A 55507-nucleotide genomic window follows, 5' to 3' on the forward strand; every position below is an offset into this window, starting at 1 on the left:
CCCTTTAGCCTGATGACCATAGCGAGTCGGTACCACCCCTTCCCATCCCGAACAGGACCGTGAAACGACTCCACGCCGATGATAGTGCGGATTGCCCGTGTGAAAGTAGGTAATCGTCAGGCTTCCCTTCATGACAACCCCCGTTGCCCAAAAGGCAGCGGGGGTTTTGTCTTTTCAGCGCAAGAAAACTAATCCAATCAGCGCACCTCAGGTGAGCCGGCAACCTGGTGAAATTCAGGCCGGTGGATCGATCGACTGCTGATCCCGCTCCAGTGGCCCCATGGCGGTTGCGGCGCAATGCAAACAAGCTCGAGTCGCTATCTCCCGTCGAATCGATCGTGTTCGTCATGCCTTGCCTTGGCTCGTAGAGGGCGCGTATGCCGCGTCTGCAGCTTTCGCAGGCCCGGAGGATGACCAGGGAGAGCGCTCGAGTGTTTCGGCGGCGTGGCGGGCAAGTTGGAGGCAACGCAACGTCACGGCGAACGGGAGCTGGATGAGACGTTCCGACGAGCTGATCCACGAGCCTTCATCTGCCGCATGGCTCAATGCCGACTGTCCGAAGCGAAGTAGCGTCTTGGCGCTGGAGGGTGTCGAGGAACTGCACGGAACATCGCAAGCACGGCTGGAGGGCCGCGCCCACCTTTGCGCCAGGCGCAACCGGCTGCTTCTTCGGGGCCAGCACCGTTCGGTCGACCACGCCCCAAAGCACGAAACATCAAAAAATTTTCAGAAAACGTGCTTTAGCCCTTGGCTTAATCGTCGCGACCCCTTATGATTTGCGTCTTCCGTTTTTCCGGGGAGCTTTCACGGAAATCGGAGCGACGGTCTGGGCGGGAGCAGTTTCCGCTGCGGTCGTCGAATTCGGCGCGACGCGATGCTTTTACAGGGCATTGATGGACGGCGCACCGAGGGAGGCGATCGACATGGCATGCCGGCACGGCGGTATCAGCGGGGCGATAAAAAATCTCCGAGGGTGCTTGACACGAAGTCTGCGTACCACCATAATCGTCAGTTCTCTACGGAGGGGTGCCCGAGTGGCTAAAGGGGGCAGACTGTAAATCTGTTGGCTTACGCCTACGTTGGTTCGAATCCAACCTCCTCCACCAAGACATGCAGAGCGGTAAGGGATCGTAAAGTGGCCCGCGCGGGTGTAGCTCAATGGTAGAGCAGAAGCCTTCCAAGCTTACGACGAGGGTTCGATTCCCTTCACCCGCTCCACGTTCCATGTAGTAAGTACTTGTTTCGCCCATGTGGCTCAGTGGTAGAGCACTCCCTTGGTAAGGGAGAGGTCGGCAGTTCGATCCTGCCCATGGGCACCATCAAGTTGTCAGTGTCTGTTTGCGCGCGGCGCAACATGTGAAATTCCTTAAGGGAGTTGAAAATGGCCAAGGAAAAATTTGAGCGGACCAAGCCGCACGTCAACGTCGGTACGATCGGTCACGTTGACCACGGCAAGACGACGCTGACGGCAGCCATCGCAACGGTTCTGTCGGCGAAGTTCGGCGGCGAAGCGAAGAAGTACGACGAAATCGACGCGGCGCCGGAAGAAAAGGCACGTGGCATTACGATCAACACCGCGCACATCGAGTACGAAACGGCGAACCGCCACTACGCACACGTCGATTGCCCGGGCCACGCCGACTACGTGAAGAACATGATCACGGGTGCCGCGCAGATGGACGGCGCGATCCTGGTGTGCTCGGCCGCCGACGGCCCGATGCCGCAAACGCGTGAGCACATCCTGCTGGCGCGTCAGGTTGGCGTTCCGTACATCATCGTGTTCCTGAACAAGTGCGACATGGTGGACGACGCTGAACTGCTCGAGCTGGTCGAGATGGAAGTTCGCGAACTCCTGTCGAAGTACGACTTCCCGGGCGACGACACGCCGATCATCAAGGGTTCGGCGAAGCTGGCGCTGGAAGGCGACAAGGGCGAGCTGGGCGAGACGGCGATCATGAGCCTGGCCGATGCGCTGGACACGTACATCCCGACGCCGGAGCGCGCGGTCGATGGTACGTTCCTGATGCCGGTGGAAGACGTGTTCTCGATCTCGGGTCGCGGCACGGTGGTGACGGGTCGTGTCGAGCGTGGCATCGTGAAGGTCGGCGAAGAAATCGAAATCGTCGGCATCAAGGACACGCAGAAGACGACCTGCACGGGCGTGGAAATGTTCCGCAAGCTGCTGGACCAAGGTCAGGCTGGCGACAACGTGGGTATCCTGCTGCGCGGCACGAAGCGTGAAGACGTGGAGCGTGGCCAGGTTCTGGCCAAGCCGGGTTCGATCAAGCCGCACACGCACTTCACGGCTGAAGTGTACGTGCTGAGCAAGGACGAAGGCGGCCGCCACACGCCGTTCTTCAACAACTACCGTCCGCAGTTCTACTTCCGTACGACGGACGTGACGGGCTCGATCGAGCTGCCGAAGGACAAGGAAATGGTCATGCCGGGCGACAACGTGTCGATCACGGTGAAGCTGATCGCTCCGATTGCGATGGAAGAAGGTCTGCGCTTCGCGATCCGCGAAGGTGGCCGTACCGTCGGCGCCGGCGTCGTCGCCAAGATCCTCGACTAAGCCAGTTAGTCGCTGATCGACAGTTTTGGGGCCGGAGCTGTCCGGTCCCATTGGTACAGGGGTATAGCTCAACTGGCAGAGCGTCGGTCTCCAAAACCGAAGGTTGGGGGTTCGATTCCCTCTGCCCCTGCCAAATCGCCACGTTCAGACGTGGCATTTGTTTTAAGGTGTTATGGCGAATCCATCCGTCGAAACTGTAAATACCTCCGGCGATAAGCTGATGCTGGGCCTGGGCGTATTGCTGGTCTTGGCCGGATTTGCGGGCTTCTTCTTGCTTGGTGGCAAGGAGTGGTACATCCGCGGCGCTGCATTGGCAGTTGGGGTCATCGCTGGTGTCGCCGTCGCCCTGATGTCGCTTCCGGGCAAGAGCTTCATCGCCTTCGCGAAGGATTCCTACCGGGAGGTGCGCAAGGTCGTATGGCCGACGCGCAAGGAAGCCACGCAAACCACGCTGGTGGTGTTCGGGTTTGTGCTGGTCATGGCGCTCTTCCTTTGGCTTAGCGATAAGTCGATCGAATGGGTGATTTTCTCGGCGATTCTGGGTTGGAAATGATATGAGCGATACTCCGGCGATCCCGAGCGGAAAGCGTTGGTACGTCGTGCACGCCTACTCCGGTATGGAGAAGAGCGTGCAACGTGCGCTTCAGGAGCGCATTGAACGTGCCGGCATGCAAGACAAGTTTGGCCAGATCCTGGTGCCGACCGAAGAGGTCGTCGAAGTCCGGGGTGGTCATAAGGCGGTGACCGAACGTCGTTTCTTCCCCGGCTACGTGCTGGTCGAGATGGAAATGACGGATGAAACCTGGCACCTCGTGAAGAACACGGCCAAGGTGACGGGCTTCGTCGGCGGTGCACGCAATCGGCCGAGCCCGATTTCCCCGCGGGAAGTCGAAAAGATCATGTCGCAGATGCAGGAAGGCGTGGAAAAGCCGCGTCCGAAAACCCTGTTCGAAGTGGGCGAGATGGTCCGGGTCAAGGAAGGCCCGTTCACCGATTTCAACGGCACGGTCGAAGAAGTCAACTACGAAAAATCGCGAGTGCGCGTGTCCGTCACCATTTTTGGGCGGGCTACACCGGTCGAGCTCGAGTTCGGCCAGGTCGAGAAAGTCTGAGTTTGGATGGGCAGCCTTCGCGCTGCCCGTCGTCGCGATTACGGTCCGCATCATTGACCGTTGAGGAGCGTCAGTAGCCACATGGCGAACGCGCGTTATCACTCACCGAACGCCAGCCTGGCGTTCCAACGAGGTGTACACATGGCAAAGAAGATTGTCGGCTTTATCAAGCTGCAGATCCCTGCAGGTAAAGCCAACCCGTCGCCGCCGGTCGGTCCGGCACTGGGCCAGCGCGGCCTGAACATCATGGAGTTCTGCAAGGCGTTCAACGCGCAGACCCAAGCCATGGAGCCGGGCCTGCCGGTTCCGGTCGTGATCACGGCATTCGCGGACAAGAGCTTCACGTTCGTGATGAAGACGCCGCCGGCGACCGTCCTGATCAAGAAGGCAGCGAAGATCGACAAGGGCTCGAGCAAGCCCCACACCGACAAGGTCGGTTCGATCACGCGCGCACAAGCTGAAGAAATCGCGAAGACCAAGATGCCTGACCTCACGGCAGCGGATCTGGACGCGGCAGTTCGTACCATCGCGGGCAGCGCACGCTCGATGGGCATCACCGTGGAGGGCGTGTAAATGGCCAAGATCTCGAAGCGTCGTCAGGCATTTGCCGCTAAGGTCGACCGTCAGAAGCTGTACGCGATCGAAGACGCACTGGCACTCGTGAAGGAATGCGCGAGCGCGAAGTTCAACGAATCGATCGACGTCGCAGTCCAGCTCGGCATCGACGCGAAGAAGTCGGACCAAGTGGTTCGCGGTTCGGTCGTGCTGCCGGCAGGTACCGGCAAGTCGGTTCGCGTTGCCGTGTTCGCACAAGGCGACAAGGCCGAGCAGGCTCGTGCAGCCGGCGCTGAAATCGTCGGCATGGAAGACCTGGCCGAGCAGATCAAGGCCGGTCAGATGGATTTCGACATCGTGATCGCTTCGCCGGACACGATGCGTATCGTCGGTACGCTGGGCCAGATCCTCGGCCCGCGCGGCCTGATGCCGAACCCGAAGGTCGGCACGGTCACGCCGGACGTCGCCACCGCAGTCAAGAACGCGAAGGCGGGTCAGGTCCAGTTTCGTGTGGACAAGGCCGGTATCATCCACGCCACGATCGGCCGTGCATCGTTCGAGCCGACCGCGCTGCGCTCCAACCTGTCGGCGCTGATCGAAGCGCTGCAGAAGGCCAAGCCGGCGACCAGCAAAGGCGTGTACCTGCGCAAGATCGCGCTGTCGAGCACGATGGGCATCGGCGTTCGCGTCGACCAATCGTCGCTGGCCGCACAGTAATCGCAGTATTCGGATGGCCCCGCCGCGGTGGGGCCATCCAACCAGGGCTTTGGGCGGTTGCCCGGCGCGCGAGCGCAGGGTGACCGGTTATCAAAGACCGTTGGTGGGAGGCAGCAGGCAGGCACTCCCTTAATGCAGGCCAACGCAGATGGCGAACCCGAACAAGTTTTGAAGTGGTGAAGCCGATGGCGCGGAGCGATCCGGGCCGGCGGCGGAAATACTCCTGACGACTCGGACGCCGTTGTTGAACGAGGTACGAAAGGCCCATGCCGATCGTATCGTTTCTGGAGGCTAACCGTGCCGCTTAATAGAGAAGACAAGCAAGCCGTCGTCGCTGAGGTTTCCGCGCAAGTCGCGAAGGCCCAGACCGTTGTGCTGGCTGAGTATCGTGGAATTGCGGTTGGCGATCTGACCAAGCTGCGCGCGCAAGCGCGTGAAAAGCAGGTGTACCTGCGCGTGCTGAAGAACACCCTGGCACGTCGCGCAGTTGAAGGTACGCCGTTTGCTACGCTGGCAGAGCAGATGACCGGCCCGCTGATCTACGGCATCTCTGAAGATGCGATTGCTGCCGCGAAGGTCGTGAACGACTTCGCGAAGAGCAATGACAAGCTGATCATCAAGGCAGGTTCGTTCGATGGCAAGGTGATGGACAAGGCTGGCGTGCAAGCGCTGGCAAGCATCCCGAGCCGCGAAGAACTGCTCTCGAAGCTGCTGTTCGTCATGCAGTCGCCTGTTTCCGGTTTCGCGCGCGCCCTGGCCGCGCTGGCCGAGAAGAAGCAGGCCGAAGCTGCATAACGTCGGCATCACAGATCGCTGGCTGTACCCGCATTCAATTTAGGAGTATTTCACATGGCAATCGCAAAAGAAGACATCCTGGCAGCAGTCGAAGGCATGACTGTTCTGGAACTGAACGAACTGGTCAAGGCGTTCGAAGAGAAGTTCGGCGTGTCGGCAGCTGCAGTGGCAGTTGCTGGCCCGGCAGGCGGCGGCGCAGCTGCTGCAGCCGAAGAGCAGACCGAATTCACGGTCATCCTGGCTGAAACGGGCGCCAACAAGGTTTCCGTCATCAAGGCCGTTCGCGAACTGACGGGCCTGGGCCTGAAGGAAGCGAAGGACCTGGTCGACGGCGCACCGAAGCCCGTCAAGGAAGCCGTGCCCAAGGCTGCCGCTGAAGAAGCGAAGAAGAAGCTGGAAGAAGCTGGCGCAAAGGTCGAAATCAAGTAAGTTTCGACGAGCTGCGCGAAGGCTGGCGGTTTTATACCGCCGGCCTTTTTGTGCTTTGTGGGGACGCTGTTTTGACACTCAATTCGTGTGTCGAAATGGATGGCCCCAGAAGCCAAAGAAAACCGCCCAAGGCGCATCGCGATGCGTGCAACCGGCGATTCTCTTTGTCTTCTGAAGCGACTGCAGAAGGCAAGTTTGGTCGGGTAGCGGGCAACACAGGCATCCGCTGCCGTCAGCCAGCGGTTGGTAGCGGCCAACCACCAAGCTTCTCGGCTCGAGCCGCCGCACGGCTATCGGGTCTCAGTCGGTGAACACTCGGGTTTGACACGTCCAGGTATCCCGCCTCGATAGCGCCCGCCGTGATTCGGAGATCGTATGCAATATTCCTTCACCGAGAAGAAGCGTATTCGCAAGAGTTTCGCGAAGCGCTCCATCGTTCACCAAGTTCCTTTCCTGCTAGCCACTCAGCTTGAATCATTCAGCACGTTTCTGCAAGCTGAAGTGTCTGCAGCACAACGCAAGTCCGAAGGCCTGCAAGCCGCCTTCACCTCTGTTTTCCCGATCGTTTCGCACAATGGCTTCGCTCGTCTCGAGTTCGTGAGCTATGCCCTGTCGTCGCCGGCATTCAACATCAAGGAATGCCAGCAGCGCGGCCTGACCTATTGCTCGGCACTGCGCGCCAAGGTGCGCCTGGTGCTGCTCGACAAGGAATCGCCGAGCAAGCCGGTGGTCAAGGAAGTGAAGGAGCAGGAAGTGTACATGGGCGAAATTCCGCTCATGACGCCGACCGGCTCGTTCGTCATCAACGGTACCGAGCGCGTGATCGTGTCGCAGCTCCACCGTTCCCCGGGCGTGTTCTTCGAACACGACAAGGGCAAGACCCACAGCTCGGGCAAGCTGCTGTTCTCGGCGCGGATCATTCCCTACCGCGGCTCGTGGCTCGACTTCGAATTCGACCCGAAGGACGTCCTGTACTTCCGCGTCGACCGTCGCCGCAAGATGCCGGTGTCGATCCTGCTGAAGGCCATCGGCCTGACGCCGGAACAGATCCTCGCGAACTTCTTCGTGTTCGACAACTTCACGTTGATGGACGAAGGCGCGCAGATGGAGTTCGTGCCCGAGCGCCTGCGTGGCGAAGTCGCGCGTTTCGACATCAGCGATCGCGATGGCAAGGTCATCGTCCAGAAGGACAAGCGGATCAACGCGAAGCACATCCGTGACCTGGAAGCCGCGAAGACCAAGTTCATCTCGGTGCCGGAAGACTACCTGCTCGGCCGCGTGCTGGCGAAGAACGTGGTCGACGGCGACACCGGCGAAGTGATCGCGAACGCGAACGACGAGATCACCGAGAGCGTGCTGGACAAGCTGCGCGACGCGAAGATCAAGGAAATCCAGACGATCTACACGAACGATCTGGACCAGGGTCCGTACATCTCCTCGACGCTGCGCGTCGACGAGACGGCCGACAAGACGGCCGCGCGTATCGCCATCTACCGCATGATGCGCCCGGGCGAGCCGCCGACGGAAGAAGCCGTCGAGGCGCTGTTCAACCGCCTGTTCTACAGCGAAGACGCCTACGACCTGTCGAAGGTCGGCCGCATGAAGTTCAACCGCCGTGTCGGCCGTGACGAGATCGTCGGCCCGATGACGCTGCTGGACGACGACATCCTCGCGACCATCAAGATCCTGGTCGAGCTGCGCAACGGCAAGGGCGAAGTGGACGATATCGACCACCTCGGCAATCGTCGCGTGCGTTGCGTCGGCGAACTGGCGGAGAACCAGTTCCGCGCCGGCCTGGTGCGTGTCGAGCGCGCGGTGAAGGAACGCCTCGGCCAGGCCGAAAGCGAAAACCTGATGCCGCACGACCTGATCAACTCGAAGCCGATTTCCTCGGCGATCCGCGAGTTCTTCGGTTCGTCGCAGCTCTCGCAGTTCATGGACCAGACCAACCCGCTGTCGGAAATCACGCACAAGCGCCGTGTTTCCGCACTGGGCCCGGGCGGCCTGACGCGCGAGCGCGCCGGCTTCGAAGTCCGTGACGTGCACCCGACCCACTATGGCCGCGTGTGCCCGATCGAAACGCCGGAAGGTCCGAACATCGGCCTGATCAACTCGCTGGCGCTGTACGCCCACCTGAACGAATACGGCTTCCTCGAGACGCCGTACCGCAAGGTGACGGACAGCAAGGTGACCGACCAGATCGACTACCTGTCGGCGATCGAGGAAGGCCGCTACGTGATCGCCCAGGCGAACGCCTCGGTGGACGAGAACACGGGCGAGCTGACCGACGAACTGGTGTCGGCGCGTGAAGCGGGCGAAACCATGATGGTCACGCCGGACCGCATCCAGTACATGGACGTGGCGCCGTCGCAGATCGTCTCGGTGGCCGCATCGCTGATCCCGTTCCTCGAGCACGATGACGCGAACCGCGCACTGATGGGCTCGAACATGCAGCGCCAGGCCGTGCCTTGCCTGCGTCCGGAAAAGCCGGTGGTCGGCACGGGCATCGAGCGCACCTGCGCGGTCGACTCGGGCACCACGGTCCAGGCCTATCGCGGCGGCGTGGTCGACTATGTCGACGCGGGCCGTATCGTGATTCGCGTGAACGACGACGAAGCGGTGGCGGGTGAGGTCGGTGTCGACATCTACAACCTCATCAAGTACACGCGTTCGAACCAGAACACGAACATCAACCAGCGTCCGATCGTGAAGATGGGCGACAAGGTCGCGCGCGGTGACGTGCTGGCCGACGGCGCCTCGACGGACCTGGGCGAGCTCGCGCTCGGCCAGAACATGCTGATCGCGTTCATGCCGTGGAACGGCTACAACTTCGAGGATTCGATCCTGATCTCGGAGAACGTGGTGGCGGACGATCGCTACACGTCGATCCACATCGAAGAGCTGAACGTGGTCGCTCGCGACACCAAGCTCGGACCGGAAGAAATCACGCGCGACATCTCGAACCTGGCGGAAATCCAGCTCGGCCGTCTCGACGAATCGGGCATCGTCTACATCGGTGCCGAGGTCGAAGCGGGCGACGTGATGGTCGGCAAGGTCACGCCGAAGGGCGAGACCCAGCTGACGCCGGAAGAGAAGCTGCTGCGCGCGATCTTCGGCGAGAAGGCCTCGGACGTGAAGGACACCTCGCTGCGCGTGCCCTCGGGCATGAGCGGCACGGTGATCGACGTGCAGGTGTTCACGCGCGAAGGCATCGTGCGTGACAAGCGCGCGCAACAGATCATCGACGACGAACTGAAGCGCTACCGCCTCGACCTGAACGACCAGCTGCGTATCGTGGAAGGCGATGCCTTCCAGCGTCTGGCGCGCATGCTCGACGGCAAGGTCGCCAACGGCGGCCCGAAGAAGCTGGCCAAGGGCACCAAGATCGACCAGGCCTACCTGTCGGATCTGGACCACTACCACTGGTTCGACATCCGCCTGGCGGACGAGGAAGCGGCGGCCCAGCTCGAAGCGATCAAGAACTCGATCGAGGAGAAGCGCCACCAGTTCGACCTGGCCTTCGAAGAGAAGCGCAAGAAGCTCACGCAAGGCGATGAACTGCCGCCGGGCGTGCTGAAGATGGTCAAGGTCTATCTCGCGGTCAAGCGTCGCCTGCAGCCTGGCGACAAGATGGCGGGTCGTCACGGTAACAAGGGCGTGGTCTCGAAGATCGTGCCGGTGGAAGACATGCCGTACATGGCCGACGGCCGTCCGGCCGACGTCGTGCTGAACCCGCTGGGCGTGCCGTCGCGGATGAACGTGGGCCAGGTGCTCGAAGTCCATCTCGGCTGGGCCGCGAAGGGCCTCGGCTGGCGGATCGGCGAAATGCTGGCGCGCCAGGCGAAGATCGAGGAACTGCGTGTGTTCCTGACCAAGATCTACAACGAGTCGGGCCGCGCGGAAGACCTCGAGAGCTTCAGCGACGACGAGATCCTCGAACTCGCGAAGAACCTGCGCGAGGGCGTTCCGTTCGCCACGCCGGTGTTCGACGGCGCGACCGAAGAGGAAATGTCGAAGATGCTCGACCTGGCGTTCCCGGACGACATCGCGCAGCAGCTCGGCATGACGCCGTCGAAGAACCAGGTGCGCCTGTACGACGGCCGCACGGGTGAGGCATTCGAGCGGACCGTGACGGTCGGCTACATGCACTACCTGAAGCTGCACCACTTGGTCGACGACAAGATGCACGCGCGTTCGACCGGCCCGTACTCGCTCGTCACGCAGCAGCCGCTGGGCGGCAAGGCGCAGTTCGGTGGCCAGCGTTTCGGGGAAATGGAAGTGTGGGCGCTCGAGGCCTACGGCGCATCGTATGTGCTGCAGGAAATGCTGACGGTGAAGTCGGACGACGTGAACGGCCGGACGAAGGTGTACGAGAACCTCGTCAAGGGCGACCACGTGATCGACGCGGGCATGCCGGAATCCTTCAATGTGCTGGTGAAGGAAATCCGCTCGCTCGGTATCGACATCGACCTCGATCGCAACTAATCGGACTACGGAGAGAAAGCAATGAAAGCTCTGCTCGATCTATTCAAGCAAGTCCAACAGGAAGAAGTCTTCGACGCGATCAAGATCGGTCTGGCCTCGCCGGACAAGATCCGCTCCTGGTCGTTCGGCGAAGTCAAGAAGCCGGAAACCATCAACTACCGCACCTTCAAGCCGGAGCGGGATGGTCTGTTCTGCGCGAAGATCTTCGGGCCGATCCGCGACTACGAGTGCCTGTGCGGCAAGTACAAGCGCCTGAAGCACCGCGGCGTGATCTGTGAGAAGTGCGGCGTCGAAGTGACGCTCGCCAAGGTGCGCCGCGAGCGCATGGGCCACATCGAGCTGGCCTCGCCGGTCGCCCACATCTGGTTCCTGAAGTCGCTGCCGTCGCGTCTGGGCATGGTGCTCGACATGACGCTGCGCGACATCGAACGCGTGCTGTACTTCGAAGCCTACGTGGTGATCGAACCGGGCATGACGCCGCTGAAGGCGCGGCAGATCATGACCGAGGAGGATTACTACAACAAGGTCGAGGAATACGGTGACGAGTTCCGCGCCGAGATGGGCGCGGAAGGCGTTCGCGAGCTGCTGCGCGCGATCAACATCGACGAACAGGTCGAGACGCTGCGCACCGAGCTCAAGAACACCGGCTCCGAAGCGAAGATCAAGAAGTACGCGAAGCGCCTGAAGGTCCTCGAGGCATTCCAGCGCTCGGGCATCAAGCCCGAGTGGATGATCCTCGAAGTCCTGCCGGTGCTGCCGCCGGAACTGCGTCCGCTGGTGCCGCTCGACGGCGGTCGTTTCGCGACCTCGGACCTGAACGACCTGTATCGCCGCGTGATCAACCGGAACAACCGTCTGAAGCGTCTGCTCGAGCTGAAGGCGCCGGAGATCATCGTGCGCAACGAAAAGCGCATGCTGCAGGAAGCGGTCGATTCGCTGCTCGACAACGGTCGTCGCGGCAAGGCGATGACGGGCGCCAACAAGCGTCCGCTCAAGTCGCTGGCCGACATGATCAAGGGCAAGGGCGGTCGTTTCCGTCAGAACCTGCTGGGCAAGCGCGTCGACTACTCGGGCCGTTCGGTCATCGTGGTGGGCCCGACGCTGAAGCTGCACCAGTGCGGCCTGCCCAAGCTGATGGCGCTCGAGCTGTTCAAGCCCTTCATCTTCAACAAGCTCGAAGTGATGGGCGTGGCCACCACCATCAAGGCCGCGAAGAAGGAAGTCGAGAACCAGACGGCGGTGGTGTGGGACATCCTCGAAGAGGTGATCCGCGAGCATCCGGTGATGCTGAACCGCGCGCCGACGCTGCACCGCCTGGGCATCCAGGCGTTCGAGCCGGTGCTGATCGAAGGCAAGGCGATCCAGCTGCACCCGCTGGTCTGCGCGGCGTTCAACGCCGACTTCGACGGTGACCAGATGGCCGTCCACGTGCCGCTGTCGCTGGAAGCGCAGATGGAAGCGCGCACGCTGATGCTGGCCTCGAACAACGTGCTGTTCCCGGCCAACGGCGATCCGTCGATCGTGCCGTCGCAGGATATCGTGCTCGGCCTGTACTACGCGACGCGCGAAGCCGTCAACGGCAAGGGCGAGGGCATGTCCTTCACGGGCGTGTCGGAAGTCCTGCGTGCGTACGAGAACAAGGAAGTCGAGCTGGCTTCGCGCGTCAACGTGCGGATCACCGAAATGGTCCACAACGAGGACAAGTCGGAAGGCGCGCCGCAGTTCGTGCCGAAGATCTCGCTGTACGCGACCACTGTCGGCCGCGCGATCCTGTCGGAAATCCTGCCGGCCGGCCTGCCGTTCTCGGTGCTGAACAAGCCGCTGAAGAAGAAGGAAATCTCGCGCCTGATCAACACCGCGTTCCGCAAGTGCGGTCTGCGCGCGACCGTGGTGTTCGCCGACCAGCTGATGCAGTCGGGCTTCCGTCTCGCGACGCGCGCCGGTATCTCGATCTGCGTGGACGACATGCTGGTGCCGACGCAGAAGGAAACCATCGTCGGCGACGCCGCGAAGAAGGTGAAGGAATACGACCGCCAGTACATGTCGGGTCTCGTCACCGCCCAGGAACGCTACAACAACGTGGTCGACATCTGGTCGGCGACGTCGGAAGCGGTCGGCAAGGCGATGATGGAGCAGCTCTCGACGGAGCCGGTGGTCGATCGCGACGGCAAGGAAACGCGCCAGGAATCGTTCAACTCGATCTACATGATGGCCGACTCGGGCGCGCGGGGTTCCGCGGTCCAGATCCGTCAGCTGGCCGGGATGCGCGGCCTGATGGCGAAGCCGGACGGCTCGATCATCGAGACGCCGATCACGGCGAACTTCCGCGAAGGCCTGAACGTGTTGCAGTACTTCATCTCGACCCACGGTGCACGTAAGGGTCTGGCTGATACGGCACTGAAGACCGCGAACTCGGGTTACCTGACGCGTCGTCTGGTCGACGTCACGCAGGATCTGGTGGTGGTCGAGGACGATTGCGGCACGAGCAACGGCGTGGCCATGAAGGCCCTGGTGGAAGGCGGTGAAGTCGTCGAGGCGCTGCGCGACCGGATTCTCGGCCGCGTGGCCGTGGCCGACGTGGTCAACCCGGAAACCCAGGAAACGCTGTACGAATCGGGCACCCTGCTCGACGAGACGGCGGTCGAGGAAATCGAACGCCTCGGCATCGACGAGGTGCGCGTGCGCACCGCGCTGACCTGCGAAACGCGTTACGGCCTGTGCGCTGCCTGCTACGGCCGCGACCTGGGCCGCGGTTCGCTCGTCAACGTCGGCGAGGCGGTCGGCGTGATCGCCGCGCAGTCGATCGGCGAGCCGGGCACGCAGCTGACCATGCGTACCTTCCACATCGGCGGCGCGGCTTCGCGTGCGGCGGTGGCTTCGTCGGTCGAGGCGAAGAGCAACGGTACGGTCCGCTTCACGGCGACCATGCGCTACGTCACCAACGCGAAGGGCGAGCAGATCGTCATTTCGCGTTCGGGCGAGGCCATGATCACCGACGATCTCGGCCGCGAGCGCGAACGTCACAAGATCCCGTACGGCGCGACGCTGCTGCAGCTCGACGGCGACGTGATCAAGGCCGGCACGCAACTGGCCACCTGGGATCCGCTGACGCGCCCGATCATCACCGAGTACGGCGGTACGGTGAAGTTCGAGAACGTCGAGGAAGGCGTGACGGTCGCCAAGCAGATCGACGACGTGACGGGGCTGTCGACGCTCGTCGTGATCGACGTGAAGCGCCGCGGCTCGCAAGCCTCGAAGAGCGTGCGCCCGCAGGTCAAGCTGCTCGACGCGAACGGCGAGGAAGTGAAGATCCCGAACACCGAGCACTCGGTGCAGATCGGCTTCCAGGTCGGCGCGCTGATCACCGTGAAGGACGGCCAGCAGGTGCAGGTGGGTGAAGTGCTCGCACGTATCCCGACCGAAGCGCAGAAGACGCGTGACATTACCGGCGGTCTGCCGCGGGTGGCGGAACTGTTCGAAGCGCGTTCGCCGAAGGATGCCGGCATCCTGGCCGAAGTCACGGGTACCACCTCGTTCGGCAAGGACACCAAGGGCAAGCAGCGCCTGGTCATCACGGATCTCGAGGGCAACCAGCACGAGTTCCTGATCGCCAAGGAAAAGCAGGTCCTGGTCCACGATGCCCAGGTCGTCAACAAGGGCGAAATGATCGTGGACGGCCCGGCCGATCCGCACGACATCCTGCGTCTGCAGGGTATCGAGGCGCTGTCGCGCTACATCGTCGACGAGGTGCAGGACGTGTATCGTCTGCAGGGCGTGAAGATCAACGACAAGCACATCGAGGTGATCGTTCGCCAGATGCTGCGTCGTGTGCAGATCACCGACAACGGCGATACGCGCTTCATCCCGGGCGAGCAGGTCGAGCGTTCGGACATGCTTGACGAAAACGATCGCATGATCGCGGAAGACAAGCGTCCGGCCATCTACGAGAACATCCTGCTGGGTATCACGAAGGCGTCGCTGTCGACGGATTCGTTCATCTCGGCGGCATCGTTCCAGGAGACGACGCGCGTGCTGACGGAAGCGGCGATCATGGGCAAGCGCGACGATCTGCGCGGCCTGAAGGAAAACGTGATCGTCGGCCGTCTGATCCCGGCCGGTACCGGCCTGGCGTTCCACAAGGCACGCCGGACCAAGGAAGTCTCGGATCGCGAGCGTTTCGACCAGATCGCGGCGGAAGAGGCCTTCGATTTCGGTATCCCGGAAACGCCGGCTGCCGACACACCCGACACCGTCGAGTCGCAGCAGCACCCGAACGCGGAGTAAGCGAGCGCGGCGCAAGCCGCCTTCCAGGCTCCGCCATCAAGACCGCCCGGTTTCGACCGGGCGGTTTTTTTTCGTCCGTCGATTTCGCGGTGGTTGGCGCCTGCGCGGGCGTCGAACCTTACTTCGCGCCGAGCCGCTCGGCGAAGGAATAGCGCCGCATGTGGCGCTCCAGGCTCTCGAGGAAGGCCAGGTCGGCCGCGTTCATCTTGCGCTCGCGATGCCAGAGCAGGTGCACGTCGACGTCGACCAGGCCCTCGTCCGGCGGCAGTCGCCAGAGCCGCTGCTGGGCGAGGTCGTCGCGCACGATGTGCTCGGGCAGGCAGCCGATGCCGTAACCCGAGAAGATCAGCCGCCGCACTTCGTCCAGGCTGGGCGAGGAGGCCACGATGCGGCCCGTGAAACCGCGCTGGTCGCGAAACACCGTCAGCGGCGAGAGGCTGTCGCCGAGCTGGTCGCTGGTGAAGGACACGAAGTTCTCGGCCAGCAGGTCGTCCATGCTCAGCGAGGACTTGCCGAACAGCCGGTGATGGCGCCCGCAGAAGATCGCATAGCGCTGCCGCAGGAAGGGGCGCATCTCGAGCTTGTCGTGCGGCGTGCGGCACAGGCCGAGCCCGGCCGTGGCGGTCTTCTGCAGCAGCGAGGAAATGATGTCGGAGGAGCGCATCACCTCGATCTGCAGGTCGATGCGCGGATGCGTGCGGTGGAACTCGGCCAGGAATTCGTCGTAGACCGGCGACTCGATGCGGCTGATGCTGAGCAGGCGGATCGCGCCGGTGATGTCGGCGCGGTCGTCGAGCTCCGAGTCGAGCCGCGAGATGGTGCCGTACAGGTCGCTGGCGATCCGGTAGACCGCGTCGCCGGCGGCGGTGGGCGCGAAGTAGGGGCCGCGCCGCTCGATCAGCCGGTGCTCGAGCGCCTCCTCGAGCCGCTTGAGCGCCTGGCTCACCGCCGGCTGCGTCACGTGCAGGCGCGCGGCGGCGCGACTCAGGCTGCGCTCCTGCATGATCACCAGGAAGGTGCGCAGCAGGTTCCAGTCGAGGCGATCGTTGAGGAAGCGGGAGAAATCGGCGCGCATCGTGAGGTCCGGGCGGGTCGCGGGCAAACTATAAATTTCAATTATGCGGCGAATAATAACTTGAAATTTGACTAATGTTTTCTGGCTATCGATAAAGACCCCGTGCACGGTCGATCGCCGAACCGGGCACGCCGACCCGTGACGAACGCGCCCGGGGCCCGCGCGGCCTGCCGGTGCATCAGGAGCCAGCATGACCCCGCAATCCACCCCTGCCCGCCAGCCCGCTCGCGCGGCGAGTGCCGCCTTCATCGGCACGATGATCGAGTGGTACGACTTCTACATCTACGCCACGGCCGCCGCGCTGGTGTTCGGCGAGCTCTACTTCCCGTCCGGCGACCGCTTCGTCAGCACCATGGCCTCGTTCGCGACCTTCGCGGTCGGCTTCTTCGCGCGGCCGCTGGGCGGCATCGTGTTCGGCCACCTCGGCGACCGGATCGGCCGCAAGAAGGCGCTGATGACCACCCTGATGATGATGGGCGCGGCCACCGTCTGCGTCGGCCTGCTGCCCGACTACGCGACGCTCGGCGTGCTCGCCCCGGTGCTGCTGGTGCTGCTGCGCGTGGTGCAGGGCATCGCGGTGGGCGGCGAATGGGGCGGCGCGGTGCTGATGGCCGGCGAACACGCGCCGCAAGGGCGTCGCACCTTCTTCGCCTCGTTCGCGCAGCTCGGCAGCCCCGCCGGCCTGATCCTCTCGCTGCTGGCATTCCGTGCCGTCACCTCGATGGACAAGGCCGCCTTCCTGTCCTGGGGCTGGCGCCTGCCCTTCCTCGCGAGTTCGCTGCTGCTGGTGGTCGGCATCCTGATCCGGCTCGGCGTCAACGAATCGCCCGAGTTCGCCCGCCTGCGCGAGACGCGGCGCACCGCCAAGCTGCCGATCGCCGAGGTGTTCCGTTCCGCGCGCGGCCTGGTGCTGCTCGGCATCGGCGCCAACACGATCGGCATCGCCGGCGTCTACTTCACCAATACCTTCATGATCGCGTACACCACGCAGTATGTCGGCGTGACGCGCTCGATGATCCTCGACTGCCTGTTCGTGGTCGCCGTGATCCAGTTGCTGTCGCAGCCCTGCGCCGCCTGGCTGGCCGAGAAGATCGGCGGGGCGCGCTTCCTCAAGCTGGCCGCGCTGCTGGCGATGGCCTCGCCCTATCCGATGTTCGTGCTGGTGCAGCAGGGCAGCACCGTCTCGATGGTGATCGGCATCGCGCTGGCGGTGATCTGCATGGCGAGCTTCTACTCGGTGATCGCCGGCTTCATCAGCGGCATCTTCCCGACCCACATCCGCTACTCGGCGATCTCGCTGGCCTACCAGGTCTGCGGCGCGATCGCGGGCGGCCTCACGCCGCTGGTCGGCACCTGGCTCGCGCATCGCTACAGCGGCCAGTGGTGGCCGCTGGCGGTGTTCTATACCTGCCTCGCGGCGATCTCGCTGCTTTGCATCGTGGCGCTCGACGCGCGGCGCGAAGCACGCCAGGACGCGGCCGACGCGCTCACCTCGCATGGCTGAGGCAGGGCTGGCGCCGAGCCGGCGGGCAACACGATTCGCTGTGGACAACGCTCAGGAAAACGAATGGACAGGCAAGTGAAGGTGGACGGCGCGCGCCTCTGGCGCAGCCTGATGGAGATGGCGGAAATCGGCGCGACCGCGCGCGGCGGCGTACGGCGCCTGGCGCTCACCGACGAGGATCGGCGTGGGCGCGAGCGTTTCGCGCAATGGTGCCGCGGGGCCGGCATGACGGTCAGCGTCGATGCGGTGGGCAACCTGTTCGCGCGGCGCGCCGGCACCGATCCCGAGGCCGCGCCGGTGCTGGTCGGCAGCCACCTCGACACGCAGCCCGAAGGCGGCCGCTTCGACGGCGTCTACGGCGTGCTGGCCGGGCTGGAACTGGTGCGCGCATTGAACGATGCGGGGCAGGCCACCGAGAAGCCGATCGAGATCGTCTCGTGGACCAACGAGGAGGGCGCCCGCTTCACGCCCGCCATGCTCGGTTCGGCCGTCTACACGGGCGCGACGCCGCTCGATGCCGCGCTGGCGACGCGCGATGCGCACGGCGTGACGCTCGGCGAGGCGCTCGATGCGAGCGGCTATCGCGGGCAGCGCGCGATCGGCGGCGAACGCATCGATGCCTATTTCGAGGCGCATATCGAGCAGGGGCCGGTGCTCGAGGCCAACGGCACCACCATCGGCGTGGTGACGGGCGGCCAGGCGATCCGCTGGCTCGACGTGACGGTGACGGGCGTGGCCGCCCACGCCGGCACCACGCCGATGCCGTATCGCAAGGATGCGCTGTTCGCGAGTGCTCGGATGGCGCTCGAACTGGAGCGCATCATCGCAAGCTACGCGCCGCGCGGGCTGGCCACCATCGGCCAGGCGACGATCCCCAACGCCTCGCGCAACACCATCGCCGGGCAGCTCGCGTTCACCGTCGACCTGCGCCATCACGAGGATGCCGAGGTCGATGCGATCGAGCGCGAACTGCGCGCCGCGTTCGAGCGGATCGCGGCCGAGCGCGGCCTGCGCGTCGAGATCTCGACCTACTGGCGCAGCCCCGCCACGCCCTTCGACGCGAGCTGCGTGGCGCTGGTGCAGCAGGCGGTCGACGCGCTCGGGTATTCGAACCAGCGCATCGTCAGCGGCGCCGGCCACGACGCGATCCACCTCGCGCGTCACTGCCCGAGCGCGATGGTCTTCATTCCCTGCGTGGACGGTCTTTCGCACAACGAAGCCGAGGACGCGCTGCCCGAGGACGTGACACGCGGCGCCGAGGTGCTGCTGCAGGCCGTGCTCGCACGCGCCGGCGCGCGCAGCGCCGCCACGATCAACGACGAATCGGAGAGCCGATGAAAACCTTCTTCCATCCCGAGCAACTGCTGCACCATCCGCGCAGCTATCTGTCACGCGGCCAGATGCGCGAGCCGCAGGAAGTGCCGGAGCGCGCGGCGCGGCTGGTGGCTGCCGCCGGCTCGCTCGACTTCACGGTCGAGGCGCCGGCCGATCGCGGTACCGCGGCGATCGCGGCCGTGCACGACATGAACTACCTGCGCTTTCTCGAGGAAGCGCATCGCGACTGGAAGCGCATGCCCGACGACTGGGGCGACGAGGTGATGTCGAACATCTTCGTGCGCGAGCCGAACCCGCTGCGCGGCGTGCTGGCCCAGGCGGCGCGCTACCTGACCGACGGCAGTTGCCCGGTCGGCGAACAGACCTGGCGTTCGGCCTATTGGTCGGCGCAGAGCGCGCTGGCCGCGGCCGAGGCCGTGAACGGCGGCGCACGCGAGGCCTGGGGCCTGTGCCGGCCGCCCGGCCATCATGCGCGGCGCGATGCGGCGGGCGGCTTCTGCTACCTGAACAATGCGGCGATCGCCGCGCAGGCGCTGCGCCAGCGCTTCGGCCGCGTGGCGATCCTCGACACCGACATGCATCACGGCCAGGGCGTGCAGGAGATCTTCTACGGTCGCGACGACGTGCTCTACATCTCGATCCATGGCGATCCGACCAACTTCTACCCGGTCGTCGCCGGCTACGAGGAGGAGACCGGCAGCGGCGCGGGCGATGGCTACAACGTCAACCTGCCGATGCCGCACGGCGCCTCGGAGGCGATGTTCTTCGAGCGCGTCGACGATGCGCTGCGCGTGCTGCGTCGCTTCGAAGCCGATGCGATCGTGCTCGCGCTCGGCTTCGACATCTACCGCGACGATCCGCAATCGAAGGTGGCCGTCACCACCGAGGGCTTCGGTCGTCTCGGCGGCGCGGTGGGCGCGCTGGGTCTGCCGACCGTGATCGTGCAGGAGGGTGGTTATCACCTGGAGAGCCTGGAGGCGAATGCGCGCGCCTTCTTCGGCGGGTTCGGCGAGGCACGAGGCTAGCGATGCGTTAATCGCGATCCGCCCGAGGCGGATCGTCGGGGGTTCGATGCAAGGAAACGCGGCGCCGGGAGCAGGCTCATGCTCCCGGCGCCGCGTTTGTTTTTTCCAGGCGCGTCGCGCGGTATCGATGGATGAACGCCATTAATACTGACGATGAGTAAACGGCATTTTACGCAGCGATATCGGCGATGGATAAATCACCCAGGCCGCCGACGCGAGCCATTTCACGAATTCACAGCTTCGCACTGCGAATCGACTCATCGACCATACGACAGGGAGTCCACCATGTACAAACCGCTTTGCCTCGGCGCCGCCTTGCTGTGCGCCAACGGCCTGGCCCACGCGCAGAACTCGGTGACGCTGTACGGCATCATCGACCAGGGCATCGCGATCAACACCAACGCGGCCGGCAGCCGCCAGTACGCGCTGACGAGCGGCAACGAATCGGGCAGCCGCTGGGGGCTGCGCGGCCGCGAGGAACTCGGCGGCGGCCTGTTTTCGCTGTTCGTGCTGGAAGGCGGCTTCAACGGCTCGACCGGCGCGCTCGGGCAGAACGGCGACCTGTTCGGCCGCCAGGTCTATGTGGGCCTGGGCTCCTCGCGCCTGGGCACGCTGACGGCGGGGCGCCAGTACCTGCCGAACGCGGAGATGGTCGGCATCTTCGAGGCGGGCGAGGACTGGGCGCTGTCGGGAGCCGGCTACGGCGCGCATCCGGGCGATCTCGACGACCTCGACGGCTCGTTTCGCGTCAACAACGCACTGAAGTACAGCTCGCCGACCTGGGCCGGCTTCAATGCCGAGGCGCTCTACAGTTTCGGCGGCGTGGCCGGCAGCAGCTCGCGCAACCAGATCTACGGCTTCGGCCTCGGTTGGCAAGGCGGCCCGTTCAAGGCCGCCGCGGCCTACACCTTCGCGCGTAATCCGAACTTCTCGCTGTACGGCAACAAGGCCAACGACAGCGCGAGCGGCAGCAACATGGCGAGCCCCGTCTACAGCGGCTACGCCAGCGCCGGCTCGCAGCAGATCGTCAATGCGGGCGGCACCTACACGCTCGGCGCGGCGACCTTCGGCGCCGTTTACAGCAACACGCGCTTCCAGAACCTCGGCGCCACCGCCGTGAGCGGCTCGACCAGTTCGATGCCGGGCGCGAGCGTCGCCTTCAATACCTTCGAGCTGAACGCGAAGTACCTGATCACGCCGGCGTTGCAGGTGGCGGCCTCCTACGCGCTGACCAGGAGCAGCAGCGTGAACGGCCGCGAGGGCGCGAAGTACAGCCAGCTCGAGGCCGGCCTCGACTATTCGCTCTCCAAGCGCGCCGACCTCTACGCGGTCGGCGTCTACCAGCTCGCCAGCGGCACCGACTCGACGGGCCGCAAGGCGGTCGCGGCGGTGGCCTTCGCCACGCCGTCCTCGAACAGCCACCAGCTCGTCACGGTTGCCGGGATCCGGCACCGGTTCTGAGCGATGCGCCGGGCGGAGCATGAATCCGGTTCATGCTCCGCATAAGAATTCGGCATTTTACGAGCCGATATTGGTCACCGATAAAGGTGGCAGGCCGTGGCGCCGCAAGGCCGCATGCACGGCAACCCGACCCAGGATCCCCGATGACGTCCACCGTCCCTCAACGCCAGCCGATCCGCGCCGCGCTCGCGGCCTTCATCGGCACGACCATCGAGTTCTACGATTTCTATACCTACGCCACGGCCGCCGCGCTGGTGCTCGGCGGCGTGTTCTTCCCGAGCGCGGATCCGTTCGTCAGCACGCTCGCCTCGTTCGCGACCTTCGCGGTCGGCTTCATCGCGCGGCCGCTGAGCGGCGCCGTGTTCGGTCACTGGGGCGACCGGCTCGGCCGCAAGAAAATGCTGATCCTGACCATGTTCCTGATGGGCGTGGCGACCACCGGCATCGGTCTGCTGCCATCCTATGCGTCGATCGGCGTGGCCGCGCCGGTGATCCTGATCCTGCTGCGCATCGTGCAGGGCATCGCGGTCGGCGGCGAATGGGGCGGCGCGGTGCTGATGTCGAGCGAGCATGCCGCGCCCGGGCGCAAGACGCTGTTCGCCTCGTTCCCGCAGCTGGGCAGCCCGGCCGGGCTGCTGCTCTCGCTGATCGCATTCCGCGCCGTCTCGGCGCTCGATCACGAGGCCTTCCTGGCCTGGGGCTGGCGGCTGCCGTTCCTGGCCAGCTTCGTGCTGCTGGTGGCCGGCGTGGTGGTGCGCCTCGGCGTGAACGAATCGCCCGAGTTCGAGCAGGCCCGGCGCGAGAACCGGCGCGCCAAGGCGCCGGTCAGGGAAGTGCTGCGCGGCTACTGGAGGCCGATCGTCTATGCCGCGGCGGCCACCACCATCGGCTCGGCCGGCTTCTTCTTCACCAACACCTTCATGATCTCCTACGTGACGAGCTTCCTGAAGATGCCCAAGCCGCTGATCCTCGACTGCCTGTTCGCAGTCACGCTGATCCAGCTCGCCTCGCAGCCGGTCTCGGCGCTGCTGGCCCAGCGTTTCGGCGATGCGCGCTTCCTGGGCGCGGCGGCGCTGCTGTCGATCTTCACGCCCTATCCGATGTTCGTGCTCGTCAACAGCCAGCAGCCGGTGCTGATCGTGCTCGGCATCGCGCTGGCGGTGGTGGTGCTGTCGGCCGTCTATGCCGTGATCGCCGGTTTCATGACGCGGGCCTTCCCGACCCCGCTGCGCTATTCCGGCATCTCGATCGCCTACCAGCTCTGCGCGACCGTGGCCGGCGGCACCACCCCGCTGATCGGCACCATGCTCGCGCAGCACTACCGCGGCCAGTGGCTGCCGCTCGCGATGTTCTTCTCGCTGCTGTCGGCCGTCTCGCTGGTCGGCATCGTCGCGCTGGCGCGCTACCAGCGCCGTCTCGCGCCCGCGCACGAGGCGGCGGCCGGCTCCGTGCCGGCGGCGTGACGCGCGGGCATCCAGTCTCGCCCTTTTTTCTTCCTGTCATCGACCACCATGCACACCGAACCACATCCGATTCCCGAGGCCGAATGGACGACGCGCGTCGAGCTCGCCGCGCTGTATCGGCTGGTCGCGCACTTCGGCATGACCGACATGATCGACACGCACATCACCGCGCGCGTGCCGGGCCCCGAGCATCACTTCCTGATCAACCGCTACGGCGTGCTGTTCCATGAAATGCGCGCCTCCGACCTGGTCAGGATCGACGCCGAAGGGCGCGTGGTCGAGCCCGCGGCCGCCAATGGCGATGGCGACCCGGCGCGCCATCGCGTCAACGCGGCCGGCTTCACGATCCACTCGGCGATCCACATGGCGCGCCCGGACCTGTGCTGCGTGATCCACACGCACACGGCGGCCGGCTCGGCCGTCTCGGCGCAACGTCACGGGCTGCTGCCGATCAGCCAGCACGCGCTCAAGTTCCACGAGCGGATCGGCTATCACGACTACGAGGGCATCGCGCTCGACCTCGGCGAGCGCGAACGGCTGATTCGCGACCTGGGCCCGCATAGCGCGATGATCCTGCGCAACCACGGGCTGCTCGCGGCCGGGCGCTCGGTGGCGGCGGCCTTCCAGAACATCTACTTCCTGGAGCGCGCCTGCCAGATCCAGGTGCGCGCGCTGGCCGGCAACGCCGAGCTGATCCTGCCGCCCGAAGCGGTGCGCCGGCTCACGGCGGAGCAGTTCGATCGCGACGAGGCCGACGCGATCATCGCGCTGCAGTGGCAGGCCGCGCTGCGGCTCATCGAAGGCGGCGCGACCGACTACCGTAGCTGATCATGACGCGCATCGCCTTTCTCAGCGACGGGTTCGACCTGTCGCCGCTGTTCGCGCCGCTGCGCGAGCGCCTGCCCGGGCTGCAGGTGGTCGGCGCCGACGGGCACGATGCCGAGATCGCCGTCTGCTGGCGTCCGCCGGCCGGCGCGCTGGCGCGGCTGCCCTCGCTGCGGCTGGTGCACAGCATCGCCGCCGGTGTCGACCACATCCTGGCCGATCCCGAGCTGCCCGCGGTGCCCGTGTGCCGCGTGGTCGATCCCGTCCACGCCGAGGGCATGGGCGAGTTCGTGATGTGGGCCGTGCTGCATTTCCATCGCGGTTTCGATCGCGTGCTCGCCAACCAGCGCGAACGGCGCTGGCTGCGCGAGCCGCAGGTCGCGGCGCAGGCACGCACGATCGGCGTGATGGGGCTCGGCGCGCTGGGCCGGCATGTCGCCGGGCTGCTGGCCGGGGCGGGTTTCCGCGTGCGCGGCTGGTCGCGCGAGCGCAAGTGTCTGGACGGCATCGAGACCTTCGGTGCCGGGCAGCTCGACGACTTCCTGGCCGGCAGCGAGATGCTGGTCTGCCTGCTGCCGCTCACCGCCGATACACGCGCCCTGATCGACCGGCACCTGCTCGCGCGCCTGCCGCGCGGGGCGAAGCTGATCCATGTGGGGCGCGGCGAGCATCTGGTCGCGGCGGACGTGCTGGCCGCGCTCGAGGACGGCAGGCTCGGCGGCGCGGTGATCGACGTGTTCGAGCGCGAGCCGCTGCCCGAGGACGATCCGTTCTGGGATGCGCCGAACCTGGTCGTCACGCCGCACATGGCCTCGGTGGCCAGCTTCGAGCGGATCGCCGCGCAGATCGCGGACAACGTGATGCGTCTGCGCGAGGGTTTGCCGCTGGCCAATCGGGTCGATCCGGCGCTGGGCTATTGAGCGGGCCTGGCGGCAAGGGCGTTGCCTTGCGTCCTGTTGCTGCTGAAGGTCGCGGTGGGTTCCGAAAGAAGATGCGCGGCAGCGGCCGCGTCGTTCAGCCGCCCTTCGCCGGCGTGTCGAGGCTCTCGCCGCCATGTGCCCGCACCTGCCCCGCCGCGAACGCGCGCAGCCGCTCCAGGAACACGGCCTCGGCCGCGCGCGGCTTGCGTTCGGCGGCCCACAGCAGCACCACGTCGAGATCGGCGATGCCCTCGGCCGGCGGCAGGCGCATCATGCGGCCCGCCGCGACCTGGGCTTGCCCGACGTGCTCGGGCAGGCTGCCGATGCCGAACCCGGCAACGATCAGCCGCATCACCTCCGCCATGCTCGCCGAGGTCGCGACCACCCGCCCGGCCAGGCCGTGCTGGTCGCGAAACACGCCGAGCACCGACAGCGAGGCGCCGAGCTGGTCGCCCGCGAAGGACACGAAATTCTCCTCGCGCAGGTCCTCGACGCTCAGGCCCTCTCGACCGAACAGCGGATGGCGGCGCCCGCAGAACAGCGCATAGCGCTGCGGCATGAACAACTGCTGGGCGATCTTGCCGCCCACGTGCCGGTTCAGGCTCAGCGCGGCGGTGGCCGTGTGCTGCAGCAAGGCGCTCGGCACGTCGGCGCTGCGCATCACCTGCACCTCGAAATCGATATCGGGATAGTCGGCGTGGAAGTCGGCGAGGAAATCGTCGTAGGCCTCGGACTGCACGCCGCTGACCGTGATCAGCCGCACCTGCCCCGACACGTAATGACCGCCTTCGCCCTCGTCGCTGGCCAGGCGTGAGATGCTGCCGTAGATCTCCTCGGCGATCTCGCGCACCTCGTTGCCGGCGCGCGTGATGTCGATGCGCGGGCCGCTGCGTTGCACGAGCTTGCGGCCGAGCTGTTCCTCGAGGCGGCGCAGCGCGTGGCTGACCGCCGGCTGGGTGATGTGCAGGTGGGCGGCGGCGCGGCTCACGCTCTGTTCGCGCGCGATCACCAGGAAGGTCCGCAGCAGGTTCCAGTCGAGCCGGTCGTTGATCAGTGCGGCGCGCACGCTGCGGGTCATCGCGGGCTCCGGAGGCGGGAAATGCCGAATTATAGGTGCGCCATTTTGCCCCGTGCATCCGTTGTTTCGAGATGAGGCGGGTGCTATGTTCGGACCTCGTTTTTTTCGAACTCAGGCCGGCGCGCTTGAACCGGCCTGCGCCGGCATGATCTCGTTGCCCTCGATCGCGTCCCGGCCGCGCGACAAACGAGGAGGCAATCATGCGCAATGTGGCGGTGGTGAATCGCTGGGTCGGCCTGGCCGGTCTCTCGCTCTGTATCCTGCTGGCGGTGCTGTCGCTGCCGGGCTGGTGGTATCTGCGCCATCACTGGGTGCCGGACGACGCGATCGTGCGCAGCCAGGTGCTGCGGCCCGGGCTGCAGCTCTACGTGGTGCGCCGCGAAGGCGGCGGCGCGCCGGTACCGGTCCTCTACGACTATTACCTGACGGGGCGCCTGATCGACCGGGGCACGCTCGGCGCGCTGATGGATCGCCGCGCGCCCTTCCTGGTCGCCGACAGCGACCAGGCCGAGATCACCATGGACGGCGAGGAGATGGTCTGCGTGGCCCTGTTCGGCCATGTCCATGGCTTCGCCAACAAGGTCGCGCTCGATCTCGGTGGCACACGGCGCGCGATTGCAATCTCGATCGTGGCGCGTCCGCCGGGCGCCTCGCGCGAGGCGCTCACCCGTCCGAATGGCCAGGGCATGAAGGAAGAAGGGGGCGAGGGCGCTTCTGTCTGTAAAATGCAGCCTTGATTTTCCACCCGAACCCTCCTGCCTCATGTCGCGCGCGCTCGAAATCCTGAACGAAGTTTTCGGTTATCCGGCCTTTCGCGGCCAACAGGGGGAGATCGTCGAGCATGTCGCGTCGGGCGGCGACTGCCTGGTGCTGATGCCCACCGGCGGCGGCAAGTCGCTCTGCTACCAGATCCCGGCGCTGGTGCGCCACGAATCGGGGCAGGGCGCCGGCATCGTGGTCTCGCCGCTGATCGCGCTGATGCAGGACCAGGTGGCCGCGCTGACCGAGGTCGGCGTGAGGGCGGCCTACCTGAACTCGACGCTGTCGGGCGCGCAGGCGGCCGCCACCGAGCGCGCGCTGCGCGAGGGCGAGATCGACCTGCTCTACGTGGCGCCCGAGCGGCTCATGACACCGCGCTTCCTCGACCTGCTCGAGCGCACGCGCATCGGCCTGTTCGCGATCGACGAGGCGCACTGCGTGTCGCAGTGGGGGCATGACTTCCGGCCCGAGTACATCCAGCTGTCGATCCTGCACGAGCGCTTCCCCTACGTGCCGCGCATCGCGCTGACGGCCACCGCCGACGCCATCACGCGCGACGAGATCATCCAGCGCCTCGCGCTCGACGACGCTCGCGTGTTCGTGTCGAGCTTCGACCGGCCCAATATCCGCTACCGGATCGTCGAGAAGGACAATGCGCGCTCGCAGCTGCTCGACTTCATCCGCGCCGAGCACACCAATGCCGACGGCACCACCGATGCGGGCGTGGTGTACTGCCTGTCGCGCCGCAAGGTGGAGGAGACCGCCGAGTGGCTCAAGACCCAGGGCGTGCGCGCATTGCCGTACCACGCCGGGATGGAGTTCGAGATCCGCCAGCGCCACCAGGAGATGTTCCAGCGCGAGGAGGGCATCGTGATGTGCGCGACGATCGCCTTCGGCATGGGCATCGACAAGCCCGACGTGCGCTTCGTGGCCCACCTGGACTTGCCCAAGAGCGTCGAGGGCTATTACCAGGAAACCGGCCGCGCGGGCCGCGACGGCCTGCCCGCCAATGCCTGGATGGCCTACGGGCTCGGCGACGTGGTGCAGCAGCGCAAGATGATCGACGAGTCCGACGCCGACGACGCGCACAAGCGGGTCCAGACCTCGAAGCTCGATGCGCTGCTGGGCCTGTGCGAAACCGCCTCGTGCCGGCGCGTGCGCCTGCTCGGTTATTTCGGCGAGGCCAGCCAGCCCTGCGGCAACTGCGATACCTGCCTGGAGCCGCCGGCCACCTGGGATGCCACGCGCGAGGCGCAGATGGCCCTGTCCTGCGTGTTTCGCGCGCAACGCGCGAGCGGCTTCAATTTCGGCTCCAGCCACCTGATCGAGATCCTGCGCGGCGCCAAGACCGAGAAGATCCAGCAGCGCGGCCACGACGCGCTGAGCACCTTCGGCATCGGCGCCGAGCTCTCCGAACCCGAATGGCGCGCGATCTTCCGCCAGTTGGTGGCCTTCGGCTACCTGGCGGTCGATCACGGCGGCTTCGGCGCGCTGGTGCTGACGGCGGCCAGCAAGCCGGTGCTCAAGGGCGAGGAAAGCGTCACGCTGCGTCGCTACGTGAAGCCCAAGAGCTCGCGCCAGTCCTCGGCGCGCAGCGGCGCGCGGGCCGACCCGACCGCCGGCATGTCGACGCGCGAGCGCGCCTGCTGGGAGCGGCTGCGGGCCTGGCGTGCCGAGACCGCCAAGAGCGACGGCGTGCCCGCCTACGTGATCTTCCATGATGCGACCCTCGCCGAGATCGCCCGCAACGCGCCGGAGTCGATCGAGGACCTTCGCCATATCCCCGGCATCGGGGCGCGCAAGCTCGAGCGCTTCGGCGACGAGCTGATCGACGTGGTCGAGTCGGCCTGAGCCTGGCCGAAGGGTTGCCGGGCGGGATCGAAGGGGGCGGGATCGGTGAGGTGGGATGTTGCGGTGCGATCACCGCAGCGGGCGTCGCTGATTCGTCACTTATTCTTGCCCCGGCAAATCACGCAAGCTGTTGACTCGCTTGAGATTTTTGCTTTATGATGCCGGGTTCCGATTCTCGGGAGGTAAACACGCGTGCCGACGTCATGCGCCGGCGGGTGGAGTGTTCTTCCAGGTTTCGGATAGCCACAGGCATGCCGGCGTCGCTTTGCCCGTCGTCAGTGTGCCGGTTTTTGTCATTTTCAGGAATACACAATGCCAACCATCAATCAATTGGTTCGCAAAGGCCGTGAGTCGGAAACGACCAAGAGCAAGAGCCCGGCCCTGCAGAACTGCCCCCAGCGTCGCGGCGTGTGCACCCGTGTGTACACGACGACGCCGAAGAAGCCGAACTCGGCACTCCGTAAGGTCGCCAAGGTTCGTCTGACGAACGGTTTCGAAGTGATTTCGTACATCGGCGGTGAAGGCCACAACCTGCAGGAACACTCGGTTGTGCTGATCCGCGGCGGCCGTGTGAAGGATTTGCCGGGTGTGCGTTACCACATGGTTCGCGGCTCGCTGGATACGCAGGGCGTGAAGGACCGTAAGCAAGCGCGCTCGAAGTACGGCGCGAAGCGTGCGAAGGCTGCGAAGTAAGCAGACTCCGAATGGTGATCGCCGTCAGGCGGTTAATGCGGTGGTGCCGGATAGCCGGTGCTGTCGAGTAAGTGGTCACCCGGCCAAGCTGGTTAGTCGAACGAGATGAATCGGGTTTGTTGGTGGCCGCGGAGCTGGTCTCAGCTCCAACTGAAAAGTTAAAGGAAGAAACATGCCGCGTCGTCGCGAAGTCCCCAAGCGGGAAGTGTTGCCGGATCCGAAGTACGGCAACGTTGATGTTGCAAAATTCATGAACATGCTGATGCTGTCCGGCAAGAAGTCGGTCGCTGAACGCATCGTTTATGGCGCTTTCGAACAGATCCAGACCAAGGGTGGCAAGGACCCGCTGGAAGTGTTCACTGTCGCGCTGAACAACGTGAAGCCGGTGGTCGAAGTGAAGAGCCGTCGCGTTGGTGGTGCGAACTATCAGGTTCCGGTCGAAGTGCGCCCGTCGCGTCGTATGGCATTGGCGATGCGCTGGCTGCGTGAGGCCGCGAAGAAGCGTAGCGAGAAGTCGATGGCCCTGCGCCTGGCTGGTGAACTCTCCGAAGCGGCCGAAGGCCGTGGCGGCGCGATGAAGAAGCGCGACGAAGTTCACCGGATGGCAGAAGCCAACCGCGCGTTCTCGCACTTCCGCTTCTAAGCGAAAGCGCGAATCAAGCGGTAAAAATCCGGGCGGGTGCGCTTTTTCGAGCGCCTCGCCCGTTTGTGTTGAGGCGTGACGCGGCTTTGCGTCGCGTTAACCCATAGAGGATCAAAGTGGCTCGCAAGACTCCTATCGAGCGCTACCGCAACATCGGTATTAGCGCCCACATCGACGCCGGCAAGACGACGACGACCGAGCGCATTCTGTTTTATACCGGCGTGAACCACAAGATCGGTGAAGTTCACGACGGCGCCGCCACGATGGACTGGATGGAGCAGGAACAGGAGCGTGGCATCACGATCACCTCCGCTGCCACCACCGCCTTCTGGAAGGGCATGGGCGGCAACTATCCGGAACACCGCATCAACATCATCGACACCCCGGGCCACGTCGACTTCACGATCGAAGTGGAGCGCTCGATGCGCGTGCTCGACGGCGCGTGCATGGTGTACTGCGCCGTGGGCGGCGTGCAGCCGCAGTCGGAAACCGTCTGGCGCCAGGCCAACAAGTACAAGGTGCCGCGTCTGGCCTTCGTCAACAAGATGGACCGTACCGGCGCGAACTTCTTCAAGGTCTACGACCAGCTCCGTCTGCGCCTGAAGGCGAACCCGGTGCCGGTGGTGGTGCCGATCGGCGCGGAAGAAAGCTTCAAGGGCGTGGTCGACCTGATCAAGATGAAGGCGATCGTTTGGGACGAGGCGTCCCAGGGCACGAAGTTCGACTACATCGACATCCCGGCGGAACTCGCCGAGACGTGCCAGGAATGGCGCGAGAAGATGGTCGAGGCGGCAGCCGAAGCCAACGAAGACCTGATGAACAAGTACCTGGAAGAGGGCGATCTGTCGGAAGCCGAGATCGTCAAGGCGCTGCGCGACCGTACGATCGCCTGCGAAATCCAGCCGATGCTGTGCGGTACCGCGTTCAAGAACAAGGGCGTGCAGCGCATGCTTGACGCCGTGATCGACTTCCTGCCGTCGCCGGTCGACATTCCGCCGGTTACCGGCGAACTCGACAACGGTGACAAGGTCGAGCGTCTCGCGTCGGACGAAGAGAAGTTCTCGTCGCTGGCGTTCAAGATCATGACCGACCCGTTCGTCGGCCAGCTGATCTTCTTCCGCGTGTACTCGGGCGTCGTCAATTCGGGCGACACGCTGCTGAACTCGACCAAGGGCAAGAAGGAACGCCTGGGCCGGATTCTGCAGATGCACGCGAACCAGCGCGAGGAAATCAAGGAAGTCCGCGCCGGCGACATCGCCGCGGCGGTCGGCCTGAAGGATGCGACCACCGGTGACACGCTGTGCGACCCGGCCCATCCGATCATCCTGGAACGCATGGTGTTCCCGGAGCCGGTGATCTCGCAGGCCGTCGAGCCGAAGACGAAGCCGGACCAGGAAAAGATGGGCCTGGCGCTGAACCGCCTGGCTCAGGAAGATCCGTCGTTCCGCGTCCAGACGGACGAGGAATCGGGCCAGACCATCATTTCGGGCATGGGCGAGCTCCACCTCGAAATTCTGGTCGACCGGATGCGCCGTGAATTCGGCGTCGAGGCAACCGTCGGCAAGCCGCAGGTTGCTTATCGCGAAACGATCCGTTCGACGGCGAAGGATGTCGACGGCAAGTTCGTCAAGCAGTCGGGTGGTCGCGGCCAGTACGGCCATGCGGTCATCACGCTCGAGCCGAACGAGCAGGGCAAGGGCTACGAGTTCCTGGACGAGATCAAGGGCGGTGTGATTCCTCGCGAATACATCCCGGCGGTCGACAAGGGCATTCAGGACACGCTGAAGGCCGGCGTGCTGGCAGGCTTCCCGGTGGTCGACGTGAAGGTGCACCTGACCTTCGGTTCGTACCACGACGTGGACTCGAACGAAAACGCGTTCCGCATGGCCGGTTCGATGGCGTTCAAGGAAGCAATGCGCCGCGCCAGCCCGGTGGTGCTCGAGCCGATGATGGCAGTTGAAGTCGAAACGCCGGAAGACTACATGGGCAACGTGATGGGCGACCTGTCGGGCCGTCGCGGTATCGTCCAGGGCATGGAAGACATGGTTGGCGGCGGCAAGATCGTTCGCGCCGAAGTGCCGCTGTCGGAAATGTTCGGCTACTCGACCTCGCTGCGTTCGCTCACGCAAGGTCGCGCGACCTACACGATGGAGTTCAAGCACTACTCGGAAGCTCCGCGTAACGTCGCCGAAGCGATCATCAGCGCCAAGTCGAAGTAAATCGTCTCCATCCAACATTCATTTTTGAAAGAAGAGAATCATGGCAAAAGGTAAGTTCGAACGGACCAAGCCGCACGTCAACGTCGGTACGATCGGTCACGTTGACCACGGCAAGACGACGCTGACGGCAGCTATCGCAACGGTTCTGTCGGCGAAGTTCGGCGGCGAAGCGAAGAAGTACGACGAAATCGACGCGGCGCCGGAAGAAAAGGCACGTGGCATCACGATCAACACCGCGCACATCGAGTACGAAACGGCGAACCGCCACTACGCACACGTCGATTGCCCGGGCCACGCCGACTACGTGAAGAACATGATCACGGGTGCCGCGCAGATGGACGGCGCGATCCTGGTGTGCTCGGCCGCCGACGGCCCGATGCCGCAAACGCGTGAGCACATCCTGCTGGCGCGTCAGGTTGGCGTTCCGTACATCATCGTGTTCCTGAACAAGTGCGACATGGTGGACGACGCTGAACTGCTCGAGCTGGTCGAGATGGAAGTTCGCGAACTCCTGTCGAAGTACGACTTCCCGGGCGACGACACGCCGATCATCAAGGGTTCGGCGAAGCTGGCGCTGGAAGGCGACAAGGGCGAGCTGGGCGAGACGGCGATCATGAGCCTGGCCGATGCGCTGGACACGTACATCCCGACGCCGGAGCGCGCGGTCGATGGTACGTTCCTGATGCCGGTGGAAGACGTGTTCTCGATCTCGGGTCGCGGCACGGTGGTGACGGGTCGTGTCGAGCGTGGCATCGTGAAGGTCGGCGAAGAAATCGAAATCGTCGGCATCAAGGACACGCAGAAGACGACCTGCACGGGCGTGGAAATGTTCCGCAAGCTGCTGGACCAAGGTCAGGCTGGCGACAACGTGGGTATCCTGCTGCGCGGCACGAAGCGTGAAGACGTGGAGCGTGGCCAGGTTCTGGCCAAGCCGGGTTCGATCAAGCCGCACACGCACTTCACGGCTGAAGTGTACGTGCTGAGCAAGGACGAAGGCGGCCGCCACACGCCGTTCTTCAACAACTACCGTCCGCAGTTCTACTTCCGTACGACGGACGTGACGGGCTCGATCGAGCTGCCGAAGGACAAGGAAATGGTCATGCCGGGCGACAACGTGTCGATCACGGTGAAGCTGATCGCTCCGATTGCGATGGAAGAAGGTCTGCGCTTCGCGATCCGCGAAGGTGGCCGTACCGTCGGCGCCGGCGTCGTCGCCAAGATCCTCGACTAAACTCGAGTATCGCTGCCGGGCCGCAGCTGGTGTATCATCTGCGGTTCAGCGCCCGGGAGCGGGCGCCTGGTCTCCCCAGGCGCCCGCTCCTACGTTCTTTTACTGATCCGGCGATGCAACATCGCCTCGCTCTTTTCAAGGAATCGTCATGCAAAAGCAAAAAATCCGCATTCGCCTGAAGGCTTTCGACTATCGTCTGATCGACCAGTCGGCTGCCGAGATCGTCGACACGGCGAAGCGGACGGGTGCAATCGTCCGTGGCCCGGTGCCGCTGCCGACCCGCATCCAGCGCTTCGACATCCTGCGTTCGCCGCACGTCAACAAGACCTCGCGTGACCAGCTCGAAATCCGCACCCACCAGCGCCTGATGGACATCGTCGATCCGACCGACAAGACGGTCGACGCGCTGATGAAGCTCGACCTGCCGGCTGGCGTGGACGTCGAAATCAAGCTGCAGTAAGGCTCGCGGCGGATCCGGCCCCGGCTGGAAACGCTAAGTCTTTGATTGCTTGCGGAAAACGTAAAGCCTCGCTATAATGCAAGGCTTTTCGCGTATTTGCGTAAAAACCGACGCGCCTGCTCTTGCGGCAAGCGCGCCGTTTTGTAAATTAGCCCCGACCAATCGCAGTCGGGAATGGAGAAAACGATGAGCCTTGGACTCGTAGGTCGCAAGGTTGGCATGACCCGTATTTTCACGGCTGAAGGGGATTCGATTCCCGTCACCGTGCTGGACGTGTCGGACAACCGCGTGACGCAGATCAAGACTGTTGAAACCGACGGCTACACGGCCGTGCAGGTTGCATTTGGCTCCCGTCGCGCATCGCGCGTGACGAAGCCGTTGGCAGGTCATCTCGCCAAAGCCGGCGTCGAAGCCGGTGAAGTTCTCAAGGAATTCCGCATCGATGCGGCCAAGGCAGCCGAGCTGTCGAATGGCGCCATCGTCGGTCCCGATCTCTTCGAAGTAGGCCAGAAGGTCGACGTGCAAGGCGTGTCGATCGGTAAGGGCTATGCCGGTACGATCAAGCGTTACAACTTCAGCTCGGGCCGCGCAACGCACGGTAACTCGCGCTCGCACAACGTGCCGGGCTCGATCGGTATGGCGCAGGATCCGGGTCGTGTGTTCCCGGGCAAGCGCATGACCGGTCACATGGGTGACGTGACGGTTACGGTTCAGAACCTCGAAATCGCGCGTATCGACGCAGAGCGCAAGCTGCTGCTCGTGAAGGGCGCAATTCCGGGCGCGAAGGGCGGCAAGGTCTTCGTGACGCCGGCCGTCAAGACCAAGGGGGCGAAATAATGGAACTCAAGCTCCTGAATGAAAATGGTCAGGAAGGTGCGTCGGTCAACGCGTCGGACGTCGTGTTCGGCCGTGACTACAACGAAGCGCTGATCCACCAGGTCGTCGTGGCTTACCAGGCGAACGCTCGCCAGGGTAACCGCGCGCAGAAGGATCGCGAACAAGTCAAGCACACGACCAAGAAGCCGTGGCGCCAGAAGGGTACGGGCCGCGCTCGTGCCGGTATGTCGTCGAGCCCGCTGTGGCGCGGCGGTGGCCGTATCTTCCCGAATTCGCCGGAAGAAAACTTCTCGCACAAGGTCAACAAGAAGATGCACCGCGCAGGTCTGCGCTCCATCTTCTCGCAGCTGGCCCGCGAAGGCCGTCTGTCGGTCGTCGAGCAACTGACGCTCGAAGCGCCGAAGACCAAGCTGCTGGCCGAGAAGTTCAAGGCCATGGGCCTCGAATCCGTGCTCGTCATCACCGATACGGTCGATGAGAACCTGTACCTCGCGTCGCGCAACCTGCCGAATGTGGCGGTTGTCGAGCCGCGTTACGCCGACCCGCTGTCGCTGATCTACTTCAAGAAGATCCTGGTCACGAAGGCTGCGGTCGCCCAGATCGAGGAGTTGCTGTCATGAGCGAGATTCGCAAGAACGATCATCGTTTGATGCAGGTCCTGCTCGCGCCGGTGGTCTCCGAGAAGGCGACCCTGGTTGCCGACAAGAACGAGCAAGTCGTGTTCGAAGTCGCACCGGATGCCACGAAGCAGGAAGTGAAGGCCGCTGTCGAGCTGCTGTTCAAGGTGGAAGTTGATTCCGTCAACGTGCTGGTCCAGAAGGGCAAGCAAAAGCGTTTCGGCCGCTCGATGGGCCGTCGCAAGGACGTGAAGAAGGCGTACGTCTGCCTGAAGCCCGGCCAGGAAATCAACTTTGAAGCGGAGGCCAAGTAATCATGGCAATCGTTAAAGTTAAGCCGACTTCGCCGGGTCGCCGCGCGATGGTCAAGGTGGTCAACAAGGATCTGCACAAGGGCAAGCCGTTCGCACCGCTGCTCGACACGCAGAGCACGACCGCCGGCCGTAACAACAACGGCCGCATCACCACGCGCCACAAGGGCGGTGGTCACAAGCAACACTACCGTGTCGTCGATTTCCGTCGCAACAAGGACGGCATCCCGGCAAAGGTCGAGCGTCTCGAGTACGACCCGAACCGTAGCGCGAACATCGCGCTGGTTCTGTACGCAGACGGCGAGCGTCGCTACATCATCGCGCCGAAGGGCGTGACGGTCGGCCAGCAACTGCTGTCCGGTTCGGAAGCGCCGATCCGCGCGGGCAATGCCCTGCCGATCCGCAACATTCCGGTCGGTACGACGATCCACTGCATCGAGATGCTGCCGGGCAAGGGCGCGCAGATCGCGCGTTCGGCCGGTACCTCGGCCATGCTGCTGGCGCGTGAAGGCGTCTACGCGCAGGTTCGTCTGCGTTCGGGCGAAATCCGCCGCGTGCACATCGAGTGCCGCGCGACGATCGGTGAAGTCGGCAACGAAGAGCACAGCCTGCGCCAGATCGGCAAGGCCGGTGCCAACCGCTGGCGCGGTATCCGCCCGACGGTTCGTGGCGTCGCGATGAACCCGATCGATCACCCGCACGGTGGTGGTGAAGGCAAGACCGCGGCAGGCCGCGATCCGGTGAGCCCGTGGGGCACGCCGGCGAAGGGCTTCCGTACGCGTCGCAACAAGCGCACGACGACGATGATCGTCCAGCGCCGTCACAAGCGTTAAGGAGTAGGCAATGGCACGTTCTGTTAAAAAAGGTCCGTTCTGCGACGCCCATTTGCTGAAGAAAGTTGAGGCGGCTGCAGCTTCGCGCGACAAGAAGCCGATCAAGACCTGGTCGCGTCGTTCGACGATCCTCCCGGATTTCATCGGTCTGACGATCGCCGTCCACAACGGCCGTCAACACGTTCCGGTGTACATCTCGGAAAACATGGTCGGCCACAAGCTTGGCGAGTTCGCACTGACCCGGACGTTCAAGGGTCACGCGGCCGACAAGAAGGCCAAGAAATAAGGGGCAATCAAGATGGAAGTGAAAGCAATTCATCGCGGTGCCCGCATCTCGGCGCAGAAGACGCGCCTGGTGGCTGACCAGATCCGCGGTTTGCCGGTCGACAAGGCGCTGAACGTCCTGACGTTCTCGCCGAAGAAGGCCGCCGGCATCGTGAAGAAGGTGGTGTTGTCGGCTATCGCGAATGCGGAGCACAACGAAGGCGCCGACATCGACGAGCTCAAGATCAAGAGCATCTACGTCGACAAGGCTGCCTCGCTCAAGCGCTTCACCGCGCGCGCCAAGGGCCGCGGCAACCGCATTGAGAAGCAATCCTGTCACATCACTGTGACGGTCGGGAATTAAGGGGTCACACGATGGGACAGAAAATTCATCCGACTGGCTTCCGTTTGGCCGTCAGCCGCAATTGGGCTTCGCGTTGGTACGCGAACAACAACAATTTCGCGGCGATGCTGCAGGAAGACATCGGCGTCCGTGAGTATCTGAAGAAGAAGCTGAAGAACGCTTCGGTCGGTCGCGTCGTCATCGAGCGCCCGGCGAAGAACGCACGGATCACGATTTACAGCTCGCGTCCGGGCGTCGTCATCGGCAAGAAGGGTGAGGACATCGAACTGCTGAAGACGGAACTGCAACGCCGCATGGGCGTGCCGGTTCACGTCAACATCGAAGAGATCCGCAAGCCGGAAACCGATGCTCAGCTGATCGCCGATTCGATCACGCAACAGCTCGAGCGCCGGATCATGTTCCGCCGCGCGATGAAGCGTGCGATGCAGAACGCCATGCGTCTGGGTGCTCAGGGCATCAAGATCATGAGCGCCGGTCGTCTGAACGGCATTGAAATCGCTCGTACCGAGTGGTATCGCGAAGGCCGCGTGCCCCTGCACACGCTGCGCGCCGACATCGATTACGCAACGTCGGAAGCCAAGACGACGTACGGCATCATCGGCGTCAAGGTGTGGGTGTACAAGGGCGACACGCTGGGCCGCAACGATGCGCCGGTGGTCGAGGAAGTGACGGAAGACAAGCGCCCGCGCCGCAATGCGCGTCCTGGCGATCGTCGTCCGCGCCGTGACGGTGAAGGCGGTGGTCCGGGTGCCCGTCGTGGCGCGCCGCGTCGCGCTGCAGGCAAGCCGGAAGACGGCAAGACTGGAGAATAACGATGCTGCAACCGAAACGCAGGAAGTATCGTAAGGAGCAGAAGGGTCGTAACACCGGTATCGCGACGCGCGGCAACGCCGTGTCGTTCGGTGAATTCGGCCTGAAGGCTATCGGTCGCGGCCGTCTGACCGCACGCCAGATCGAAGCGGCGCGTCGTGCCATGACGCGTCACATCAAGCGTGGCGGCCGGATCTGGATCCGCATCTTCCCGGACAAGCCGATTTCGCAGAAGCCGGCCGAAGTGCGGATGGGTAACGGTAAGGGTAACCCTGAGTACTACGTCGCCGAGATTCAGCCGGGCAAGATGCTGTACGAAATGGATGGCGTAACCGAAGAACTGGCACGCGAAGCGTTCCGTCTGGCAGCTGCCAAGCTGCCGCTCAAGACGGCATTCATCGTTCGTCAGCTCGGCGCCTAAGGAGAAAACATGAAGGCTTCCGAACTTCTCCAGAAAGATCAGGCCGCGCTCAACAAGGAGCTGTCGGACCTGTTGAAGGCGCAATTCGGCCTGCGCATGCAACTCGCGACCCAGCAGCTCACGAACACGAGCCAGCTGAAGAAGGTTCGTCGCGATATCGCTCGTGTGCGGACCGTCCTGACTCAGAAGGCGAACCAGAAATGAACGATAGCGTGAAAACCTCGCTCAAGCGGACGCTGGTCGGTCGTGTGGTCAGCAACAAGATGGACAAGACCGTCACGGTGCTGATCGAGAACCGCGTCAAGCATCCGATCTACGGCAAGTACGTCGTGCGCTCGAAGAAGTACCACGCACACGACGAAGCGAACACCTACAACGAGGGTGACCTCGTTGAAATCCAGGAAACGCGTCCTCTCTCGAAGACCAAGGCCTGGACGGTGTCGCGCCTGATCGAAGCAGCCCGCGTCATCTAAGCGGGAGGCCGAAAGGCCACAAGCAGTAGAAGTGCTTGAAATCGCAAAGTTTTTGCTTGCGTGGCCGGGATTATTTGTTATAATCCCGGTCTTCCCTCTTTATGGGAGCCCCGTCGCGGGCGAAGTCACGGTGGGGGAAGCGGGCTGGCGTTCTGTCGGCTCGATGATTCACCGATTTGCGATGGCGGGTTTCGTTTGCCATCGCTGCTGTTCAAACCCAAGCAGCCGCAGTTGGCTGACGGGACCAAGACTGACCGTATGTGCCATGGTGGCGCATCCGGATTAAGTTGGGAAAGATAAACCATGATCCAGACCGAATCTCGGCTTGAAGTGGCCGACAACACGGGTGCACGTGAAGTCATGTGCATCAAGGTGCTCGGCGGCTCGAAGCGTCGTTATGCCAGCATTGGCGACATCATCAAGGTGACCGTCAAGGAAGCAACGCCGCGCGGGCGCGTGAAGAAAGGCGAAATCTACAACGCCGTGGTGGTTCGTACCGCCAAGGGCGTGCGTCGTCAGGACGGTTCGCTGATCAAGTTCGACGGCAACGCCGCTGTGCTTTTGAACAACAAGCTCGAGCCGATCGGCACCCGCATTTTCGGGCCGGTCACGCGTGAGCTGCGTAGCGAACGATTCATGAAGATCGTTTCGCTGGCGCCGGAAGTGCTGTAAGGAGTCGCGATGAACAAGATTCGCAAGGGTGACGAAGTCATCGTCGTCACCGGCAAGGACAAGGGCAAGCGCGGCGTCGTGCTGGCCGTCGGCGCCGAACATGTGACCGTCGAAGGTATCAACCTCGTCAAGAAGCATGTGAAGCCGAACCCGATGAAGGGTACGACGGGTGGCGTGGAAGCGAAGACGATGCCGCTGCATATTTCGAACGTCGCACTGGTCGACGCGAACGGCAAGGCCTCGCGTGTCGGCATCAAGGTCGAGGAAGGCAAGAAGGTTCGCTTCCTGAAGACGACCGGCGCCGTGCTGGCCTGACGCGGAGTAGAAAAATGGCACGTTTTCAAGAGTTTTACAAAGAAACGGTAGTTCCCGGCCTGGTCGAGAAGTTCGGCTACAAGTCGATCATGGAAGTGCCGCGCATCACCAAGATCACCCTGAACATGGGCCTTGGCGAAGCCGTCGCTGACAAGAAGATCATCGAGAACGCCGTTGGCGACCTGACGAAGATCGCAGGTCAGAAGCCTGTCGTGACGAAGGCCCGCAAGGCAATCGCCGGCTTCAAGATCCGCCAGGGCTACCCGATCGGCGCGATGGTGACGCTGCGCGGCCGCGCGATGTATGAATTCCTCGATCGTTTCGTGACGGTCGCCCTGCCCCGCGTGCGCGATTTCCGCGGCGTGTCGGGTCGCGCGTTCGACGGCCGTGGCAACTACAACATCGGTGTGAAAGAGCAGATCATTTTCCCCGAAATCGATTACGACAAGATCGACGCGCTGCGTGGGCTGAACATCAGCATCACGACCACCGCGAAGACCGACGACGAAGCGAAGGCACTGCTCGCCAGCTTCAAGTTCCCGTTCAGAAACTGAGGTTACCGTGGCTAAACTGGCACTGATCGAACGTGAAAAGAAGCGTGCTCGCCTGGCAGAGAAGTACGCACCGAAGCGTGCGGCACTGAAGGCGATCATCGACGACGAGAGCAAGTCGGACGAAGAGCGCTACGCCGCCCGTCTCGAACTGCAACAACTGCCCCGCAACGCCAACCCGACCCGCAAGCGTAACCGCTGCGCGATCACGGGCCGTCCGCGTGGCACGTTCCGTAAATTCGGCCTCGCGCGTAACAAGATTCGTGAAATCGCTTTCCGCGGCGAGATTCCTGGCCTGACCAAGGCGAGCTGGTAATAGGAGAAACGTAAATGAGCATGAGTGATCCTATCGCCGATATGCTGACTCGCATCCGCAACGCGCAGATGGTCGAGAAGGTTTCGGTGGCAATGCCCTCGTCGAAGGTCAAGATCGCGATCGCCCAAGTCCTGAAGGACGAAGGCTACATCGACGATTTCGCAGTCAAGACCGAAGGCGCGAAGGCAGAACTGAACATTGCACTGAAGTACTACGCCGGCCGTCCGGTCATCGAACGCCTCGAGCGCGTGTCGAAGCCTGGCCTGCGCGTGTACCGTGGCCGCAATGACATCCCTCAGGTCATGAACGGCCTGGGTGTGGCAATCGTGTCGACGCCGAAGGGCGTGATGACCGACCGCAAGGCGCGCGCTACGGGCGTCGGCGGCGAAGTCATCTGCTACGTCGCTTAACCGAGGAGAAAGAAACATGTCTCGAGTAGGTAAGAGCCCGATCGCGCTGCAAGGCGCCGAGGTGACGCTGGCAAACGGCTCCATCACCGTGAAGGGTCCGCTGGGCACGATCTCGCAAGTGGTCAATCCGCTTGTGACGGTGGTGAACCAGGACGGCACGCTGAACTTGGCGCCGGTCGACGAAAGCCGCGAAGCGAATGCACTGTCGGGCACGATGCGCGCGATCATCGCGAACATGGTGCACGGCGTGACCAAGGGTTTCGAGCGCAAGCTGACGCTGGTTGGCGTCGGTTATCGTGCGCAGGCGCAAGGCGACAAGCTGAACCTGTCGCTGGGTTTCTCGCACCCGGTGGTGCACCAGATGCCGGAAGGCATCAAGGCTGAAACCCCGACGCAAACCGAAATCGTGATCAAGGGGATCAACAAGCAACAAGTCGGTCAAGTGGCTGCGGAAGTCCGCGGTTACCGTCCGCCGGAGCCCTACAAGGGCAAGGGCGTGCGCTATTCCGACGAGGTTGTGATCCTCAAAGAAACGAAGAAGAAGTAAGGGTGCGCAATCATGGATAAGACTCAATCTCGCCTGCGCCGCGCTCGCCAGACGCGTATCAAGATCGCTGAGCTGCAGGTCGCGCGTCTCGCCGTGCATCGCACGAACTCGCACATCTACGCGCAAGTGTTCTCGCCGTGCGGCACCAAGGTGGTGGCCAGTGCGTCGACGCTGGAAGCCGAAGTGCGTGCGCAGCTGGCTGACCAGTCGGGCAAGGGCGGCAACGTCAATGCCGCAACGCTGATCGGCAAGCGTATCGCCGAGAAGGCCAAGGCCGCCGGCATCGAATCCGTCGCCTTCGACCGCTCGGGCTTCCGCTACCATGGCCGCGTCAAGGCGCTGGCTGATGCAGCTCGCGAAGCTGGGCTCAAGTTCTAAGGGAAGAATTCGTCATGGCAAAGATGCAAGCGAAAGTTCAGGCTGACGAGCGCGACGACGGCCTTCGCGAAAAAATGATTTCGGTCAATCGCGTGACCAAGGTCGTGAAGGGTGGCCGGATTCTCGGTTTCGCCGCGCTGACCGTGGTTGGCGACGGTGATGGCCGCGTCGGTATGGGCAAGGGCAAGGCGAAGGAAGTGCCGGTCGCTGTCCAGAAGGCAATGGAGCAGGCTCGCCGCAACATGTTCAAGGTGCCGCTGAAGAACGGCACGCTGCAGCATGAAGTGCACGGCAAGCACGGCGCGTCGACGGTCCTCCTCGCTCCGGCGAAGGGTGGTACCGGCGTGATCGCCGGCGGCCCGATGCGCGCGGTGTTCGACGTGATGGGCGTGCAGAACGTCGTCGCGAAGAGCCACGGCTCGACGAACCCGTACAACCTGGTTCGTGCGACGCTCGATGGCCTGCGCAAGCAATCGACGCCGGCTGACATTGCTGCCAAGCGCGGCAAGTCGGTCGAAGAAATTTTGGGCTAAGCCCAGGTGGTCACCATGTCTGATAAAACTGTCAAGGTTCAGCTCGTCAAGAGCCTGATTGGGACCCGCGAATCGCACCGCGCCACCGTGCGCGGTCTGGGTCTGCGTCGACTCAACTCGGTCAGCGAGCTGCAGGATACGCCGGCCGTGCGCGGCATGATCAACAAGGTCTCGTACCTTGTTAAGGTCATCGGCTAAGCGCCGACTACGGATCAAGGAGTTGATATGGAATTGAATAACCTGAAGCCGGCGGAAGGCGCGAAGCACGCTAAGCGTCGCGTCGGCCGCGGCATCGGTTCCGGCCTCGGTAAGACGGCCGGCCGTGGTCACAAGGGTCAGAAGTCGCGTTCGGGCGGCTTCCACAAGGTTGGCTTCGAAGGCGGTCAGATGCCGCTGCAACGTCGTCTGCCGAAGCGCGGCTTCACGTCGCTGACGAAGGAATTCGTCGGTGAAGTGCGTCTGGGCGACCTCGAGAAGCTGCCGGTCGACGAGATCGATCTGCTCGCACTGAAGCAAGCCGGCCTGGTCGGCGAGCTGACGAAGAGCGCGAAGATCATCGCCACGGGCGAGCTGAAGCGCAAGATCACCGTGAAGGGTCTCGGCGCGACGAAGTCGGCACGCGCAGCGATCGAAGCGGCTGGCGGTTCGTTCGCCGAGTAACGCAGCTCGCGCTCGTTACTAGCATCTGCATCGGAGAAGATACTTGGCCAACAGCCCGAGTCTCGCAAAACCCGGTCGAAGCACGGCGAAGTTCGGCGATCTGCGTCGGCGGGCGATGTTCCTGCTGCTGGCGCTGATCGTCTATCGCATCGGCGCGCACATTCCGGTTCCGGGTATCGATCCGGATCAACTGGCGAAGCTGTTCCAGAGCCAGGCAGGCGGCATCCTCGGCATGTTCAACATGTTCTCGGGTGGTGCGTTGTCCCGCTTCACGATCTTCGCGCTGGGGATCATGCCGTACATCTCCGCGTCGATCATCATGCAGTTGCTGGCGATTGTCTCGCCGCAGCTCGAGGCGCTGAAGAAGGAAGGGCAGGCAGGGCAGCGGAAGATCACGCAGTACACGCGTGTCTTCACGGTCGTGCTGGCCACGTTCCAGGCCTTCGGCATCGCGGCTGCGCTGGAAAATCAGCCTGGCCTCGTGATCGATCCGGGCATGCTGTTCCGTCTCACGACGGTCGTCACCCTGGTGACGGGCACGATGTTCCTGATGTGGCTCGGCGAGCAGATCACCGAGCGCGGTCTGGGCAACGGTATTTCGATCATCATCTTCGGCGGGATCGCAGCAGGGTTCCCGAATGCCGTGGGTGGCCTGTTCGAGCTGGTGCGTACGGGTTCGATGAGCATCATTTCGGCGATCATCATCGTCGTCCTGATTGCAGCGGTGACCTACCTGGTCGTGTTCATTGAACGCGGTCAGCGCAAGATCCTCGTGAACTACGCGAAGCGCCAGGTCGGCAACAAGATTTACGGTGGGCAGTCGTCACACCTGCCGCTGAAGTTGAACATGTCGGGCGTGATTCCGCCGATCTTCGCGTCGTCGATCATCCTGTTCCCGGCAACCATCCTGAGCTGGTTCAGCTCGGGTGAGCGCAAGAGCTGGCTGTCCGACACGCTGCACAACGTGGCGGAAGCGCTGAAGCCGGGTCAGCCGGTGTACGTGCTGCTGTATACGCTGGCGATCGTGTTTTTCTGCTTCTTCTACACCGCACTGGTGTTCAACAGCAGGGAAACGGCGGACAACCTGAAGAAGAGCGGTGCATTCGTGCCGGGCATCCGTCCGGGCGACCAGACCGCGCGATACATCGACCGCATCCTCACGCGTCTGACGCTGGCCGGTGCGATCTACATCGTCTTCGTGTGTCTGCTGCCGGAATTCCTGGTGCTGCGCTGGAACGTGCCGTTTTATTTTGGTGGAACGTCGCTGCTGATCATTGTCGTCGTCACGATGGACTTCATGGCGCAGGTGCAGTCGTACGTTATGTCGCAACAGTATGAATCGCTGCTCAAGAAAGCCAATTTCAAGGGCAGCAACATCCCAATGCGTTGAAAGGACTATGGCCAAAGACGATGTAATCCAGATGCAGGGAGAAGTGGTCGAAAACCTTCCGAATGCTACCTTCCGCGTGAAGCTGGAAAACGGCCATGTCGTGTTGGGGCATATCTCGGGCAAGATGCGGATGCACTACATCCGTATCTTGCCGGGCGACAAGGTGACGGTTGAATTGACGCCTTACGATCTGTCGCGTGCGCGGATCGTGTTCCGGGCGAAGTGATTTGTAAAAAGGGTAATATCATGAAAGTGATGGCATCGGTTAAGCGCATTTGCCGCAATTGCAAGATCATCAAGCGCAAGGGCGTGGTTCGCGTGATCTGCAGCTCGGACCCGCGCCATAAACAGCGTCAAGGCTGATCGCGCGTTTATTTGCGCTTTTTGTTTGAGGAAAAACAATGGCTCGTATCGCAGGGGTTAACATCCCGAATCACCAGCATACCGAGATCGGCCTGACGGCGATTTTCGGTGTCGGCCGCACGCGCGCTCGCAGCATCTGCGTCGCAGCAGGCGTCGAATTCTCGAAGAAGGTCAAGGACCTGAACGACGCAGACCTCGAAAAGCTGCGTGAAGAAGTGGGCAAGTTTGTCGTCGAAGGCGATCTGCGCCGTGAAGTGACGATGAACATCAAGCGCCTGATGGACCTCGGCTGCTACCGCGGCGTCCGCCATCGCAAGGGTCTGCCGATGCGTGGCCAGCGTACGCGTACGAATGCACGCACCCGCAAGGGTCCGCGCCGCGCCGCTCAAGCGCTGAAGAAATAAGCTGACAGTTACAGGAAAACGTCATGGCTAAGGCTTCCAATAACGCGGCTCAACGCGTTCGCAAGAAGGTTAAGAAGAACGTTGCGGAAGGCGTGGTTCACGTTCACGCATCGTTCAACAACACGATCATCACGATCACCGATCGTCAGGGCAACGCTCTGGCGTGGGCGACGTCGGGCGGCCAGGGCTTCAAGGGTTCGCGCAAGTCGACCCCGTTCGCAGCACAGGTCGCAGCCGAGTCGGCTGGCCGTGTCGCGATGGAATACGGCGTGAAGAACCTCGAAGTTCGCATCAAGGGCCCGGGCCCGGGTCGTGAGTCGGCAGTGCGCGCACTGCACGGCCTCGGCATCAAGATCACGGCGATTTCCGACGTGACCCCGATCCCGCACAACGGCTGCCGTCCGCCGAAGCGCCGCCGCATCTAAGGATGCCAGGCGCAGCCTGTCGTCGCCGCAGGGCGGCTTCGGGCAACGTAGTCTATTGATTGACTAAGTCCACCGTTCGGTCCAAAGGACACGAACTAGCGCGGTTTTTGCGACCGCGTGACGATAGATAGAGGAAACGCAAAGTGGCACGTTATACCGGCCCCAAGGCCAAGCTGTCCCGCCGTGAAGGCACCGACCTGTTCCTGAAGAGCGCGCGTCGCTCGCTCGCCGACAAGTGCAAGCTCGACAGCAAGCCGGGTCAGCACGGCCGCATCTCCGGTGCGCGCACGTCCGACTACGGCACGCAGCTGCGTGAAAAGCAGAAGGTCAAGCGCATTTACGGCGTGCTGGAGCGCCAGTTCCGCCGCTACTTCGCGGAAGCTGACCGCCGCAAGGGCAACACGGGTGAAAACCTGCTGCAACTGCTCGAGTCGCGCCTGGACAACGTCGTCTACCGCATGGGTTTCGGTTCGACCCGCGCCGAAGCGCGTCAGCTCGTCGGCCACAAGGCCATCACGGTGAACGGCATCGTCTCGAACATCCCGTCGCTGCAAGTCAAGGCGGGCGACATCATCGCGATCCGCGAAAAGTCGAAGAAGCAGGCGCGTATCGTCGAAGCGCTGTCGCTGGCTGAGCAAGGCGGCATGCCGAGCTGGGTCGCGGTCGATGCGAAGAAGTTCGAAGGCACCTTCAAGCAAGTGCCGGAGCGCGCCGAAATCGCAGGCGACATCAACGAAAGCCTGATCGTCGAATTGTATTCGCGTTAATCCGATTGATAGCCGAGGTACCCTGCTTGCGAGAGCCGGCAGGGCCTCGGTTCTTCATTTTCAGGTGTTACCGGTCAGCCTTATCGGTGTAACGAGCCGAGGGTATTGAAAAGGAAAACCTATGCAAACCAGTTTGTTGAAACCCAAGATCATCGCCGTGGAATCGCTGGGCGAGAACCATGCGAAAGTGGTCATGGAGCCGTTCGAACGCGGCTACGGTCACACCTTGGGCAATGCGCTCCGTCGCGTCCTGCTGTCGTCGATGATCGGCTATGCGCCGACCGAAGTGACGATCGCCGGCGTGGTGCACGAGTATTCGACGCTTGATGGTGTGCAAGAGGACGTCGTCAACCTGCTGCTGAACCTGAAGGGCGTGGTGTTCAAGCTGCACAACCGCGACGAAGTCACGGTGACGCTGCGCAAGGAAGGCGAAGGCATCGTGACGGCCGGCGACATCGAACTCGCGCATGACTGCGAGGTGATCAACCCGGATCACGTGATTGCCCACCTGACGAAGGGCGGCAAGCTCGACGTCCAGATCAAGATCGAGAAGGGCCGCGGCTATGTGCCGGGCAACGTGCGTCGCTACGGCGAGGAATCGGCCAAGATCATCGGCCGCATCGTGCTGGACGCGTCGTTCTCGCCGGTTCGCCGCGTGAGCTACGCCGTCGAGAGCGCCCGCGTCGAGCAGCGTACCGACCTGGACAAGCTCGTCATGAACATCGAGACGAGCGGCGTGATCACCCCGGAAGAGGCGATTCGCCAGTCGGCCCGCATCCTGGTCGACCAGCTGTCCGTGTTCGCGGCGCTGGAAGGCACGGAAACGGCCGCCGAAGCCCCGTCGCGCGCACCGCAGATCGATCCGATCCTGCTGCGTCCGGTCGATGATCTCGAGCTGACGGTTCGTTCGGCGAACTGCCTGAAGGCCGAGAACATCTACTACATCGGCGACCTGATCCAGCGCACGGAAAACGAGCTGCTGAAGACGCCGAACCTCGGTCGCAAGTCGCTCAACGAGATCAAGGAAGTGCTCGCTTCGCGCGGTCTCACGCTGGGCATGAAGCTCGAGAACTGGCCGCCGGCCGGCCTCGACAAGTAATCGCACGGCAGCAACAGCGTCGTCATCTGGTCAGGACGCGGATTTTCCTTTAAAATCCGCGTCTTGTCTTTTTTCTACCGGCCCGTGCGCCTCAAGGCGCGATAGAAGAGCTGGATCAAAACTTTGAATCAAGGAAACTGAAATGCGTCACCGTCATGGTCTGCGGAAACTGAACCGCACGAGCAGCCACCGTCTGGCAATGCTCCGTAACATGTCCAACTCGCTGATCGAGCACGAAGTCATCAAGACGACGCTGCCGAAGGCGAAGGAACTGCGCAAGGTCGTCGAGCCCCTCATCACCCTGGGCAAGAAGCCGTCGCTGGCCAACCGTCGCCTGGCGTTCAACCGCCTGCGCGATCGTGACTCGGTCACGAAGCTGTTCGACGTGCTCGGTCCGCGCTTCGCGAACCGTCCGGGCGGCTACCTGCGTATCCTGAAGTTCGGCTTCCGCGTTGGCGACAATGCACCGATGGCGCTGGTCGAACTGCTCGACCGCCCGGAAGTCTCGGAAGAGAACGTCCAGGAAGCGGAATAAGCTTCATCTGATGTCGCGAAAAAGCCAGGCTGATGCCTGGCTTTTTTGTTTTCCGGATCGCTCGCGTCCACATGATGCGTGGGCCGCATCGGCCCAGTCCGAAACTCGGGCCGTGTCACGCGCGAATGGATCAGCTGCGCTACGATATGACGTTTCGGCGAGCCCCAGCAGGAGATGTCGATGGTGATCGTTCTGATGATGACGACCGTGCCCGATGCGGCCACGGTCCGCCTGCTCGCCGACGGCGCGCTGGGCGGCCGGCTCGCGGCATGCGTGTCGGAGCTCGGCACGATCCGCTCGAACTACCACTGGCAGGGCAAGGTCGAATCCGCGGAGGAGATCCAGCTGCTGTTCAAGACGAGCGCGCAGCGCTCGCTCGAACTCGAGCGCTTCATCGCGTCCCATCATCCCTACGAGACGCCCGAAATCGTCTCGTGGCAGGCCACCGCCTCCGATGCCTATGGCGCCTGGGTGGCGGCCGAAACCCAACGCCTGTTCCATGTCTGATCGCCAATTCTCCGCGGCCGCCGGCCTGCGTCTGCTGCTCGCCTGCCTGGTGCTGTTCGCCTCGCTGTTCGGGATCTCGTCGGCCGCGCGCGCCGACGACGATTTCCTCGATCCCTCGGTCGCATTCCGCTTCAGCTCGAGCGAGGCGCCGGGACAGGTCGACGTCCACTTCAAGATCGCCGACGGCTACTACATGTATCGCGAGCGCTTCGCCTTTGCGGTGAAGAGCGGCAACGCGACGCTCGGGGAGGCGCAATCACCCGCCGGCCACGTGAAGTACGACGAAACTTTCGCCAAGAACGTCGAAACCTACCGCGGCGAGGTGACGATCCACGTGCCGGTCGCCAAGGCGAGCGGGCCGTTCGACCTGTCGGTCACCTCCCAGGGTTGCGCCGACGGCGGGATCTGCTATCCGCCGGCCGAGCACGTCGTGCATGTCGACGGCGCGGCGCTGAAGGCCGCCGCCACGTCGAGCGCGACGTCGCCGGCCCCGGCGGCGCAATCGCAATCGGCCGCGCCAGCCTTGCCCACGCCGCCTTCGCCCGTGACCGGCGCAGATTCGTCCTCGCCGGCTCCGGCCACCACCGCCTCACCCGCTCCGGCCCCGTCCGCCGACGGCAGTTGGTACGACCGCGTGACCAGCGCCGACTACGCGCAATCGCTGCTCGAAGGCCATGGCTTCCTGACCATCGTCGCGCTGTTCTTCGTGGCCGGCATGGTGTTGAGCCTGCTGCCCTGCTCCTACCCGATGATCCCGATCCTGTCGGCGATCATCATCGGCGAGGGCACCCAGGCGACGCGCGCACGCAGCTTCATGCTGTCGCTGACCTACGTGGTGGGCATGGCCCTGGTCTACACGGTGCTCGGCATCGCCGCCGCGCTGGTCGGCCAGAGCCTCGGCGCCTGGCTGCAGAACCCGTGGATGCTGGGCGCCTTCGGCTTGCTGTTGACGGTGTTCGCGCTGACCCTGATCGGTGGTATCGACATCTCGCTGCCGCAGCGCTGGCAGGACGGCGCCGCGCAGGCATCGAGCCGGCGCTCGGGCGGTCGCTTCCTGGCGGTGGCCACCATGGGCGCGCTGTCGGCGCTGGTGGTCGGTGCCTGCATGACGGCGCCGCTGTTCGCCGTGCTGGCCTTCATCGCGCACACCGGCAACGCGCTGCTCGGCGGCGCCGCGCTGTTCACGATGGGGATCGGCCTGGGTGTGCCCCTGCTGATCATCGGCCTGGGCGCGGGCACCCTGCTGCCGCGCGCGGGCGCCTGGATGGATGGCGTCAAGGTGTTCTTCGGCGTGGTGCTGCTGGCGGCCGCCTTGTGGATCGTCTGGCCGGTGCTCGGCGCCTCCTGGCAGATCGGCCTGGCCGCGCTCTGGCTGCTGATCGCCGCGGCGGCCACCGGCCTGTTCACGCCGACAGCGGGCGGCACCTCGATCTGGCGCCGGCTCGGACGCGGCGTCGGCGCGGCCTTCGCGATCTGGGCTGCCGTGCTGCTGGTGGGCCTCGCGGCCGGCTCGACCGATCCGCTGCGTCCCTTGTCGATCTTCGCCGGGCGCGGCACGGCGGCGGGCCCGGCCGGCAGCGCCACGGCCAGCGCCGGTGCCCCCGAAGGCCCGGCCTTCGCGCCGGTGCGTTCCAGTACCGAGCTGGATCAGGTGATCAAGACCGCCGGCCGGCCCGTGATGCTCGACTTCTATGCCGACTGGTGCGTGTCCTGCAAGGAGATGGAGCACCTGACCTTCACCGACCCGCGCGTGCAGGCGCGTCTCGGCCAGTTGCACCTGGTGCGTGCCGACGTGACCGCCAACAACGCCGACGACCAGGCGCTGCTCAAGCGTTTCGGCCTGTTCGGGCCGCCGGGCATCATCGTGTTCGGCGCGGACGGTCGTGAACTGGGCCGAGTAGTGGGCTACCAGGCAGCCGACCGTTTCCTGCGCAGCCTCGATCGCGCCGGGGCACCGGCCGCGGCGCCCTCGGCCTGAGCCGCCGCAGCGAAGTGGCCTGCCACGGCGGGCAGCTCCGGATCCAATGAAAAACGGCGAAGCGCCTGAAACGCTTCGCCGTTTTTTCATGCTCGCGCGCCTCGCGTGGCGCGCCGCGATTTACTTCTGATCGCGCAGCAGTCGCGCCGCATCGAGCGCGAAGTAGGTCAGCACGCCATCCGCGCCGGCGCGCTTGAAGGCGAGCAGCGACTCGAGCACCACCTTGTCGTGATCGAGCCAGCCGTTCTGCGCGGCGGCCTTCAGCATCGCGTATTCGCCGCTGACCTGGTAGACATAGGTCGGGAAACGGAACTCGTCCTTCACGCGGCGCACGATATCGAGATACGGCATGCCGGGCTTGACCATCACCATGTCGGCGCCTTCCTCGATGTCGAGGCGGACTTCGCGCAGGGCCTCGTCGGAGTTCGACGGGTCCATCTGGTAGGTCATCTTGTTGCCCTTGCCGAGGTTCGAGGCCGAGCCGACCGCGTCGCGGAACGGGCCGTAGAACGCCGAGGCGTACTTGGCCGAGTAGGCCATGATGCGCGTGTGGATGTGGCCTTCGCTCTCGAGCATCTCGCGGATCGTGCCGATCCGGCCGTCCATCATGTCCGACGGCGCGACGATGTCCACCCCGGCCTCGGCTTGCGTCTGCGCCTGCTCGCTGAGGATCTCGAGCGTCACGTCGTTGATCACGTAGCCGTTCTCGTCGAGCACGCCGTCCTGGCCGTGGCTCGTGTACGGATCGAGCGCGACGTCGGTCAGCACGCCGAGGTCGGGGAAGTGCTTCTTCAGCTCACGCACCGCGCGCGGGATCAAGCCCTCGGGATTGGTCGCCTCGCGGCCGTCGGGTGTCTTCAGCGAGGGTTCGATCGCCGGGAACAGCGACAGCACCGGCACGCCGAGGGCGACGCACTGCTCGGCGACGCCCATCAGCAGGTCGACCGAGACGCGCTCGACGCCGGGCATCGACGGCACCGCCTGGCGCACGTTGCTGCCCTCGACGACGAACACCGGCAGGATCAGGTCGTTGGTGGTGAGGAGGTTTTCGCGCATCAGGCGACGCGAGAAGTCGTCGCGGCGCATTCTGCGCGGACGGTGCAAGGGATGGAGGCTCATGACGGAATCGCTGGAATCAGTCTGAAGGAAAGCTTACGAAAGCCTTCGGTGAAATTTCGAGACAATGGTATATGATAGCGATCGAGCTTCGCGCCAAGGCGCGGCGCTCCCCGCTTCTCCTCCCTGAGCGGGTGCCTGTCGTTATTCGATTAGGCTGTTTGACCCGCCGCGAAACGGCGGGTTTTTTTATGCGCCAACCGACGGCAAGCCTCCGTTCGGGGCCGCGCACCCAGGCGCGGAGCGCTTATTCTGCAACAGCTGCGTCATCTTCGCCGGCGACCTCCGGCCGCAGCCAGCTCTCGACCAGCACGTGGGCCTCGTCGATCCCGGTGCGCTTGAGCGCCGAGAACAGCTGGCAGGTCAGCGCCCCTTCATACCCCGCGTCGCGATAGGCCTGGAGCGCCTTCTTGGTGTTGCGCAGCGCATTGACGCTTTCCTGGCGGGTCAATTTGTCGCACTTCGTCAGCAAGGTGTGGATCGGCTTGCCGGTCGGCGCGAACCACTCGATCATGCGGCAGTCGAGCTCGGTCAGCGGCCGGCGCGAATCCATCATCAGGATCATCCCGCACAATTGGGGCCGGGTCTTCAGGTAGGCCGACAGCAGCGCTTCCCAGTGCGCCTTGGCCGCGCCCGGCACTTCCGCGTAGCCGTAGCCGGGCAGGTCGACCAGGTTGGCGACCGGCTCGTCGGCAGGGCCGACCGAGAAGTAGTTGATGTGCTGGGTGCGGCCCGGCGTCTTCGAGGCGAAGGCGAGCCGCTTCTGGTTGCAGAGGATGTTGATCGCCGTCGATTTGCCCGCATTGGACCGGCCGGCGAACGCGATTTCCGGGACCACGGTGGGCGGCAGGTCGCGCAGATGGTTGACGGTCGTGTAGAAACGGGCTTGATGGAGCAGGAAGGCCATGAGTGCGGACGGGGCGAGAGCGCGGTGCGACCGCGCGTGGAGGCGGGAAGCCCCGCAACGATCCGGACGGTCATTGCATGCGGTAATCCGCGCAGTAACCCTGATAGCCGGAACGGGGCTTTAAACGCCATATTGTACAATACGGCGGTTTTCCCGAAGCCTGCGGGCCTGTTGCAGGCGCTTTCTGCGGTAGACTGAGTGCCGTCGTTTGCAGAACCTCAAATTCCCACAAGACGAAACAGGGTGTGCGAATGAATCGACTGTGCAAGTCTCTGATAACGCTTCAGGTGGCCGCAGGGTTCGTGAGTTTCGTGGTTCAGGCACACGCGGCGGATGCGGCCAAGCCGGATCTGGACCGCGGCAAGGCGATCGCGACGGCGGTCTGCGCGTCGTGCCACGGTGCCGACGGAAACAGCGCCACGGGCGCGTTCCCGAAGCTGGCCGGCCAGCATCCCGAGTATCTGGTCAAGCAGTTGCACGATTTCAAGACGCAGCCGGGCGCGAAGGGGCCGGCGCGCAACAGCTCGGTGATGGCCGGTTTCGCCGGCGCGCTGAGCGACGCCGATGCACGCAACGTGGCGGCCTACTACGGTGCCCAGGCGCCCAAACCCGGTGCCGCGCGCAATGCCGCGACGGTCGCGCTGGGGCAGAAGATCTACCGCGGCGGGATCGCCGAGAAGGGCGTGCCGGCTTGCGCGAGCTGCCACGGTCCGACCGGACAGGGAATTCCTGTACAGTATCCGCGCCTGTCGGGGCAGTGGGCCGATTACACGGTCGCGCAGCTCACCGCCTTCCAGCAGGGCGCGGGCGCACGCAACAACAACGAGCCGATGCATCAGATCGCATCGCGCCTGTCGGACAGCGAAGTGAAGGCGGTCGCCGATTACATCGCCGGCCTGCACTGAGCGCCCGGCAACGGGTATCGGGCGCATCGTCATGAATGGCGAGCGCGGGAACGAAGAGAGAAAGGGTGGGGCGCTGCCGCCAGGCGGGCGCCTTGCCCTTTTTTGTTGTCAGTCGGAGTGTGAATGAGCGTTACCACGCAAGGCATCGAGACCCGGACGCGTCGCCGCGCGCTGAACACCGCGATTGAGCTGATCAGCTCGATGCGCTTCGCGATCGCGCTGCTGGTCGTGCTGGCGATCGCGAGCATCATCGGCACCGTGCTCACGCAGGACGATCCCTATCCGAACTACGTGAACCAGTTCGGCCCGTTCTGGGCCGACATCTTCCGCGCGATCGGCCTCTACACGGTCTACAGCGCCTGGTGGTTCATGCTGATCCTGCTGTTCCTGGTGGTGTCGCTGTCGCTCTGCGTGCTGCGCAACGGCCCGAAGATGCTGGCCGACGTGCGCAGCTGGAAGGACAAGGTGCGCGAGGGCAGCCTGCGCGCCTTCCACCACAAGGCCGAGTTCGCCGTGCCCGGCGAGCGCGCGCAGGTGGCCCAGGCGCTCGCCGGCTTCGTCGCCAAGGCCGGCTACAAGCAGGTGATCCGCGAATCCGAGGGCGCCACCCTGATCGCCGCCAAGCGCGGCGCGATGACCAAGTACGGCTATATCGCCGCCCACCTGGCGATCGTGGTGATCTGCATCGGCGGCCTGCTCGACAGCAACCTGCCGATCCATTTCCAGATGTGGCTGTTCGGCAAGTCGCCCGTCAACACCAGCGCGGCGATCAGCGAGATCGGGCCCGAGCACCGGCTGTCGGCCTCCAACCCGACCTTCCGCGGTTATGCCTGGGTGCCCGAGGGCCAGTATGTCTCGACCGCGATCCTGAACCAGCCGAACGGCTCGCTGATCCAGGACCTGCCGTTCTCGATCCAGCTCGACAAGTTCATCGTCGACTACTACTCGACCGGCATGCCCAAGCTGTTCGCCAGCGACATCGTGGTGATCGACCGCGAGACCGGCAAGCGCATCCCGGCGCGCGTCGAGGTCAACAAGCCCTTCACCTACAAGGGCGTGTCGATCTACCAGTCGAGCTTCCAGGACGGCGGCTCGCAGATGCAGATGACCGCCTTCCCGATGTCCGGCGCGAGCGGCAAGACCTTCCCCGTCAACGGCGTGATCGGCAATGCGGTGCCGCTGGCCGGCCATGCCGGCGACACCATCGAGTTCGCCGACTTCCGCGCCATCAACGTGGAGAACGTCACCGACGCGAACGGCAAGACCGACGTGCGCGGCGTGGGCACCACGCATTCGCTCAAGGAAGCGCTCGACGAGCGGCTCGGCTCGGGCGCCAAGACCTCGACGCCGGTGAACCTGCACAACGTCGGCCCCTCGGTCCAGTACAAGGTACGCGGCCAGGACGGCCAGGCGCGCGAGTTCAACAACTACATGCTGCCGGTCGAGATCGGCGGCGACCGGCTGTTCCTGGCGGGCGTGCGGCTGAGCCCGAACGACCCGTTCCGCTACCTGCGCATCCCCGCCGACGCCGACGATTCGGTCAACGAATGGATGCGCATGCGCGCCGCGCTCGAGGACCCGGCGGTGCGCAGCGAGGCCGCCGCGCGCTTCGCGCAGGCCTCGCTGCCGAACGCCGACGCGGGCCTGCGCACGCGGCTCGACGACAGCGCGCTGCGTGTCCTGACCCTGTTCGCCGGCGCCGACCCGAGCGCGGGCCGCCAGCCCGACGGCACCACCACCGGCGGCTTCCAGGCGGTGGCGGGCTTCATCGACCAATCGGTGCCCAAGGCCGAGCAGGAGAAGGCCGCCGGCTTGCTGCTGCGCATGCTGGAAGGCGCGATGTGGCAGGTCTGGGAGGTCGCGCGCGAGCAGGCGGGCGTGGCGCCGGTCAAGCAGACGGCCGAGACGGCGCGCTTCGTGCAGAACGCCATCAATGCCCTGTCGGACAGCTTCCTGTATGGCGCGCCGGTCTATTTGCGGCTCGATTCATATAAGCAGGTGCAAGCTTCGGTATTCCAGTTGACACGCGCGCCTGGTAAAAATCTGGTGTATCTTGGCAGCCTGCTGCTGGTGTTCGGCATCTTCTCCATGTTCTACGTGCGCGAACGCCGGCTCTGGCTCTGGCTCAAGGACACGCCGGCAGGCGTGGGCGTCGTGATGGCGATGTCGACGGCCCGCCGGACATTCGATTTCGAGAAGGAGTTCGCGCAGACGCGCGACGCGGTGGGCAAGGTGCTCGGCACCGAACCCGTCGCCGCGGTGCCTGCCGGGCGCGATACCGATCTCCACGACTCCCCACGGTAACGTC

At 64.0% G+C, this 55507-nt stretch carries 59 protein-coding genes, 4 tRNA genes and 1 rRNA gene; 60 read left to right on the plus strand and 4 right to left on the minus strand.

Going from position 1 to position 55507, the window contains the following annotated elements; translation table 11 throughout:
• Positions 1-8: 8 nt before the first annotated feature.
• The 14 genes from rrf (at position 9) to rpoC (ending at position 14949) form a co-directional block, all read left to right on the plus strand.
• Positions 9-122 (plus strand): 5S ribosomal RNA (gene rrf / locus F3J18_RS11560).
• Between the two features lie 898 nt (positions 123-1020).
• A tRNA-Tyr gene (locus tag F3J18_RS11565) sits at positions 1021-1106 on the plus strand.
• Between the two features lie 38 nt (positions 1107-1144).
• Positions 1145-1218 (plus strand) — tRNA-Gly (locus F3J18_RS11570).
• Between the two features lie 26 nt (positions 1219-1244).
• Positions 1245-1319, plus strand: a tRNA-Thr gene (locus F3J18_RS11575).
• A gap of 62 nt (positions 1320-1381) precedes the next feature.
• On the plus strand, positions 1382-2572 hold the full coding sequence (gene tuf, locus F3J18_RS11580; RefSeq protein ID WP_025099469.1) for an elongation factor Tu: 1191 nt from the start codon (positions 1382-1384) through the stop codon (positions 2570-2572).
• A gap of 57 nt (positions 2573-2629) precedes the next feature.
• A tRNA-Trp gene (locus tag F3J18_RS11585) sits at positions 2630-2705 on the plus strand.
• Between the two features lie 39 nt (positions 2706-2744).
• The gene (gene secE / locus F3J18_RS11590; protein WP_012734344.1) at positions 2745-3125 is read left to right on the plus strand and encodes a preprotein translocase subunit SecE; all 381 of its coding nucleotides are present in this window, start codon (positions 2745-2747) and stop codon (positions 3123-3125) included.
• A 1-nt stretch (position 3126) separates the two neighbouring features.
• Entirely contained in the window at positions 3127-3684 is a 558-nt protein-coding gene (gene nusG / locus F3J18_RS11595; protein WP_013696350.1) for a transcription termination/antitermination protein NusG, read from the plus strand.
• 141 nt (positions 3685-3825) lie between these two features.
• Entirely contained in the window at positions 3826-4257 is a 432-nt protein-coding gene (gene rplK, locus F3J18_RS11600; protein ID WP_013696351.1) for a 50S ribosomal protein L11, read from the plus strand.
• Entirely contained in the window at positions 4258-4956 is a 699-nt protein-coding gene (gene rplA / locus F3J18_RS11605; RefSeq protein ID WP_013696352.1) for a 50S ribosomal protein L1, read from the plus strand.
• Positions 4957-5253: 297 nt separating this feature from the next.
• Positions 5254-5751 carry a 50S ribosomal protein L10 gene (rplJ, locus tag F3J18_RS11610; protein ID WP_013696353.1) on the plus strand — a complete coding sequence of 166 codons (498 nt, stop codon included), beginning with the start codon at positions 5254-5256 and terminating at the stop codon, positions 5749-5751.
• Between the two features lie 54 nt (positions 5752-5805).
• On the plus strand, positions 5806-6180 hold the full coding sequence (gene rplL, locus F3J18_RS11615; protein WP_013696354.1) for a 50S ribosomal protein L7/L12: 375 nt from the start codon (positions 5806-5808) through the stop codon (positions 6178-6180).
• A 375-nt stretch (positions 6181-6555) separates the two neighbouring features.
• Positions 6556-10665 carry a DNA-directed RNA polymerase subunit beta gene (rpoB, locus tag F3J18_RS11620; RefSeq protein ID WP_025101107.1) on the plus strand — a complete coding sequence of 1370 codons (4110 nt, stop codon included), beginning with the start codon at positions 6556-6558 and terminating at the stop codon, positions 10663-10665.
• Positions 10666-10686: 21 nt separating this feature from the next.
• Entirely contained in the window at positions 10687-14949 is a 4263-nt protein-coding gene (gene rpoC / locus F3J18_RS11625) for a DNA-directed RNA polymerase subunit beta' (protein ID WP_025101108.1), read from the plus strand.
• Positions 14950-15067: 118 nt separating this feature from the next.
• Here the strand turns inward: rpoC and F3J18_RS11630 are convergent, their stop codons facing one another.
• On the minus strand, positions 15068-16024 hold the full coding sequence (locus F3J18_RS11630) for a LysR family transcriptional regulator (protein ID WP_105850874.1): 957 nt from the start codon (positions 16022-16024) through the stop codon (positions 15068-15070).
• Between the two features lie 190 nt (positions 16025-16214).
• Between F3J18_RS11630 and F3J18_RS11635 the strand changes: the two genes are divergently transcribed.
• The 7 genes from F3J18_RS11635 (at position 16215) to F3J18_RS11665 (ending at position 24557) form a co-directional block, all read left to right on the plus strand.
• Positions 16215-17528: an MFS transporter gene (locus F3J18_RS11635; protein ID WP_036048510.1), complete on the plus strand. Its 1314-nt coding sequence runs from the start codon at positions 16215-16217 to the stop codon at positions 17526-17528.
• Between the two features lie 63 nt (positions 17529-17591).
• The gene (locus tag F3J18_RS11640) at positions 17592-18866 is read left to right on the plus strand and encodes a Zn-dependent hydrolase (RefSeq protein WP_166912895.1); all 1275 of its coding nucleotides are present in this window, start codon (positions 17592-17594) and stop codon (positions 18864-18866) included.
• Complete coding sequence (locus F3J18_RS11645) at positions 18863-19888, plus strand: histone deacetylase family protein (protein WP_166912896.1); 1026 nt, start codon at positions 18863-18865, stop codon at positions 19886-19888. The genes F3J18_RS11640 and F3J18_RS11645 overlap by 4 nt, the downstream gene beginning before the upstream one ends.
• Positions 19889-20173: 285 nt before the next feature.
• Positions 20174-21349: a porin gene (locus tag F3J18_RS11650; RefSeq protein WP_166912897.1), complete on the plus strand. Its 1176-nt coding sequence runs from the start codon at positions 20174-20176 to the stop codon at positions 21347-21349.
• Between the two features lie 143 nt (positions 21350-21492).
• Positions 21493-22812: an MFS transporter gene (locus tag F3J18_RS11655; RefSeq protein ID WP_029951217.1), complete on the plus strand. Its 1320-nt coding sequence runs from the start codon at positions 21493-21495 to the stop codon at positions 22810-22812.
• A 48-nt stretch (positions 22813-22860) separates the two neighbouring features.
• Positions 22861-23640: a class II aldolase/adducin family protein gene (locus tag F3J18_RS11660; RefSeq protein ID WP_096749858.1), complete on the plus strand. Its 780-nt coding sequence runs from the start codon at positions 22861-22863 to the stop codon at positions 23638-23640.
• A gap of 2 nt (positions 23641-23642) precedes the next feature.
• On the plus strand, positions 23643-24557 hold the full coding sequence (locus tag F3J18_RS11665; protein ID WP_166912898.1) for a glyoxylate/hydroxypyruvate reductase A: 915 nt from the start codon (positions 23643-23645) through the stop codon (positions 24555-24557).
• 94 nt (positions 24558-24651) lie between these two features.
• On the opposite strand, the gene F3J18_RS11670 is transcribed toward F3J18_RS11665, so the two are convergent.
• The gene (locus F3J18_RS11670; RefSeq protein WP_025101117.1) at positions 24652-25635 is read right to left on the minus strand and encodes a LysR family transcriptional regulator; all 984 of its coding nucleotides are present in this window, start codon (positions 25633-25635) and stop codon (positions 24652-24654) included.
• A gap of 200 nt (positions 25636-25835) precedes the next feature.
• Here F3J18_RS11670 and F3J18_RS11675 point away from each other — a divergent pair, with 200 nt between their 5' ends.
• From F3J18_RS11675 to dsbD, 37 genes are all read left to right on the plus strand, one after another.
• The gene (locus tag F3J18_RS11675) at positions 25836-26372 is read left to right on the plus strand and encodes a hypothetical protein (RefSeq protein ID WP_166912899.1); all 537 of its coding nucleotides are present in this window, start codon (positions 25836-25838) and stop codon (positions 26370-26372) included.
• Between the two features lie 25 nt (positions 26373-26397).
• Complete coding sequence (recQ, locus tag F3J18_RS11680) at positions 26398-28245, plus strand: DNA helicase RecQ (RefSeq protein ID WP_025101119.1); 1848 nt, start codon at positions 26398-26400, stop codon at positions 28243-28245.
• Positions 28246-28557: 312 nt separating this feature from the next.
• Positions 28558-28938, plus strand: a complete 381-nt coding sequence (rpsL, locus tag F3J18_RS11685) for a 30S ribosomal protein S12 (RefSeq protein WP_012734353.1) — start codon at positions 28558-28560, stop codon at positions 28936-28938.
• Positions 28939-29110: 172 nt separating this feature from the next.
• Positions 29111-29581: a 30S ribosomal protein S7 gene (gene rpsG, locus F3J18_RS11690; protein WP_004198359.1), complete on the plus strand. Its 471-nt coding sequence runs from the start codon at positions 29111-29113 to the stop codon at positions 29579-29581.
• Positions 29582-29697: 116 nt separating this feature from the next.
• Positions 29698-31800 carry an elongation factor G gene (fusA, locus tag F3J18_RS11695; RefSeq protein WP_025101120.1) on the plus strand — a complete coding sequence of 701 codons (2103 nt, stop codon included), beginning with the start codon at positions 29698-29700 and terminating at the stop codon, positions 31798-31800.
• A 40-nt stretch (positions 31801-31840) separates the two neighbouring features.
• Complete coding sequence (tuf, locus tag F3J18_RS11700; protein ID WP_166912900.1) at positions 31841-33031, plus strand: elongation factor Tu; 1191 nt, start codon at positions 31841-31843, stop codon at positions 33029-33031.
• 148 nt (positions 33032-33179) lie between these two features.
• Complete coding sequence (gene rpsJ / locus F3J18_RS11705) at positions 33180-33491, plus strand: 30S ribosomal protein S10 (RefSeq protein WP_012734355.1); 312 nt, start codon at positions 33180-33182, stop codon at positions 33489-33491.
• A 186-nt stretch (positions 33492-33677) separates the two neighbouring features.
• Positions 33678-34328, plus strand: a complete 651-nt coding sequence (gene rplC, locus F3J18_RS11710; protein ID WP_013696368.1) for a 50S ribosomal protein L3 — start codon at positions 33678-33680, stop codon at positions 34326-34328.
• Positions 34328-34948, plus strand: a complete 621-nt coding sequence (rplD, locus tag F3J18_RS11715) for a 50S ribosomal protein L4 (RefSeq protein WP_013696369.1) — start codon at positions 34328-34330, stop codon at positions 34946-34948. The genes rplC and rplD overlap by 1 nt, the downstream gene beginning before the upstream one ends.
• Positions 34945-35259: a 50S ribosomal protein L23 gene (rplW, locus tag F3J18_RS11720; RefSeq protein ID WP_012734358.1), complete on the plus strand. Its 315-nt coding sequence runs from the start codon at positions 34945-34947 to the stop codon at positions 35257-35259. Before rplD ends, rplW begins: the two co-directional genes overlap by 4 nt.
• A 2-nt stretch (positions 35260-35261) precedes the next feature.
• Positions 35262-36089 carry a 50S ribosomal protein L2 gene (rplB, locus tag F3J18_RS11725; RefSeq protein ID WP_013696370.1) on the plus strand — a complete coding sequence of 276 codons (828 nt, stop codon included), beginning with the start codon at positions 35262-35264 and terminating at the stop codon, positions 36087-36089.
• Positions 36090-36099: 10 nt separating this feature from the next.
• Complete coding sequence (gene rpsS, locus F3J18_RS11730) at positions 36100-36375, plus strand: 30S ribosomal protein S19 (protein ID WP_004199273.1); 276 nt, start codon at positions 36100-36102, stop codon at positions 36373-36375.
• A gap of 12 nt (positions 36376-36387) precedes the next feature.
• Positions 36388-36717, plus strand: coding sequence for a 50S ribosomal protein L22 (rplV, locus tag F3J18_RS11735; protein ID WP_004199272.1), 330 nt, complete (start codon positions 36388-36390; stop codon positions 36715-36717).
• An 11-nt stretch (positions 36718-36728) separates the two neighbouring features.
• A complete protein-coding gene (gene rpsC, locus F3J18_RS11740) occupies positions 36729-37529 on the plus strand; it encodes a 30S ribosomal protein S3 (RefSeq protein WP_012734360.1) in 801 nt (266 codons plus the stop codon).
• Positions 37530-37531: 2 nt separating this feature from the next.
• A complete protein-coding gene (gene rplP / locus F3J18_RS11745; protein WP_013696371.1) occupies positions 37532-37948 on the plus strand; it encodes a 50S ribosomal protein L16 in 417 nt (138 codons plus the stop codon).
• 9 nt (positions 37949-37957) lie between these two features.
• Entirely contained in the window at positions 37958-38152 is a 195-nt protein-coding gene (gene rpmC / locus F3J18_RS11750; RefSeq protein ID WP_004199856.1) for a 50S ribosomal protein L29, read from the plus strand.
• Positions 38149-38421 (plus strand): 30S ribosomal protein S17, encoded by a 273-nt coding sequence (gene rpsQ, locus F3J18_RS11755; protein ID WP_012734362.1) that lies wholly within the window; start codon positions 38149-38151, stop codon positions 38419-38421. The genes rpmC and rpsQ overlap by 4 nt, the downstream gene beginning before the upstream one ends.
• Before the next feature lie 303 nt (positions 38422-38724).
• Complete coding sequence (gene rplN, locus F3J18_RS11760; RefSeq protein ID WP_013696372.1) at positions 38725-39093, plus strand: 50S ribosomal protein L14; 369 nt, start codon at positions 38725-38727, stop codon at positions 39091-39093.
• Between the two features lie 9 nt (positions 39094-39102).
• Positions 39103-39408 carry a 50S ribosomal protein L24 gene (rplX, locus tag F3J18_RS11765; protein ID WP_013696373.1) on the plus strand — a complete coding sequence of 102 codons (306 nt, stop codon included), beginning with the start codon at positions 39103-39105 and terminating at the stop codon, positions 39406-39408.
• 14 nt (positions 39409-39422) lie between these two features.
• Positions 39423-39962: a 50S ribosomal protein L5 gene (gene rplE, locus F3J18_RS11770; protein WP_013696374.1), complete on the plus strand. Its 540-nt coding sequence runs from the start codon at positions 39423-39425 to the stop codon at positions 39960-39962.
• Positions 39963-39969: 7 nt separating this feature from the next.
• On the plus strand, positions 39970-40275 hold the full coding sequence (gene rpsN, locus F3J18_RS11775; protein WP_013696375.1) for a 30S ribosomal protein S14: 306 nt from the start codon (positions 39970-39972) through the stop codon (positions 40273-40275).
• Between the two features lie 14 nt (positions 40276-40289).
• Positions 40290-40685 carry a 30S ribosomal protein S8 gene (gene rpsH, locus F3J18_RS11780; protein ID WP_013696376.1) on the plus strand — a complete coding sequence of 132 codons (396 nt, stop codon included), beginning with the start codon at positions 40290-40292 and terminating at the stop codon, positions 40683-40685.
• A 16-nt stretch (positions 40686-40701) separates the two neighbouring features.
• A complete protein-coding gene (gene rplF, locus F3J18_RS11785; protein WP_013696377.1) occupies positions 40702-41232 on the plus strand; it encodes a 50S ribosomal protein L6 in 531 nt (176 codons plus the stop codon).
• Between the two features lie 12 nt (positions 41233-41244).
• Positions 41245-41610, plus strand: coding sequence for a 50S ribosomal protein L18 (gene rplR / locus F3J18_RS11790; RefSeq protein WP_012734368.1), 366 nt, complete (start codon positions 41245-41247; stop codon positions 41608-41610).
• A 14-nt stretch (positions 41611-41624) separates the two neighbouring features.
• The gene (gene rpsE, locus F3J18_RS11795; RefSeq protein ID WP_013696378.1) at positions 41625-42143 is read left to right on the plus strand and encodes a 30S ribosomal protein S5; all 519 of its coding nucleotides are present in this window, start codon (positions 41625-41627) and stop codon (positions 42141-42143) included.
• Positions 42144-42158: 15 nt separating this feature from the next.
• Positions 42159-42341 carry a 50S ribosomal protein L30 gene (gene rpmD, locus F3J18_RS11800; RefSeq protein WP_007730608.1) on the plus strand — a complete coding sequence of 61 codons (183 nt, stop codon included), beginning with the start codon at positions 42159-42161 and terminating at the stop codon, positions 42339-42341.
• A gap of 27 nt (positions 42342-42368) precedes the next feature.
• Positions 42369-42803, plus strand: coding sequence for a 50S ribosomal protein L15 (gene rplO, locus F3J18_RS11805; protein ID WP_013696380.1), 435 nt, complete (start codon positions 42369-42371; stop codon positions 42801-42803).
• A gap of 43 nt (positions 42804-42846) precedes the next feature.
• Complete coding sequence (secY, locus tag F3J18_RS11810) at positions 42847-44193, plus strand: preprotein translocase subunit SecY (RefSeq protein WP_025099466.1); 1347 nt, start codon at positions 42847-42849, stop codon at positions 44191-44193.
• A gap of 7 nt (positions 44194-44200) precedes the next feature.
• A complete protein-coding gene (gene infA, locus F3J18_RS11815) occupies positions 44201-44419 on the plus strand; it encodes a translation initiation factor IF-1 (protein WP_012734373.1) in 219 nt (72 codons plus the stop codon).
• Between the two features lie 20 nt (positions 44420-44439).
• Positions 44440-44556 carry a 50S ribosomal protein L36 gene (rpmJ, locus tag F3J18_RS11820; RefSeq protein WP_004199844.1) on the plus strand — a complete coding sequence of 39 codons (117 nt, stop codon included), beginning with the start codon at positions 44440-44442 and terminating at the stop codon, positions 44554-44556.
• Between the two features lie 38 nt (positions 44557-44594).
• Positions 44595-44960, plus strand: coding sequence for a 30S ribosomal protein S13 (gene rpsM, locus F3J18_RS11825; protein WP_013696382.1), 366 nt, complete (start codon positions 44595-44597; stop codon positions 44958-44960).
• Positions 44961-44983: 23 nt separating this feature from the next.
• Entirely contained in the window at positions 44984-45385 is a 402-nt protein-coding gene (gene rpsK / locus F3J18_RS11830) for a 30S ribosomal protein S11 (RefSeq protein WP_012734376.1), read from the plus strand.
• A gap of 143 nt (positions 45386-45528) precedes the next feature.
• Positions 45529-46152, plus strand: coding sequence for a 30S ribosomal protein S4 (gene rpsD / locus F3J18_RS11835; RefSeq protein ID WP_025099465.1), 624 nt, complete (start codon positions 45529-45531; stop codon positions 46150-46152).
• Between the two features lie 121 nt (positions 46153-46273).
• Positions 46274-47251 (plus strand): DNA-directed RNA polymerase subunit alpha, encoded by a 978-nt coding sequence (gene rpoA, locus F3J18_RS11840; protein ID WP_013696384.1) that lies wholly within the window; start codon positions 46274-46276, stop codon positions 47249-47251.
• A gap of 142 nt (positions 47252-47393) precedes the next feature.
• Positions 47394-47786 carry a 50S ribosomal protein L17 gene (gene rplQ, locus F3J18_RS11845; protein ID WP_013696385.1) on the plus strand — a complete coding sequence of 131 codons (393 nt, stop codon included), beginning with the start codon at positions 47394-47396 and terminating at the stop codon, positions 47784-47786.
• A gap of 180 nt (positions 47787-47966) precedes the next feature.
• A complete protein-coding gene (cutA, locus tag F3J18_RS11850; protein ID WP_166912901.1) occupies positions 47967-48293 on the plus strand; it encodes a divalent-cation tolerance protein CutA in 327 nt (108 codons plus the stop codon).
• Positions 48286-50271: a protein-disulfide reductase DsbD gene (dsbD, locus tag F3J18_RS11855; protein WP_166912902.1), complete on the plus strand. Its 1986-nt coding sequence runs from the start codon at positions 48286-48288 to the stop codon at positions 50269-50271. Before cutA ends, dsbD begins: the two co-directional genes overlap by 8 nt.
• 120 nt (positions 50272-50391) lie before the next feature.
• Here dsbD and hemB read toward each other — a convergent pair whose 3' ends face one another.
• Positions 50392-51390 (minus strand): porphobilinogen synthase, encoded by a 999-nt coding sequence (hemB, locus tag F3J18_RS11860; protein ID WP_025099462.1) that lies wholly within the window; start codon positions 51388-51390, stop codon positions 50392-50394.
• 244 nt (positions 51391-51634) lie between these two features.
• Positions 51635-52294, minus strand: a complete 660-nt coding sequence (gene yihA, locus F3J18_RS11865; RefSeq protein ID WP_013696389.1) for a ribosome biogenesis GTP-binding protein YihA/YsxC — start codon at positions 52292-52294, stop codon at positions 51635-51637.
• A 251-nt stretch (positions 52295-52545) separates the two neighbouring features.
• On the opposite strand from yihA, the gene F3J18_RS11870 reads away from it, so the two are divergent.
• Together F3J18_RS11870 and F3J18_RS11875 are read left to right on the plus strand one after the other, a co-directional pair.
• On the plus strand, positions 52546-53199 hold the full coding sequence (locus F3J18_RS11870) for a c-type cytochrome (RefSeq protein WP_025099461.1): 654 nt from the start codon (positions 52546-52548) through the stop codon (positions 53197-53199).
• Positions 53200-53322: 123 nt separating this feature from the next.
• Positions 53323-55503 (plus strand): cytochrome c biogenesis protein ResB, encoded by a 2181-nt coding sequence (locus F3J18_RS11875; RefSeq protein ID WP_166912903.1) that lies wholly within the window; start codon positions 53323-53325, stop codon positions 55501-55503.
• Positions 55504-55507 lie beyond the last annotated feature (4 nt).

Origin of the sequence: Burkholderia sp. Ax-1720 (genome assembly GCF_011753035.1) — a bacterium.
Lineage (GTDB): Bacteria > Pseudomonadota > Gammaproteobacteria > Burkholderiales > Burkholderiaceae > Burkholderia > Burkholderia gladioli.

What these genes read in the sequence shown, in the direction of transcription:
- rpsJ (WP_012734355.1), top strand. Translation starts at nt 33,180, where the DNA reads ATGCAAAAGCAAAAAATCCGCATTCGCCTGAAGGCTTTCGACTATCGT.
- F3J18_RS11630 (WP_105850874.1), bottom strand. Translation starts at nt 16,024, where the DNA reads ATGCGCGCCGATTTCTCCCGCTTCCTCAACGATCGCCTCGACTGGAAC.
- rplC (WP_013696368.1), top strand. Translation starts at nt 33,678, where the DNA reads ATGAGCCTTGGACTCGTAGGTCGCAAGGTTGGCATGACCCGTATTTTC.
- F3J18_RS11675 (WP_166912899.1), top strand. Translation starts at nt 25,836, where the DNA reads ATGCGCAATGTGGCGGTGGTGAATCGCTGGGTCGGCCTGGCCGGTCTC.
- rpmD (WP_007730608.1), top strand. Translation starts at nt 42,159, where the DNA reads ATGTCTGATAAAACTGTCAAGGTTCAGCTCGTCAAGAGCCTGATTGGG.
- rplK (WP_013696351.1), top strand. Translation starts at nt 3,826, where the DNA reads ATGGCAAAGAAGATTGTCGGCTTTATCAAGCTGCAGATCCCTGCAGGT.
- rpmC (WP_004199856.1), top strand. Translation starts at nt 37,958, where the DNA reads ATGAAGGCTTCCGAACTTCTCCAGAAAGATCAGGCCGCGCTCAACAAG.
- infA (WP_012734373.1), top strand. Translation starts at nt 44,201, where the DNA reads ATGGCCAAAGACGATGTAATCCAGATGCAGGGAGAAGTGGTCGAAAAC.
- rplF (WP_013696377.1), top strand. Translation starts at nt 40,702, where the DNA reads ATGTCTCGAGTAGGTAAGAGCCCGATCGCGCTGCAAGGCGCCGAGGTG.
- hemB (WP_025099462.1), bottom strand. Translation starts at nt 51,390, where the DNA reads ATGAGCCTCCATCCCTTGCACCGTCCGCGCAGAATGCGCCGCGACGAC.
- rplO (WP_013696380.1), top strand. Translation starts at nt 42,369, where the DNA reads ATGGAATTGAATAACCTGAAGCCGGCGGAAGGCGCGAAGCACGCTAAG.
- dsbD (WP_166912902.1), top strand. Translation starts at nt 48,286, where the DNA reads ATGTCTGATCGCCAATTCTCCGCGGCCGCCGGCCTGCGTCTGCTGCTC.
- rpoA (WP_013696384.1), top strand. Translation starts at nt 46,274, where the DNA reads ATGCAAACCAGTTTGTTGAAACCCAAGATCATCGCCGTGGAATCGCTG.
- rpoB (WP_025101107.1), top strand. Translation starts at nt 6,556, where the DNA reads ATGCAATATTCCTTCACCGAGAAGAAGCGTATTCGCAAGAGTTTCGCG.
- rplN (WP_013696372.1), top strand. Translation starts at nt 38,725, where the DNA reads ATGATCCAGACCGAATCTCGGCTTGAAGTGGCCGACAACACGGGTGCA.
- rpsM (WP_013696382.1), top strand. Translation starts at nt 44,595, where the DNA reads ATGGCTCGTATCGCAGGGGTTAACATCCCGAATCACCAGCATACCGAG.
- cutA (WP_166912901.1), top strand. Translation starts at nt 47,967, where the DNA reads ATGGTGATCGTTCTGATGATGACGACCGTGCCCGATGCGGCCACGGTC.
- rpmJ (WP_004199844.1), top strand. Translation starts at nt 44,440, where the DNA reads ATGAAAGTGATGGCATCGGTTAAGCGCATTTGCCGCAATTGCAAGATC.
- rpsQ (WP_012734362.1), top strand. Translation starts at nt 38,149, where the DNA reads ATGAACGATAGCGTGAAAACCTCGCTCAAGCGGACGCTGGTCGGTCGT.
- rplV (WP_004199272.1), top strand. Translation starts at nt 36,388, where the DNA reads ATGGAAGTGAAAGCAATTCATCGCGGTGCCCGCATCTCGGCGCAGAAG.
- F3J18_RS11665 (WP_166912898.1), top strand. Translation starts at nt 23,643, where the DNA reads ATGACGCGCATCGCCTTTCTCAGCGACGGGTTCGACCTGTCGCCGCTG.
- rpsG (WP_004198359.1), top strand. Translation starts at nt 29,111, where the DNA reads ATGCCGCGTCGTCGCGAAGTCCCCAAGCGGGAAGTGTTGCCGGATCCG.
- rpsH (WP_013696376.1), top strand. Translation starts at nt 40,290, where the DNA reads ATGAGCATGAGTGATCCTATCGCCGATATGCTGACTCGCATCCGCAAC.
- rplL (WP_013696354.1), top strand. Translation starts at nt 5,806, where the DNA reads ATGGCAATCGCAAAAGAAGACATCCTGGCAGCAGTCGAAGGCATGACT.
- rplW (WP_012734358.1), top strand. Translation starts at nt 34,945, where the DNA reads ATGAGCGAGATTCGCAAGAACGATCATCGTTTGATGCAGGTCCTGCTC.
- rplQ (WP_013696385.1), top strand. Translation starts at nt 47,394, where the DNA reads ATGCGTCACCGTCATGGTCTGCGGAAACTGAACCGCACGAGCAGCCAC.
- F3J18_RS11635 (WP_036048510.1), top strand. Translation starts at nt 16,215, where the DNA reads ATGACCCCGCAATCCACCCCTGCCCGCCAGCCCGCTCGCGCGGCGAGT.
- yihA (WP_013696389.1), bottom strand. Translation starts at nt 52,294, where the DNA reads ATGGCCTTCCTGCTCCATCAAGCCCGTTTCTACACGACCGTCAACCAT.
- F3J18_RS11660 (WP_096749858.1), top strand. Translation starts at nt 22,861, where the DNA reads ATGCACACCGAACCACATCCGATTCCCGAGGCCGAATGGACGACGCGC.
- rpsK (WP_012734376.1), top strand. Translation starts at nt 44,984, where the DNA reads ATGGCTAAGGCTTCCAATAACGCGGCTCAACGCGTTCGCAAGAAGGTT.
- rplX (WP_013696373.1), top strand. Translation starts at nt 39,103, where the DNA reads ATGAACAAGATTCGCAAGGGTGACGAAGTCATCGTCGTCACCGGCAAG.
- tuf (WP_166912900.1), top strand. Translation starts at nt 31,841, where the DNA reads ATGGCAAAAGGTAAGTTCGAACGGACCAAGCCGCACGTCAACGTCGGT.
- rpsE (WP_013696378.1), top strand. Translation starts at nt 41,625, where the DNA reads ATGGCAAAGATGCAAGCGAAAGTTCAGGCTGACGAGCGCGACGACGGC.
- nusG (WP_013696350.1), top strand. Translation starts at nt 3,127, where the DNA reads ATGAGCGATACTCCGGCGATCCCGAGCGGAAAGCGTTGGTACGTCGTG.
- rplD (WP_013696369.1), top strand. Translation starts at nt 34,328, where the DNA reads ATGGAACTCAAGCTCCTGAATGAAAATGGTCAGGAAGGTGCGTCGGTC.
- F3J18_RS11875 (WP_166912903.1), top strand. Translation starts at nt 53,323, where the DNA reads ATGAGCGTTACCACGCAAGGCATCGAGACCCGGACGCGTCGCCGCGCG.
- rplB (WP_013696370.1), top strand. Translation starts at nt 35,262, where the DNA reads ATGGCAATCGTTAAAGTTAAGCCGACTTCGCCGGGTCGCCGCGCGATG.
- F3J18_RS11870 (WP_025099461.1), top strand. Translation starts at nt 52,546, where the DNA reads ATGAATCGACTGTGCAAGTCTCTGATAACGCTTCAGGTGGCCGCAGGG.
- rplR (WP_012734368.1), top strand. Translation starts at nt 41,245, where the DNA reads ATGGATAAGACTCAATCTCGCCTGCGCCGCGCTCGCCAGACGCGTATC.
- rpsS (WP_004199273.1), top strand. Translation starts at nt 36,100, where the DNA reads ATGGCACGTTCTGTTAAAAAAGGTCCGTTCTGCGACGCCCATTTGCTG.
- F3J18_RS11640 (WP_166912895.1), top strand. Translation starts at nt 17,592, where the DNA reads ATGGACAGGCAAGTGAAGGTGGACGGCGCGCGCCTCTGGCGCAGCCTG.
- recQ (WP_025101119.1), top strand. Translation starts at nt 26,398, where the DNA reads ATGTCGCGCGCGCTCGAAATCCTGAACGAAGTTTTCGGTTATCCGGCC.
- tuf (WP_025099469.1), top strand. Translation starts at nt 1,382, where the DNA reads ATGGCCAAGGAAAAATTTGAGCGGACCAAGCCGCACGTCAACGTCGGT.
- rplA (WP_013696352.1), top strand. Translation starts at nt 4,258, where the DNA reads ATGGCCAAGATCTCGAAGCGTCGTCAGGCATTTGCCGCTAAGGTCGAC.
- rplE (WP_013696374.1), top strand. Translation starts at nt 39,423, where the DNA reads ATGGCACGTTTTCAAGAGTTTTACAAAGAAACGGTAGTTCCCGGCCTG.
- rpsC (WP_012734360.1), top strand. Translation starts at nt 36,729, where the DNA reads ATGGGACAGAAAATTCATCCGACTGGCTTCCGTTTGGCCGTCAGCCGC.
- F3J18_RS11645 (WP_166912896.1), top strand. Translation starts at nt 18,863, where the DNA reads ATGAAAACCTTCTTCCATCCCGAGCAACTGCTGCACCATCCGCGCAGC.
- rpsL (WP_012734353.1), top strand. Translation starts at nt 28,558, where the DNA reads ATGCCAACCATCAATCAATTGGTTCGCAAAGGCCGTGAGTCGGAAACG.
- secE (WP_012734344.1), top strand. Translation starts at nt 2,745, where the DNA reads ATGGCGAATCCATCCGTCGAAACTGTAAATACCTCCGGCGATAAGCTG.
- rpoC (WP_025101108.1), top strand. Translation starts at nt 10,687, where the DNA reads ATGAAAGCTCTGCTCGATCTATTCAAGCAAGTCCAACAGGAAGAAGTC.
- rplP (WP_013696371.1), top strand. Translation starts at nt 37,532, where the DNA reads ATGCTGCAACCGAAACGCAGGAAGTATCGTAAGGAGCAGAAGGGTCGT.
- F3J18_RS11670 (WP_025101117.1), bottom strand. Translation starts at nt 25,635, where the DNA reads ATGACCCGCAGCGTGCGCGCCGCACTGATCAACGACCGGCTCGACTGG.
- F3J18_RS11650 (WP_166912897.1), top strand. Translation starts at nt 20,174, where the DNA reads ATGTACAAACCGCTTTGCCTCGGCGCCGCCTTGCTGTGCGCCAACGGC.
- F3J18_RS11655 (WP_029951217.1), top strand. Translation starts at nt 21,493, where the DNA reads ATGACGTCCACCGTCCCTCAACGCCAGCCGATCCGCGCCGCGCTCGCG.